This window comes from Puniceibacterium antarcticum, assembly GCF_002760615.1.
Classification (GTDB): Bacteria; Pseudomonadota; Alphaproteobacteria; order Rhodobacterales; family Rhodobacteraceae; genus Puniceibacterium; species Puniceibacterium antarcticum.
In genome coordinates this window covers 1-56,997 of record NZ_AWWI01000040.1, presented here as the reverse complement: position 1 = coordinate 56,997, position 56,997 = coordinate 1, and the positions used below count along the sequence as shown (strand labels likewise).

Below are 56,997 nucleotides of genomic sequence, written 5' to 3'. Positions count from 1 at the left end.
CTCTAATTCCGCTGCTTTTATCGCGTGTGGCGGACGGGTTGGACGGGGCCGTTGCCCGCTCTACGAGAAAGACCGATTTCGGCGGCTTCGTTGATATCGCCTGCGATTTTCTGTTCTACGGTGCGGTGCCGCTTGCCTTTGTTCTGCTGGACCCGGCTGCGAATGCCATCGCGGGCGCCTTTCTGCTCGCGTCCTTCTACTTCAACGGCACCAGCTTCCTCGGCTATGCCATACTTGCTGAAAAGCGCGGAATGGAGACCTCGGCCCAGGGGTCGAAATCGCTCTACTTTTCCAACGGCCTGCTTGAGGGATCCGAGACCATTGGTTTCTTCGTTCTTCTCTGCCTATTTCCACAGTTTTTTGCACCGCTTGCCTGGATATTTGGCGCGCTGTGTTATGCAACTGCAATTTTACGTATCCTTGCCGCGCGCCAGATCTTCAACGACTGAACCGGAGACCACATGATCCGCCTCTCGAACACGCTTCCACTGATTGCCGCTCTTATGGCCCCCTTGCCGGCGCTGTCCGCTGATCTTGATCCCTCCGATTGGGACGCCGTGCTGGAACAGGCGCAGGGTCAGACTGTCTACTGGCATGCCTGGGGCGGGTCTACCGCCACCAACGATTTTATCACCTGGATCGGGCAACAGGTGGCAGAGCAGGGCGTCACGCTGGAACATGTGAAACTGTCTGACACTGCCGATGCCGTGTCCCGGGTGCTGAACGAAAAGCAGGCAGGGCAGGATGAAGACAGCGCTGTCGACATGATCTGGATCAACGGTCCGAATTTTGCTGCAATGAAGGATGCCGGGCTGCTGTATGGCCCCTTCGCGGAACAGCTTCCAAACTGGCAATATGTGGATACGACAGGCAAGTCCGTCCAATCCGATTTCACTGTTGCGACCGAAGGCTATGAATCACCCTGGGCCATGGCGCAGGTCGTCTACATGTACGATTCGGCGGATATGGTGCCGCAGCACTCTGCCGAAGCGATTCTTGAGTGGGCCAAGGCAAACCCGGGCCGGTTCACCTATCCGCAGCCACCGGATTTCCTTGGCTCGACCTTCCTCAAGCAGACGCTGATTGAGCTGACGGATAACACCGAAGTGCTCTTGAGACCTGCAGATCAGGCGGATTACGCGGCCGTTACGGCACCGTTGTGGGACTATCTTGATGCGCTGACCCCGGTGCTCTGGCGCTCTGGTTCGGCCTATCCCGCATCCGGACCCGCGCAACTACAGCTGATGGCGGATAATGAGATCGACTTGGCGATTTCCTTCAGCCCGGGCGAGGCATCTACAGCGATAGCCAACTTCCAGCTGCCCGATACGGTGCGCACTTTTGTGCTGGAAAAGGGTACCCTGGGAAATGCCTCTTACGTGGCAATCCCCTATAATTCAGGCTCTAAGGCCGGAGCTTTGGTCGTCGCCAACGCCCTGCTGTCGCCACAGGCACAGGCGCGCGCGCAGGATCCCGCGATACTAGGTTACGGCACCGTGCTGGCGATGGACAAGCTCTCGGACGAAGATCGCGCCACGTTTGCAGCTCTCGACCTTGGCATCGCGACTTTGTCGCCGGCTGAACTCGGCACCGCGCTGCCGGAACCAAACCCCAGCTGGATGACACTCATCACTGACGACTGGACCCGTCGCTACGGCGCCGGTCAGTAAAATATGCACCCGCTGGCCCAACGCATTGTTGCCTTTGGGGCGGCGCGGGTCAGCGGGCTGTCGGCGCCTTCAGCGCTGGGGTTGATTCCGGCGCTGACACTCTTGGCAATGCTAGGACCGGTCGGGGCAGGGGTTTTGGGCACAGTGCTGCCTGCATTCGGCTATCTGCCGGCGGCAGGCCTTTCGACCCTTTCATTTGATCCCATCATAGCTCTCTTCGATTGGCCGGGCCTGACTGCGGCAGTGCGCCTGTCGGCGACAACCGGCCTGGTCGCGACCTCTCTTTCACTTGGCATTGTCACTCTGACGCTGGCAGGATGGCACGGCACCCGACCGTTCCGGATGTTGGAGCGTCTCTTGTCGCCGCTGTTGTCCGTACCCCATGCAGCGACGGCCTTTGGCCTTGCCTTTCTTGTCGCGCCGTCGGGCTGGCTGTCTCGACTCGCCTCTCCACTGACCGGCTGGGACCGGCCGCCAGATTTGCTGATCGTGCAGGACCGTTGGGGGCTGACGCTGACCGCGGGGATGGTTGCAAAAGAGGTACCGTTCCTGCTGCTCATGACGCTCTCGGCCCTTGGTCAGGCCGATGCACCGCGCCGGATGCGCGTGGCGCAGGCCTTAGGATATGGGCGCATCACCGGGTGGCTTAAGACGGTGTTCCCCGCTGTTTACGCGCAGATCCGTCTGCCGGTCTATGTGGTGCTGGCCTATTCTATGTCGGTTGTGGATGTCGCGATAATCCTTGGCCCCTCTACGCCACCCTCATTATCGGTGCAGATTGTCCAGTGGATGAGCGACCCAGACCTATCTAGACGCTTGACCGCAGCTGCTGCTGCATTGCTGCAAGGTGCGCTGGTGTTCGCAGCGCTCGCGCTTTGGCGAGCGATGGAATTTGTGGTCGCGAGATTGGGTTGTCTTTGGGTAGAGCGGGGAAATCGCGGCGTCGCCGACCCTGTCCTGCGCCCGCTTGGTCTGGTTCTTGGCCTACTCTCCGCTTTGGCTATTCTCGCCGGGCTTCTTGGTCTAGCGGTCTGGTCTTTCGCTGGATTTTGGGCCTTTCCAGACGCCATGCCACAAGAACTCTCTTTTCGGAACTGGAACCGTTACTTGCCGGGTATCCTGACAGCGAGTGGGACCACAGCCCTGATCGCAATTCTGGCAACGGGCTTGGCTTTGGTCCTGGTTCTCGGCTGTCTCGAATCGGAATACCGCAGCGGACGGGGCCTGACCCAGCGGGGCCTCTGGCTGATCTATCTGCCGCTGCTGGTCCCGCAGACGGCCTTTCTGCCAGGTCTGCAAACCCTGCTCCTTAGCCTCGGCGCGGACAAGGCGTTATGGGCCGTGGTGCTGGTCCATCTGGTTTTCGTACTGCCCTATGTCTTTCTATCACTGGGCGATCCCTGGCGCGCCTGGGACCGACGCAATGGAACCGTCGCGGCGGTGCTTGGCGCTTCGTTTTGGGGGGTGATGTGGCGGGTTCGTCTGCCGATGCTGCTGCGCCCCATCGTGACAACTGCGGCCGTCGCCTTTGCGGTTTCGGTCGGGCAATACCTTCCGACATTGCTGGTTGGCGGCGGGCGGGTTCAGACCCTGACGACCGAGGCTGTAGCGCTGGCCTCGGGAGGTGACAGGCGTGCGATTGGGGTCTATGCCGTCGCGCAGACGCTGGCGGTGCTGCTGCCTTTCATTCTCGCGCTTTCCTTGCCCGCAATCATCTGGCGCAACAGAAGAGGTCTGCATGGCTGATGCCCTGATCCTGCAAAACGTCCGCATCACCAGAAATGAAGCGTTGCTGGTGGCTATCAACCACTCCATCGCCGCGGGTGAGGTTCTGACAGTTATGGGGCCTTCGGGTGTGGGCAAGTCCACGCTATTGTCCTATGTGGCGGGTACCCTCGCGCCCGATTTCGAAGCGAGTGGCATGGTTTGCCTTGGAGCAACAGACATCACGGCCTTGCCGCCTGCACGGCGCGGCATTGGCATTTTGTTTCAGGATGATTTGCTGTTCCCGCATCTATCCGTAGGTTCGAACTTGGCCTTCGGACTAGGTTCGGGCGGGACAAGGGCTGATCGGCGTAGACGCATTGATGACGCGCTTTGTGAAATCGGCCTCAAAGGCTATGCGAACCGGGATCCGGCGACGCTCTCAGGGGGGCAAAAGGCGCGCGTTGCGCTGATGCGTATGCTGCTTTCGCAACCCCGTGCCTTGCTACTGGATGAAGCCTTTTCAGGCCTGGACGCATCTTTACGGCATCATATTCGGACGCTTGTGTTTGATTGGGCGCGCCGCATGGCCCTGCCTGTGCTTATGGTCACCCACGATCTTGAAGATGCCGAGGCTGCAGGCGGTCCGGTTGAAAGGTTGGCGACTGCCAACCTTTCCGTTTGATCAGTTGCTCGCGGCAGCAACCGTCGTATTGATGATTGTAGGTGTGATCTGGTTGATCACGCGATTCCATCGAGTGACTGGCTGTTCGGCAACAAAGATCACATCGTTGGGGCGCAGTTCAAACCGCGTTGCCAACAGAAGGTTGGTAGCGTTACCGCCGTCCAGCTGCCAAGCCGTCAACGCTGAGAATTCACGCGGATCCGGCGAACCGCGCAGCACGTAAATTTTGCGAACGTTGCCCGTTATCGTTGGAATTCCACCTTGGGCATAAATTGCGTCCGCAAGCGAGGCTTTGGCACCAAAGGGCAGGGGAAAGCGGCTTTGCTTGCCGACTTCGCCAGCCAAGTATACGTAATCGCGATCAGCTGAGCCAAGATCGAATTGGGTTTTGAAGTTTTCGCGCTCTTCGTCCAGCGCGCCGCGGCGGATCGTCACTTCTGCATTCAGCTCATTCAGGGCCGCAATGCGCGATTGTTGGCGAAACTGGGCAATCTGGATTTGTTCGGCAAAATAGGCCTGTGCAAGATCCAACTCATACGTTGTGTCTACGAAAACGCTGTCACCGTCGATGAGCGGAATCCGTTGAAGGCCGCGGTTTGAATAAAGCTCGTTCAAAGGGATCTGATACAGGTTTCCGTCGCGATAGATGCGGACCGACGCATAATCCTGATCGGTCACCGTAATCCCACCTGCAGCGGCCAACGCTTCGTCCAAGTAGAGAGGTGTCAGCGAAATCGGTGCCACAGTGGGACTTGATACGGCACCGCCGATCGACACTTTCTTGGAATTGAATTCTGCGATTTCCAAGCTGAATGTCGGATCAATCTGATTCTCAACAAGACGTTGAAAAAGCTCGGCCTCGGCAGCTTCAAGCGTCAAGTTGGCGACAACCACACGCCCAACATTGGGGATCGATATAGAGCCGTCATCCTGCACTGTGTAACCTTGGCGCGAATTGGATGCAGCAAGCAGACCACTCAGTTGTTCTACCGTTGATCCGGTCTGCGGCGTGGCAAGAAGTATCACATCGCCTATACCGATCGTATAGGGCCGCACCGGGGCGCTAGGAGGCAAGCGCGTTTCCATCGAAACAGGTTTGACACGTTGGTCCAGGACAGAATTCGGAACATTTTCTGCTCCACGCATGCCACTGCCGATTCCGGCTGTCTGAAAAAAGGCTGCCGGTAGTGTCTTTGGACTGTAGGTTGAACTGTTGGCAACGAGCACGGACCCGGGCGTGATGGGAAGTACACGGACCTTTGAATCTGTCTGTGCAAATGACGTTACAGACGGAGAATTGTAGGCAACACCACATCCACTAAGGCCCAAAAGGACCGCTGCAATCAGTTTACGCCTTACCATTCGGACGGCATCCTTCGTGTCGAATCTTTTGATGGTCATACATTAGGATGCAGTATCAAAATGTGTTTTCTATGACAGAACGAGCCCGAATAACGGGCTCGTTCCATATACTTAAACTTGCGCAGACTGAGCCACCTAGTTGGTGGTACCGCCAGTCGTGCCGCCAGTCGTTCCACCTGTGCCGAAGGGGCTGTCGCCATTCGATGAGCTGCCGTTGGATGATGCGGCAACAACGCCGCCGACCACTGCTGTGATTCCAGCGGCGAGTCCGATAGCACCAAGGCCCAGACCGCCGAGGGCACCAGCACCAGCACCAACACCAACACCAGCACCACCAGCACCAGCACCAGCACCAATTACTGGCTGTGCATTTGCTGCGGCCCCAAGAAGGAGCGAACCGCAAGCAATAATTCCAAAAAGAGTATTTTTCATTACATATCTCCTGACAAGACTTGTCTACCTACGATACCTCATCCGGCAGACTCCTACAATTCTTAACGCGCGATTACTTCTGTTTGGTTAAGCTAAATTGTTCTATGGGTCTCTATTGAGCGGTAGTCTGCTCAATTTCTGCATATCCGACGTTTGGACCGACCCACTGTACCGATTTTATCGGAAGTCCGGAGCGACCCAGCCAATAGTGATTCTCAAACGTGATCGTGGGTCCTGTGCAGTTCTCTGTCAGGCGCAATGTCCGGAAGTTGCCTGCCAGTGTCGCGACTGCTACATCATTCTGGCGCGAATAGGTGCAGACAAAAGCCAGGGCATCTATGCCGTCCTCACCATTCAAATATCGGTGGATCCGCACCGCACTGTCGGTTTCACCCCGCATTGCAGCAGTCACATTCCCCAGATCAGTCGTCATGAGGTCCCCACCCAAGCCTCTTGTCTCCGTGAGAATACCGCTTTGGAGCGTGACTGCGATGCCGTCCAGACTGGTCCAGATTTGCCGGGTCCCATCCTGTTGCGAAAGAAGTGTTCCCGCCTGTGCGCGCCGTTGGGGAAGCTCCACAAAAAGTACCGGCTGGCCAACCTGAGCCAGAAACTCAGGTGTAAGAGTGGTTCGCAGGTCTACCGAAGGTGGACGCGCGAGAGCACGTGACAATTGTTGTCCGATCAAGGCAGGGGAGGAATTGCTGCCGCAAGCACCAAGCGTCAAAGCTGTGCAAAGGGCGAAAAATGTCTTTTTCATCTCCAAACCCGTCCCCATTTCGATTGCAGCGCCGGCTGGTGGTAGGCGCGCACGCCTTCGTAAAGTCGCCCGGGAACGGACAGACCCGCGCCACCATCGCGAAGAACGGGACGCACAGTGCGACCAATTCCGAACTGCGTCAGGGTCCCGGTCAGAGCAGATAGCGGAACGCTGAAAGTTATGCCCTTGTCAAAGGATCCTTCGCCAAAGTCGTCGAAGGGGACCTCGGTAAGGGTGGCAAATGCACCAATGCGGATTCCGTTATCAAATTCGCGATCAATAGAAACAGTTGCGCCCCAGTCGCCCGCCAGGTAGCGACCAACGTCAAGCTGGTAGTTAAATCCGTTTCCAGCGTCGTAATAGGTCGAAACATGGCCCATTACGACGTCATAGTCTTGAAAGCCGAAGTCCTGATCGAAATCGCGCTGACGCGCATAGTTCGCTTCGACCCCAAGGGCGAGGCGGCTTGCGACTGGTTTCCAGAGCAGCTCGCCTGAAACGCCGCCATACATTGATTCCAGATATCCAACGGTCAGGCGACCATAGAGATCCTCTCCGGGACGGAAGTATTTGGCTGCGAAAAGAGTCGTCAGCGCAGTTTCTCCGTCTCTTGCATAAAGGTTGCTGTCCGTGCGCACGCGTTGGAGTTTCGAACTGTAAGAACGAAGTTCGCCGCGGTTTCCCAAAACGCGCCGGCGCAGGCTACCCTCGAACAGAAGGCCGGGCTGGGGTTCATAGCTGGCAGTTACCTCTACCCCGAGATCTAGCCGTACCGGCTGGCTTGGATCAAAGTAGGTGGCGCTAAGGTAAGGGCCTATACCCCAGTTGAAGTCTGGAAAAGCACGCTGCGAAGGAGCAATGCCGTCCGGCGGATAGGCGTCCGAGACATCGGCGCGAGCCAAGCTCTGCCAAGCACCATCTGGCGCGTGAACCAGTTCTTCGACGTCGCTGCGCGCCAGAGTAATTCGCGATGCGGAGAGACCATTGGCTGTCACTGGGGTCAGTACAAACGTTTCCACAGAGGCGGGCATGACGTTGGTCAGGATACGGGTCGCGCGACCGATGGCCTGAGCGGAATTGGTGTACTGCGTATTGCGAAAGCGAACCTGTACCGAGCGACCATCCACGGCCATAGCGTCAAGCCGCAGGCCATTTTTGGAAAAAGCTTCCGCAACGTTGCCGCGCAGAATTTCTGCGCTGTTTGCCCGTTGTGTCCAGCCGAGGTCAGCAGCGGCGCCGGGCGCCCGCATCGCGACCAGCGGCGGGGCTGGATCCACACCGCCGGGGCGGTTCGTTGGATTCTTCGGATTGAAGGTATAGGTCACTCTCACCGCAGCTTCGGACCCGTAAAGATAGGCGGCGCTCACATCCAAACCGTTGCGAAAACGGTAGCTGGCGCCAAAGTTGAGCGGAGATTTTTGGTCGATCAGCCCACGGGCGGTTTCGGCGTCATACGCGTCCGAGGAATATTCTGCCGTAAGGACGATCTGGTCGCCCAGCTGATACTGTAACCCGCCGAATAGTGCTGCATCACCACGAAACCATTGCCCTGTCTCCAGTTGGCCGGTATCTCCGGTTTTGGTCGGCCGTGTCTTAAGCTTGTCGCTCAGCGCTCCAAGTGGGTTATCAAACCCATTATAGCTACCGAAGCGGCCCCAACCGATGCCACCAGTTGCCCGCAGCCGACCGAATGTCTTGGTCGCGACAATGTATTCACCAGCATAGATGCCAGTACCGCCGAAATCCTGAAGGCCGATCGTTACAGCCGGAATACTCGATGTTTCCGGCGTCAGTAAGTACCGCAAGTCGAAGCTACGGTCATAGTATTTTGGTTGTGTGACGGAGAAGTCTTTGATGTAGCTGTATCGAAATACACCCGAAATGCGCGGCGTGATCTGGAAGTAGGCGGTGTTTCGAACCGTTCCGTCAAAACTTCCGACGGTAAAGGCGAGGTCTGCATCAGACATGGCATTGCCTGATGGCATGTCAATGAGACCAGGCACGCCCATGAAACTCAGAGTAGGGCGGCTCCATGGCTCTTGCGCCGACTGCTCCGCATGGGCCAGGCTGGCGGTACTTGCAATCAGGGTTGCCATGATACTTGCGCATCGGGTGCAACGTTTGAAACGATCGATCTTCATGAACACCCTTTTTCGCAGGCATTTTGTGTAGACTAGGTTCCCGTGTGGGCCTGCCGAACTTATTTGTCTCGCGATGGAACGGAACTATAACTCAATGATTGATGACGTCTTGGACGTCGGGAATAAACAGCTTATGTTGCCGCAATGAGTATTTTTTTTTGGAAACGTGCCCCCAAGCCCACATTCGACGCACTTCTTGCGCCCGATCAGCCGTTTTTCGCTGTAGGAGACATTCACGGTCGGCTCGATTTGCTTCAGGACCTGTTGCGCCGACTGGAGAAGGCCGGACATGCCGAAGTCAAACTGGTTTGTGTGGGTGATTATATCGACCGTGGTGATCAAAGCCGGGAAGTTTTGAACCTGCTGCAGTCTCTTCAGGCGGACGATCCAGGCTCATTGGTTTGTCTCTTAGGAAACCACGAGCAGATGCTTCTTGATTTCCTTGAGGACCCTGCTCGGTCTGGCCCGCGTTGGCTTCTTCATGGTGGGCTGCAGACATTCGCAAGCTATGGTATTTCGCCGCTGTCGCAAACAGCGCCACGTGAAGAGTGGGAAATCGCGCGGAACAAGTTTCGTGAAGTGCTTGGGAATACTGAAGGTTGGCTGCGTGGGCTGCCGCGTGTCTGGCAGACTGGCAACGTGGCCGTCGTGCATGCGGCAGCTGATCCTGCGCTACCGATAGATAAGCAGACCGAAAAGACATTGTTATGGGGACACAAGGATTTTGGGCGTACTTCACGACAGGACGGCATTTGGGTGGTGCACGGTCACACAATCGTAGACCATCCGAAAGCAATTAATGGACGTATTTCTGTTGATACTGGGGGGTATGCGACCGGTCTACTTACGGCAGCTCTTGTCGAGCAGGGATCACTTCGCTTTCTCTAGATCGACACGTGTGCAAATGCGGTCTAGTCGTTTCGGAACGCCTATGAGTGCGCTCCGAAACGGTGGTGTTACTTGCCTGTACGGTTAATCACCGAGCTCGCAGTCGCAAGGATGATCTTTACGTCGGTTTTAAGCGAGATGGACGATAGATATTCTACATCCATATTCACGCGTTCGTCGTACGACACATCGTTGCGGCCCGAAACCTGCCACTGTCCGGTTATTCCGGGTGCCATCATCATGTATATCCGCTTGTAAGGGCCGTACTTCTTCAACTCTTCGCGCACGATCGGGCGGGGGCCTACAAAGCTCATCTCGCCCCTGAGCACGTTCCAGATCTGGGGAAGTTCATCTAGACTACTCTTGCGAATGAAATTTCCAAGAGCAGTGATCCGCGGGTCGTTGGTCAGCTTGTGATCACGAGCCCATTCTGCTGCAGCTTCCGGGTTTTCTGCCAGATAGTCACGCAGCTTGCGTTCGGCGTCGAAGACCATGGATCTGACCTTCCAGCAAGGGAAGACCTTTCCGTTCCTGCCGACGCGGCGGTGAGCAAAAAAGCTAGGACCACCGTCACGGCGCACCAGAATGCAAAGCACCAAAATCACGGGAGCAATCACCGGCAAAAGCAAGACAGCGAGTATCAAGTCAAAAATACGCTTGCCACGCCGAGCATAAAGCCCTTCGACCTTGGTGATGCTCTCCTGGCCGTTGGCTTCGGACGAAGCGTTGAGCGCGCCGCTCCAATTGCCAACAAAGGATTGTTTCATGTTCATAAGGAGCGCTCCAGCTTCGGATAATATTGGGGGTTCGCTTTAGGTATTTGGTGGTATTGGACGTGGTTTGATGGGTACGCCATCGGAACATTTTAAAAATAACTGTTATAAAAACGACATTATTTGGCTGCAAGGCCGCCAAGTTCTTGACTTGATCCGTCTGTAGCTAACATGCGTCCGGATGTGAAGATTAATGACTCATTAATAGATCATTACCAACAGCACAAAAAGTGCACTTTTTGGCCGAAATCTCAAAGAAATCTAATCAATCGCGTAAGTCAGCCGGATGAAGGGCATGTTAACTGTTTGGCAATGAATGTTAAAAGTTTGTCGGCAGGTGAGATTTATAGTCTTGAGCGAAAAATCGCCATCTGAAACGCGGGCGCGATATTTTTCAAACATGTTCGTTTTTAAGGCTGGTTGTTGCTAGCGGGTCGCCAAAGATGAATATGTTTGCACACTAAGAAAATGTAAGCGGGGGAAACTCTCTCGCTAAAGCTGTGATTTTCGCACTACTTTAGTGTTTGCGTCAGCATTTTTTTACAACAGTAAACGCTAAAAGCGAATCACCAGCTTTCGGTAGTCAGAGTCCAACCACCATTCATTTGGCAGATGCGCTGAATAAAGCTATGCAAAGCCTTAGGCTTGATAAAGATAATGGGGCGACTGACGGGGTTCGAACCCGCGACCACTCGGACCACAACCGAGAGCTCTACCGCTGAGCTACAGTCGCCGCAGTGGCTTGCACTTAGCCTGTGCTTTCCAGCTTGTCCATAGGCTTTTGGCTAATTTTCCGCACTGTTCCGTTCAGGCATTTCCGTGCAAAGCCACGCGAGAACAAGGTCTTGTCAAAAGCTAAGTACACTGAGCGACCCTAGGACGCTCAGTTTCTGGTGTTTTAGGTGGTTGGCTGACCGGAATTGTCAGGCGCGGGATGCAGCGAATGCCTCGACCGTAATGGCCTGCTGAACGCCTGAAGTCATGTCCTTTAACTGATGCACGCCGTCGCGGATGATCCAGACGTATGGGATCCCCTTGTCATTCGCATATTTCAGCTGTTTGTCCAGCCGTGGCACGTCCGGCAAAATCTCAACATTCGCGCCGGTTGCGCGGATCTCAGCAGCCAGCGCCTCGGCCTCGGCTGCGGTCAGCGACTCGTCTCCTGCCACAAGAACCTCGGTCGGGGTGCGTCGGCCTGTCTCAAGCAAGCTTTCGCTGAGCAGTTTGGTAAATATCCGAGTCAGACCGATCGAAATGCCGACGCCTGGCAGCTTGCGCTTCATGAATTGCCCGACAAGGTTTTCATATCGTCCGCCTGCGCAGATCGACGGATAGTCGGGGAAGTCGATGAACCTCGCCTCGTAGACGACGCCGGTATAATAGTCGAAGCCGCGCGAGATCGCGAGATCGCCGTCGATGATGAACCCCTTGGGACGACTCTTCTCGACCCTCGCCAGGAGGTTGCACAGCGCATCACGCCCCGCATCGACATCAGGGTTTGAAATTCCCAGCGCGTCCAGACCAGTTGCAATCGCATCGGGGCCGCCCTTGATCTTGCAAAAGGAGATGCAGGTGTCGATTCCTGCCGCATCGAGTCCCAGTTCGGTGGTCAGGCGTTCAGACAGCTTTTCTGTGCTCAGCTTTTCGACCTTGTCCAGGATCCGCGCGAGCAAAGTACCATCGGGCAGGCCAAGGTGAGTTGCAAGCCCATCCATGATCTTGCGGTTGGACACCTGGAACTTGACAGGTCCGACATTCAGGCGGGTCAGGGCGACAACCGCCATTTCCAGCATTTCGGCATCATAGGACAGAGACACCGTATCCTGATCAATCACGTCGATGTCGCACTGGGTGAATTCGCGGTAGCGTCCCTCTTGCGGACGTTCGCCGCGCCAGCAGCGTTGCATCTGGAATCGCTTGAAAGGAAAGGTGAGATTGCCGTGCTGCTTGGCCACATACCGCGCGGTTGGCACGGTCAGGTCATAGTGCAGGGCAAGCTTTGCGCTTGTCGTCTCGCCAATGGCGGCAAGGCGGGTCAGGGCGTAGATTTCCTTGTCCACATCCTCGCCCTTGGACGCGAGGGTCTGAACCGTCTCGACCGAGGGCGTTTCGATGTTGGCGTAGCCATAGCTTTCAAACACATCCGCGAGGAGGCTCAGCCAGCGCCGCTCCACATCGCGGACTTCAGGGGTGAATTCAGGAAAGCCGCTGATCGCGAAGTTGAGCTTGGTCTTGACGCCTGCCATCGAGTCGTTCCCTTTGATCCATCACCGGCCAGAGTCCGTGACAGACCCGGCATTTTGACAGGGCGGGTTTACGGGCAATCCCTGTGAACAACAACTCTAAATGCTTTGGCGCAGGTGGGCGCGATTGGGTGATTGGCTTTGATCTCGCCAAGAGCACAGGCACGGTGTCGGATAACCGCAGAACTGATATGACAACGGCAGCGTTCGACCGTTTGTGTAAAGGCAGGGAGAATTTGAACGATGCCAGCGATTCCTTTGCCGTTCATCGTCAGCGGTTGCCTGCTATTGGTGCTCGTACGGATGCTCCGGACGCGGCAGTCGCAGCCCTTGTTTCTGATGTTTGTCGCGGGTTGCGCGGTTCAGACAGCGCTTGTCGGCCTGCGCTGGAGCGTTGACCTTGGTGCTCTGCGCATCCTTCAGCCCGTTCTGGCAGCGTGCCTGCCGCCCCTTGCCTGGGCCGCATTCAGCTCGCTGCGCGGTGAAAAAGCTGCGTGGTGGCACATGCTTTGGCCGCTTGTCCTTATCCTTGCGTGGTTTCTGCGCCCCGCTGCGATTGATCCACTCCTTATAGTAGAGTTCCTTTTGTACGGGTTCTGGATCTTGCGGCTGCGCCTGCCGGATGATGTGCTGGCGCAGGTCCGGATCGGCGATGAATGGGCTGTTTCGCAGGCGCGTCATGGGGTTGCGGGGCTGCTTGTGCTCAGTGCCTGTGTAGATGCCGCTGTTTGGAGTGTCGTGAGCGAGGGGGGAAGTGGTGGCGCGGCCCCGGTCGTTGCTGCCATGATGAGCGTCATGCTGATTGGCCTGTCCGGGGCGCTTTTGATGCGCACCGCCGACACGGTGCCACAGGAACATTATCAAGCGGCACAGATAAAGGAGCCCGTTGTCTTCCCCGACCCAAAAGAAGCGCAGGCTATTCTGGCAAGTGTCGAGGCGGCGCTGGCTAAGGGTCTGTACCGGGATCCCGACCTGACCCTTCAGCGGCTGGCGCGCCGGACGGGGCTCACGGCCCGCAAGATTTCGCAGGCCGTGAATCAGGCGCGGGGCTGCAGCGTCAGCGATCTGGTCAACGGCTATCGCGTACGCGAGGCGATGCGCCTGTTGAAGGAAAGCGATCAAACCGTCACGCAGGTGATGCTGGATGCCGGTTTCCAGACCAAGTCCAACTTCAACCGTGCCTTCAGGGCGTTTGCAGGGCAGACACCAACTGTGTACCGGCGTTCAGAAAGCGGATGATTGTGTTCGCAATCTCGGCGTGCAGCTCGACCCGGGGCGCGGTTTCCCCTCGGCAGACATAGGCATCCTCGCCCAGCAAATCTTCTGCGCCGGGCTTGCAGGCACTCATAAAGCTAAAATGCGTCGCCCCGATGATTTCCGCATAACGCGAGGTTGCTGTCGGCAGACGGGCACCCTGTTCACGGCTTTCCCAGCCAAGGGGAAGGGCAGGGTCCTCGATCCCGGCTGCCAGAGCGAGAACCGGTATCGGCAGACTGTTCAGGCTTTCGGGCGTAAAGCCGCGGATGCCTTCCATGTCCAACAGCACAGCTGCAATGATGCGAGAATCGCGGGTCGTCGCCAAAGGGGCATCCGCTTCCGCGCCATCCTTGCGATAGACGGTGCAGACCATCTTGTCAGTGCTGTCGCCGCAGGCCTCAAGCAGCCGCGCGGTCGAAAACGCACCGCCCGCAAGCATCAGCGCCGTTGATCCGCCCAGCGAGTGACCGATCACCGAAATGCGATTTCTGTCGATCTGAGGGGCAAGGCTTTTGTCCGCGAGCAGGGCATCGAGAACCCTAGACAGCTGCTTTGGACGATTTGAGGGTTCGCTTGCCCAGAGCGGATCCATATCGCCATAGGTTGTGCCCGGATGGTTGAGGGAGGCGACGATATACCCGGCGCTGGCCAGCCGCTCTGCCAGCCAGGCCTGATTGCGCCACATCCCGCTATAGCCATGCGACAGCACAGCAACGGGGTGCAGCCCGCCCGCGACGGATGCATTCTGGACCACCGGCACACCGACAAAGACGGGATTTTCGGCGACTATGGTCACGGGGGTTGTCTCTGACGTCGGATACCAGACCACGGAGTCGATCCCCGGAGTAGTGAGGGCGGCAAAACCGACCGGATTTGCCGTCGCTGTGGTGATGTGAAAGGTGAAGAAAAAGGCTAAGGTTAGGGTGCGCATTGGGAACTCCTTTGGTGTTTGATGCCCAGTTCCTGCCAGACAACGCGCGGCTCCGAGACCTCGAACGCGATAAAGGACGTTTTTGCGGCGAGAGCTCATCTCGGACCTATTCCTGAGCGCGGCTGACCGCCCTTTGCAGATCACAGTTGTCCTGATGACTGTTGGATACCGGCCGTTTTAACTGAAACAATTGGTCCGATTGTGCGTTATATTCTCTCGTTTTCATCTGGCTGCTCGTTTTTGCTTGCTATGCAACGGCGTTCGCGTATCCGAATGCAGGAAACAACTCGAAGCAGGCCATGATACATCAAACCTTTGACGGCTCGACGCGTGCACCAAGCGATTGGGTGCGCATTCTCGCTCGGTACCGCGAACCGAATGCCATGCGCAGCAGCTTTGAGCTGGGGGTCAGTCTAATTCCGTTCGTGGCACTCTGGGTGCTTGCGTGTTGGGTGGCGCAGACATCCTATGTGGGAGCGCTGCTGATTTCCGCAGTCAACGGCTGCTTCCTGTTACGGTTGTTCTGTATCCAGCATGATTGCGGGCATGGGTCGTTTTACGGAAATCGCACGCTCAGCGACTGGATCGGCCGCGCACTCGGGGTGGTCACGCTGACACCTTATGATGTCTGGCGGCGCACCCATTCGATCCACCACAGCCACGCCGGCGATCTTGATCATCGTGGCATCGGCGATGTGATGACCCTGACCACCGAAGAATATCATCAGCGCACCCCATTTGGCCGTTGGCTGTATCGTGCTTACCGGCATCCGCTGGTGATGTTCGGTGTCGGGCCGACCTATCTGTTCTTCCTCCAGAACCGCATTCCACTGGGCTTGATGAACCAAGGACGCAAGTACTGGATTTCGGCAATGGGCACCAACCTTGGCATCGCTGCCGTGGTCACTACGATCATCTATTTCGGCGGGTTGCAGGCATTGTTTCTGGTGTTTCTGCCCACCTCTCTGATCGCGGCCTCCATCGGTGTGTGGCTGTTCTATGTTCAGCACCAGTTTGAAACGACCCATTGGGAGCAGGCGGCAGACTGGCAGCTTCACGAGGCAGCTCTGCACGGCAGTTCGCACTATGATCTGCCGCCGATTCTGGCTTGGTTTACGGCGAACATTGGCATCCACCACGTGCACCATCTTTACAGCCGTATTCCGTTCTACCGCCTGTCCGAAGTGCTGCGTGATCACAAGGAACTGGTGGAATGCAGCCGCCTCACGCTTCTGCAAAGCTTCAAGTGTGCGAGCCTAGACCTTTGGGATGAGAAAAGCCGCCGTCTGGTGTCCTTCGCCACGGCGCGAAAAATGGCGTCCTGAACTTCAAACGTATTCACCCGGGCTGATCCGTTTTGGGTTCAGTCCGGATCCCTTAGCGGGCTTCTGCTTATCTTGGCAGTCAGGGTTCGGCGCGGAATACCAAGCTCCTGAGCAGCCCTTGCCGTATTTCCCTTGCACTGATCCAGCACGCGGGCGATCTCCATCGCCTCGAAGTGCAGGACCCTGTCCTTGAGGGTGCTTCCCGGCGCGCGTATGGTTTCAGCCACGCTACCCTCCAGCCCAATCACGCGCCGCAGCGCCGCCTGTCTCAGCTCATGACCATTCCCTGGCCAGTGGTGGCGCATCAGCGTCTTTCGGTCGGCAAAGGTGATCTCTGTCGCTGGCAGGCCGTGGCGCGCTGCGGCCTCTTTCACGAAATGTGCAAAGAGCACAGGGATATCCGCCGGAATTTCCCGCAGTGGCGGAAGCGAGATTTCCACATCCGATAGGCGATAGAACATGTCCTGCCGGAACATGTCCCGGGCAATCAGTTCGCGCAGGTCCGCGCTGGCAGCGGCGATGATGCGGATGTTGATCGGAGTCGTGGTGCCGCCCAGTTCGATACAGCGGGTCTGGATAAAGCGAAGCAGGCGGGGTTGCAGCGAAAGAGGCATCACATCAATCTGATCCAGAAACAGTGTGCCGCCATCCGCCGCCGCAATTCGCCCTGGACGCATGCTGCAATCTTCGTTCAGCTGACCAAACAGATCTGTCTCGAACCCAGTGGCGTTCAGGGCGGCGCAGTTGATGGTGACAAAGGGGCCTGTTTGGCGAGGCCCAGACTGGTGCAGAATGCGGGCTGCCAGCTCCTTGCCCGTGCCGGTTTCTCCTTGCAAGATTACATCGACATCCAGCGGCGCAATCTGGATCAACCGGTTGCGCAGGGCTGTGAGCGCGGTGGTATTGCCCAGCAACCGGGGCTGTAGCGCCTGCAGAGATTGGCGCAGCGCAGCGTTTTCGATCGACAGCCTGCTCGATTGCAGGGTTCGATCAATAACTGACAGCAAGTGATCGGCGTCATAGGGCTTTTCAAGGAAATCCTGTGCGCCCAGCTGCATGGCGCGCACGGCCTGACCAACGTCACCATGCCCGGTCAGCAGGATCAGCGGCACCTCGGCCCCACGGTCCCGAATCGTGCGCAGAAAGGCGAGTCCGTCCATACCGGGCATCCGCAAATCGCTGAGGATCAGGTCGGGCAGCCCCCTCTTCATCGCGTCCAGCGCGTCGGCGGCGGAGCCAAATCCGATGGGGCCATGGCCTGCCGCCGCGATGAGGTCACAAAGCCCCTCTCGGTGGTCGTCATCGTCATCCACGATCCAGATCACTGCTTTGATCATGCGGCATCGACCTTCACTTTGGGGATGGCCAGCGGAAGGGTGAGAACAGCATTTGTGCCATTGCCGGGAGCGGAGTTAAAGGTCAGCGTGCCTTTGGCATCCTCGACAATCGTCTGACATATCGAAAGGCCAAGGCCCAGCCTGTCGCCGCCCTGCTTGTGGCTGTAGAACGGCTCTTTGATCTTAGGCAGCGAGTCTGCGTCGATGCCAACACCATTGTCTTTCACCTGCACGATTACCGCGTCCCGCAGGGTTTCGCGTAACACTGTAACATGGCCGGTGGAGGTGTTCGGCGCGACCGCGTCAAGCGCGTTCAGCAGCAGGTTGACCAGCACCTGTTCCAGCCGCACCTGACTACCGGTCACGGCGGGCGCATTGCCGATCCGCTCCAAGGTCAGCGTAACCCCCATGCCGTCAGCCCGGTGCCGCACGAGGTCTAGTGCATTGTCCACCGCCAGATCCAGATCGACGCGCGACAGTGCCCCGTTTTCTTTACGGCCAAAGCTTTTCAGGTGCTTGATTGTGCGCAGCATGCGCCGGATATGCCCGCGGGCCGTTTCGATACGGGTGGTTGTTGCGGGATCCATCTTGCGAGCGCCGATCACGGCTGCGGCCAGAGTCGCCTCCATCGCGGCAAGTGGCTGACTGATCTCATGCACGATGGCGGTGGACATCCGGCCAAGTGCGGCCATCTTTTCAGCGTGGATCAGCGCCTCATGCGCCGCGCGCAAATCGGTTTCCGCAGTCATGCGGATTTCAATCTCGTCTGCCAGTTCGCGTGTGCGCCGGTCAACCTGCTTTTCCAGAAGCCGACTTTGCTGCAGGCGCATGCGCACAAGTCGTCGGCGCTGCAGAAAGGTCTGTACCAGAAGCGCCGCTGCGATGGTCGTGAGGGCAGAGATCGCAGCGACGGCAAGCGCCGTGCGCCAGGCGCCTGCTACAGATGCCGCCATGATAACCTGCCAATCGTCGGGCGCCATGGGTAAGCGGCGCATCAGGAGGGATCGGCCCGCGACTTTGATCGGCTGCGCAGATTGCAGAGCGGATTTTTCCGCACCAAGCAAAGGTGCCGCAGTGTCCAGCGCTGCGCCTTCGTAGCGGCGGGTTGTGGCGATGTGGTCTAGCGTCCCGGCTCCAAGCGCAAAAAGCGGCCGGTATAGCCAGGAGGACTGACCCGACAGAAAAACGATGCCGTCCGCATCGGCGATGGCCGTGTCGACCGCCGCGGATCGCCAGGCCTGTTGCAGCGGGGCGAGGTCGATTTTGACCACAAGAACGCCGCGTTGCCCGCCGGCAAGATCGACACGGGACGACAGAAAATATCCAGGCTGCCCGGTTGTGACTCCAATGGCATAGAATCGCCCGGTTCCCTCGGTGATCGCGTCAAGAAAATAGGGCCGAAAGCTGTAGTCGAAACCTAGAAAGCTGCTGTCAGTGTTCCAGTTGCTTGCAGCAATCGTTATACCGCCGCGGTCCAGCAGATAAAGCTGATCTGCGCCAGATACGCCTGCCACCGTCTCAAGATAGTGGTTGGCAGTGTACACAACATCGGCGTCAAAGGGTTCGGCGATGGCGCGGCGGATGCGGATATCCTGAGCGGTGACCTGTGGCAGGTAGCGAAAGCGGTCAATTTCGGTTTCGATGGACCGCCGGGTCAGGATCAGGGATTGATCCAGCGTCGTCGAGATGCGCGAAAGGGTCATCCGATAGGCCGCCATGCCCCCTGACATCGCCATCAGAGCGGTCAAGCAGAGCAACAGGGGCAAGGAGCGGGGTTTGAGGATCCGGGTCATGGCCTGGATCAGTTTGGCACCGCCCATGCCAGATTTAAAGCGGCATATTGCAGGGCGCGACGATGATCGGATCACCTTCCGCCGCACCGATCGTATGGCAGGTCCCGTCAGCGCAAAGTGTCCAGCCCACCCCTGTCGAGCCGGAGGCGGCGAGTACCATACGGGGCACCCGCAGATGCCCAGAAGAGATCCACCAGCCGTCTTTCAGTATGGCATCTGGCCCCGGCTCCATCCCCGCGCCCGATCCCTTGATCCGGGATTGGGTCAGGGTCAGGCCATCTGGAGCGGTAGTCCAGCTTTCCTCCCACTCGGTCTTTTCAACCGAGTGGCGCCAACTGAGCGTGAAAGCCGGATTGCTGAGATGTAGCGCAAGCGCGCCTATGGCGAGGCATGCGCTCATGCCTTGGCACGCCGCCGGGCCAACACCAATGCGACTGCAAAGATCGCTGCCAGGGCAAAACCGATCTCGTCCGTTATTGGCAGTGCCGCGATCAGCACGGCGGCGGTGACAACCGCAAGTATGCGCAAAGGCCAACCCAGCGGACGACCCAGCCATCCGATCACCGCCACGCCCCAAAGGCCGATGCATAGCACTGTCTTGAACACGATGTAAGCAACTGCGGGCCAGTAGCCAATGGCATCGGCCAGCGGACCACCTGCCTGCAACATAAGCGCTGGCGTGTAGACCGCCATGAACGGAATGACGAACCCTGCAGCGGCCACCTTGATGGCCTCGAACGAGATTTTCAGCCCGCTTTCCTTGGCGATGGGCGCCGCCGCGAAGCACGCCAGCGCCACTGGCGGAGTAAGGTCCGCCAGTATGCCAAAGTAAAAGACGAACATATGGCTGACAATCAGCGGCACACCCAGCGCCAGCAGGGCCGGTCCGGCAATCGACGATGTGATGATGTAGTTCGGGATCGTCGGGATCCCCATACCCAGCAGGATACAGGTGAACATCGTCAGGATCAGACTCAGAAGCAGACTTTGCTGCCCCACCGACACGATGAATTGGCCAAAGGTGTTGGCCGCGCCAGTCAGGGTCATGGTGCCGATGATTACGCCGACCAGCGCACAGGCGACACCCACTGGTAGCGCGGTTTTGGCACCTTCGGCCAGAGAATCCCGGCAGAGGATCAGCGTCTCGCGCCCACCTTTGGTCAGGGCGCACCACAGGATCAGCGCGGCAAGGGCTGCAATCAGGACGTTGATGCCGAACTCCAGAAACCCGGCGGCAACAAGGCCAAGACACACCCAGAACACGATGCGGATCACCCCAGCCGGAAGCTGCAGCACGACCGAACCGCCCAGGATCAGCAGAACCGTCAGGCCCAGACCAATCGTGCCGGCAAACAGCGGCGTATAACCGCCGAACAGCAGGTAGACGAGCACGCCAAGCGGGACCAGCAGCATCCAGTTTTCTGAGATTGCCTTGCGAGCTGAGGGGAGTTCTGCCTTGCTGAGACCGCGCAGGCCATACCGTCCTGCCTCAAGATGCACCATCCAGAACGCAGAGGCGAAATAGAGGATGGCCGGGATCAGCGCTGCCTTGACCACCTCAATATATGGCACGTCCAGCGTTTCGGCCATGATGAAGGCAACTGCCCCCATGACGGGCGGCATGATCTGACCGCCCATCGACGCTGTCGCCTCGACCCCGCCGGCAAAGGCTGGACGATAGCCAAATTTTTTCATCAGTGGGATGGTGAACTGACCAGTTGTGACCACATTGGCCACGCCCGAGCCCGAGATCGTGCCCATCAGCCCGGAAGAAACAACAGCAACCTTGGCCGCGCCCCCCTGGCGGTGCCCGAACATGCCCATGGCCACGTCGGTGAACAGCCGGATCATGCCGGCGCGTTCCAGAAAAGAGCCGAATAAGATGAACAGAAAAATATAGGTCGAAGAAACGTATGTTGGAATACCGTAGAGCCCCTCAGTCCCAAAGGCCATGTGGTCGACCACCTGGGAAAAACTGTAGCCGCGATGGTTCAACGGTGATGGCAGATACTGGCCAAGAAAGCAGTAGGCAAGGAACATGCCGGCAATCAATGGCAGCGCCGGCCCCATCATGGTCCATGCGGCGGCAAAGACGACGGTCAGCGCGATGACACCCACGACAATGTCCTGCGTCAGCGGACGGCCCGCCCGCAGAATCAGCGGCTGGTATTCCCACCATTGATAAAACGCGACAGCGACCCCTGCAAAGGCAAACGCCCAGGCAAGTGCCTTGAGCGATCCTGTTGCCTTGCGGCCATAAGCGACCAGAGGAAAGGCCAGCAGGGTCAGGAAACCGACGTGAAAGGCGCGCGTGACCTGACTGGAAAGATCGACGATATGTGCCGCCGTCAGGATCTGAAACACCGAAAAGATGACGGCGATCCAGAACAGAAGGCGACCGGTTGCATCAGCGTTGAATGCGACCTCTTGACCCTCTTGGGGATCAGGGGGCGTGGCGGGATTGGACATGGGGAACCTCGAACCGGGAACGGCGGTGAAGGGCGCACCGCAATAGGTGCGCCCGCCTTTGGAAAGGGGCAGTGCTTACTGCAGAAGGCCTTGTTCACGGTAATACCGCTCCGCGCCCGGGTGCAGGGGAATGGGCATGCCGTTCAGCGCGTTAGCGATGTCAATCTGTGCCGCCGCCTGATGCGATGCTTTCAGCGTTTCGAGGTTTTCGAACAGCAGCTTTGTCATCTGATAGGCAACTTCGTCGCTGACACCTTCGTGGGTGACCAGAAAGTTTGACACGGCGACAGTGGGCACATCTTCGCTCTGGCCGTCATAAGTGTTCGCCGGGATTGTCGCGGCGATATAGGGCGCACCCAGTGTCTCCGCCACGTTTGCCGGAATCGCCACCACGTTGATCGGCAGGGACGAGGCAAGATCGCGGATCGACGCGACGCCAAGGCCGGCCGATTGCAGAGTGCCGTCCAGCTGGCGGTTCTTGATCAGCTCGACCGATTCCGCGAAGGGAAGATATTCGACCTTACCCAGATCGTCATAGGACATGTCCATCGCGCCAAAGATTGCCCGTGCGTTCAGTTCTGTCCCCGAAGCGGGTGCACCGACCGACAGGCTCTTGCCCTTGAGGTCTGCAAATTCGGTGATGCCGCTTTCTTTTGTCGCGACAACCTGAATGTAGTTCGGATAGATCGCGGCAATCCCCCGCAGGCGGTCGAGTTTTGCCGGGAAGCCTGCATCGGCATTGCCTTCCCAGGCCATCGCCACGCTGTCACCTAGGGCAAAGCCCAGTTCACCCCGACCGTCTTGCAGCAGGTTCAGGTTTTCGACGCTGGCCTTGGTGGACTGCACCTGCGTGCGCGCGCCTTCGATCTTTTCACCATATATGTTCGCTAGACCCGCGCCCAGCGGGTAATAAACACCGGAGGTGCCGCCGGTCAGAACGTTGATGAACTCGCTTGCCTGTGCGGCAAAGGGCACTGTCGCCAGAGTGGATACAAGCGCGCAACCGCGCAGTGCGGATTTCAGATTGAACATGGTTTCCTCCCAGAAATATGACGAGCCTGCGCCATGGGGCAGACCGGTGATGGTGACGCTATGGTGGGCGGTCTTCGCGGCGCAAGTTTTCGGCCAGGTTCTGGTGGAAATCGCGTGCAAAAAATGACCTGCATGCTGGCAGAAAATGGCCAGACTTTCTCAAGATATTGTTTTAAAATGGTTGTTAAGGTGAGGGTGGTTGAGTTTGATCGGAGGCGTCGGTGACTCCCTGTTTCAGATCTCTCACCAGAAGGTGGTAAAGATCGCGTCGGCTGCGCTGCCACTTCTTACCGCCTTGTACCTCGTAAAGGTGGGGCGTTACTTATCGGCCGAAAAACTGAGGTGCTTTATCCAGAAGGTCCAAAGTCCCCCTGTTCAGACCCTCAGACGCCCCGGGTCACCCCGGGGCGCAGAGCATTAGAGATAGCGGTTCACGAGATTTTCCAGACGTTCCTGCCGACCAGAACTGGGCTGCGGATTGATTCCCTCGGACTGAACGCGTGTCGCGATGCTGTCCAGATCGCTGTCCAGCATGGCCTTTGCCGCTGTCGTCTCCCATCCAGAATAGCGGGCATCCCGCGCCGCCTCCAGCTTGCCATCCTCCAGCATTGCAGCCGCCGCCTTGAGGCCCGCCGCGCAGGCATCCATACCGCCGACATGGGCAAGGATCAGATCCTCGGCATCCAGCGACTGACGGCGCAGCTTGGCGTCAAAGTTGGTGCCGCCGGTGGTGAAGCCACCCGCGCGCAGCACCTCGTAATAGGCCAGCGTCATTTCGGGGACGTTGTTGGGGAACTGGTCGGTGTCCCATCCGGACTGATAATCGTTGCGGTTCATGTCGATGGAGCCGAAGATTCCCAGCGAGCGTGCCATTGCCAGCTCATGCTCGAACGAATGACCGGCAAGGATCGCATGGCCCTGTTCGACGTTCACCTGAACCTCTTTCTCAAGCCCGAATTCCTTGAGGAACCCGTAGACTGTAGAGACATCATAGTCGTACTGGTGCTTCATCGGTTCCTGCGGTTTGGGCTCGATCAGGATCGCACCTTTGAAGCCGATCTTGTGCTTGTAGTCGACGACCATCTGCAAGAACCGCCCGGCATGGGTGCGTTCCTTGGCCAGATCGGTGTTCAGCAGGGTCTCATACCCCTCGCGCCCGCCCCAGAGGACGTAGTTTTCACCGCCCAGCTGCAGCGTGGCATCCATGCAGGTTTTCACGGTCGCGGCGGAAAAGGCAAAGACATCGGGGTCGGGGTTGGTGGCAGCACCTGACATGAACCGACGGTTCGAGAACAGGTTCGCCGTGCCCCAGAGCAGTTTGACGCCTGTTGCGGCCTGCTTTTCTTCGAAGTAGTCAACGATCTCACGCAGGTTTTTGGTGTTCTCGGCAAAATCTGCGCCTTCGGGGCGGACGTCCGCATCGTGGAAGCAGTAGTAGGGCACATCAAGGATCTCAAACATCTCGAAGGCGACATCGGCCTTGAGTTTGGCGAGTGCCATGGTGTCGCCAAACCACGGGCGTTCGAACGTCTGCCCGCCGAAGGGGTCGCCACCCGGCCAGGCAAAGCTGTGCCAATAGGCGGCAGCAAAGCGCAAATGGTCCTTGAGCGTCTTGCCCATCACCACCTCGTCCGGGTTGTAGTGGCGGAAGGCGAAATCGTTGTCGCTGTCAGCGCCCTCGAATTTGATTTTCTGGATGCCTTGGAAAAAGTCGGTCATTTTGGGGTCCTTTAGGTCAGGCTTTTCAGGGCCGTATAGCTTTCGCGGTAGCGGGCATGTGCCTCGGCAAACGCAGGTGTCAGGGCGACATCTGGATCGATGCTGCGCGCAATCGGGGGGGCGGTGGCGATTTCGGCGCCAGCTCCGGTGGCGGCCATCATGCCCAGACGAGCGGCGCCAAAGGCTCCGCCAAAGTCGCCGGACACGGGCAGATCTATGGGCATGCCAAGCGAGGTGGCGATGGCCTTGACCCAGTAGTCGGATTTTGTGCCACCGCCGACGCCGATCAGGCGGGTGATTTGGGTGCCGGTGCCGCAAAGTGCGTCAAAGCTGTCGCGGAAGGCATGGGTGACGCCCTCAAGCACGGCGCGGGTCAGAGCGGCGGTGTCGTTGCTGTGGTCGAGGTGGAGAAAGGCGCCCCTGATAGCGGCATTGTTGTGCGGCGTCCGCTCTCCGCCCAGATAGGGCAGGAAGAGCGTGCGCCCGGGAGCTTGCAGATCGCCAAGCGCTCCGGTCAGGGCGTCGGACTTTTGCCCCACGGTTCCGGCGAACCAGTTCATGGCATCCGCAGCGGCAAGGATGACGCCCATCTGGTGCCATGTCTCGGGCAGCGCGTGGCAGAAGGTGTGCACAGCACTCGCCGCCTCCGGCTGATATGCGGCGGAAGAAGCGAAGAGTACGCCAGAGGTCCCGAGCGACACAAACGCCTCCCCCGGTTTCACCACGCCGACGCCGACCGCGCTGGCGGCATTGTCGCCACCGCCGCCAGCGATCACAATGCCCTTGGGCAGGCCCCATTTGGCGGCCAGCTCATCGCGCAGAGTGCCGGAAACTTCGGACCCTTCGACCAGACGCGGCATGTGGTCCCGGCTGAGTTGCGTGGCGGCCAGCAGATCGTCCGACCAGTCCCGCGCCCCGGTGTCGAGCCAGCTTGTTCCCGCAGCGTCCGACATTTCGGCCACATGATCGCCCGCCAGCCAGAGGCGCAGGTAATCCTTGGGCAGCAGCACCTTGGCGACTTTGGCAAAGGTCTCGGGCTCATTTTCCTGCACCCAGACCAGTTTCGGTGCGGTGAAGCCGGGAAAGACGATGTTGCCGGTCAGCGCGCGAAATTGGGGGTCAGCGTCCAACGCCGCCGCCTGTTTTGCTGATCGCGTGTCGTTCCACAGGATGCAGGGCCGCAGCACCGCATCATCCGCGCCCAGTAGTGTCGCGCCATGCATATGACCCGACAGGCCGATCCCTGCCACGCCGTCGAGCGATACCTGAGAGGCCAGCGCCGTCATGACCGCATCTGCTGCTGTCAGCCAGCTGGCCGGGTCCTGCTCGGACCAGCTGTCGTGCAGGCGCTGCACTGTGAGGGCAGAGGACGCTTCGGCGATGATCGCCTGCGACTCGTCCATGACGATGCCTTTGAGCGAAGATGTGCCCAGATCCAGACCGATATAAAGGCTCATGCTGCCGCCTTTGGGTTTTTGCCCAGGATGATCATCGACAGGATGTCATCCTCTGTTACGTCCTCGACCCGTTCGGTGCCGACAACCTGACCGTTTTTCATCACGGAAACACGGTCGCACAGATCCATCATTTCACGGGTGTCGTGGCTGATCAGGAAGATGCCGAGGCCTTGTTTCTTAAGCTCGGTGATCAGATCCGCGACCATCTTGGTCTCATGTACGCCCAAGGCTGCCGTCGGTTCGTCCATGATCAGGATGCGCGCCTTGAAATAGACGGCGCGGGCAATAGCGACCGACTGACGTTGACCGCCTGACAGCGCCGAAACCGGTTCTTTCAGCTTTTTGAAGTTGGGGTTGAGCCGCGCCATGATCTTGCGCGTTTCGGCCTCTTGCCGGGAATCATCGACAAAGCCAAAGGGCGTGGTCAGCTCGCGCCCCAGGAACAGGTTAGATGCGGCGTCGAGGTTATCGGCCAGAGCCAGCGTCTGGTAGATCGTTTCAATGCTGTTGGCGCGGGCGTCGCGGGGCGACTGGATGTCGACCTTTTTGCCATTGATCCAGATCTCGCCTGAATCCGCTTTGTAGGCACCGGACAGGATCTTGATCAGCGTGGATTTACCGGCACCGTTGTGGCCCAGCAGGCCAACAACCTCACCCGGATACAAATCAAGGCTGACGTTATCGACGGCATGCACACCACCAAAGGCAATCGAGATATTCTTCATTTGAACAAGGGGTGTGGTCATTTACTTGGCTCCCGTCCGCTTGCGGTATTCGATGTCGACCCAGACGGCAAAGACCAGGACCGCACCGACGACGATATTCTGATAGGGCGCATCAACCCCGACCATCGCCATGCCCGATTGCAGCGATTGCATGATCAGAGCGCCAAAGATTGCGCCGTAGATTGTGCCGATCCCGCCGGACAGGGCGGTGCCGCCGATGACGGCTGCCGCGATGACACGCAGTTCGTCCAGCGTGCCGATGTCGTTGGTGTGGTATCCCAGTCGGGCCGAAGCGACGACGCCCCCAAGCGCGCAGAGCACGCCGACGATGGCAAAGATCTTGACCGTCAGGAACCGTGTGTTGATGCCCGAAAGACTTGCCGCATCGGGATTGCCGCCGGTGGCAAAGATGTAGCGGCCCAGACGTGTACGTGTTGCGATCACCGTCATGACAACGGCGACAAAGATCAGCAGCAGCACAGAATAGGGGATGCCGTAGGCAACTGTGCAGCCCTCGGCCTGGACGCAGCCATATGCTGCAAAGTCCCGTGCCACGACGCGTTCGGGCAGTTCATAGGCGTTCAGCACTGCGACAAAGCCCAGGATCGCGCCGATGGTGATGGCGATCACGACCATTTCAGCCCAGGCGGGTTTGACCGGAAAGCCATGGCGGACCTTTGTGCGGCGCCCCGACCAGAGACCCACGGCGGCGGCCACGGCAGCGGCAATGCCGATGACCCAGCTCCAGAACCAGCCGAGCGTGCCGGTGATGCCGCCGAACAGGATATAGGTGTCGTCGAGGGGACCAATCGTCTGTCCGCTGGTCAGATACCAGCCGACGTTGCGCCAGACCAGAAGGCCACCCAGCGTCACGATAAAGGCCGGAATGCCGCGATAGCCCACGAGCCAGCCCTGCATGCCGCCGATGACTGCACCGGTAAGCAGGCCGAGGCCGATGGTGATCCAAGGGATCAGCGGCGATCCAATCTCGATCCCCATCATGTTGGGCAGCCATCGGGTCTGCAGCATGCCCATCACGGCGGTACAGGTCGCAAGCAGGGCACCGACGGACAGGTCTATGTGGCGGGTGACAATCACAAAGACCATGCCGGTCGCCATGATGGCCACGCTGACCGTCTGGATCGTCAGGTTGAAAATGTTGCGCGGAGTGAGGAAGCGTCCGTCGGTCCAGAAATTGAACACGAGACAGATAACAAAGAACGCACCGATCATGCCCAGAAGGCGTGTATCAAGTTCGAGCTGTTTGAAGAGGCTGCGCTTTTGCGCGGGCACGGGGGTCGATTCTGTCTGATCAGACATTCTGGCTCCAAGATGCAGGGGGGTGGTCTGCAGGGCATCGCGGCGGCGCAATGGGCGGCTGCGGGAAAAGAAAACCCCGGCCAGCGTGTACGCAGGCCGGGGCATGTCAGCTTAGTTACAGGGCGCGGGACCGTCGGTCACACCTTGGCAAAGCGCGTCCTTGGTGATCCAGCCGGCATCGACCACGACGGACAGGTTGTCCTTGGTGATCGGCACGGGCGTCAGGAACTTAGCTTCCATCTCGGTGCCCGAGGGAGAGGTCCAGCTCTGCGCGCCGTCGATTGTGGCCATGTCACCGTCGCCACTGGCCATCGCAACAGCGATTTCAGCTGCAGAGCGGCCCAGATCGCGCGCGTCCTTCCAAACCGAAACGGTCTGCGTGCCCAGAGCCACGCGGTTCAGCGCCGCGTGATCGCCGTCCTGACCGGAAACTGGAATGCCCTCCATCCCCTGTGCCGTCAGCGCAGCGACTGCGCCGCCGGCCGTGCCGTCGTTGGAGGCGACAACCGCGTCGACCTTGTTGTCATTCGCCGTCAGGATCTGCTCCATGTTGCGCTGTGCGTTCGCGGGCAGCCAGCCGTCTGTGTAGGCCTCGTCCACGATGACGATCGCGCCAGAGTCGATGGCCGATTGCAGGACTTCCTGCTGGCCGCCGCGCAGGAAATCCGCATTCGGATCGGTAGGCGAGCCCTTGATCATCACGTAGTTACCTTCGGGCTGCGCGGCCAGAACGGCCCGAGCCTGCATGCGCCCCACTTCGACATTGTCAAAGGTCAGGTAAAACGCGCGGGGGTCTTCGATCAGGCGGTCATAGGCGACAACTGGAATGCCTTCGTTTGCTGCGGCATCAACAGCCGGGCCGATCGCATCGGTGTCCTGCGCCAGAATGATCAGAGCGTCGACGCCCTGCGCGATCAGGCTTTCTACATCCGACAGCTGCTTGGAAGAAGAAGACTGTGCGTCGGCAGACACATAGGTCGCGCCTGCGGCATCCAGAGCCTCTTTGATCGCGGCTTCGTCGGTTTTCCAGCGCTCTTCCTGAAAGTTCGACCAGCTCACGCCAACGGTCATGCCGTGGCTTTCGGCCAAAGCGGCCGAGTTGAAGCCGACGACCGCAATGGCCGCCGCTATAATGGATTTGTGCATACTGTCCTCCCGAGACGTATCCCCGCTTTGATACGGGGCGTGGGTCTTGTGACCCGACAGGCGCAAAATGCCATATTTAATTCATCTGTCAAAATAAAACTAACATGCAATCGCTCAATACTTCAATTTGTTACTATTCAATTGCAGCCGATTGCGCCAGAATCCAGCGAGGAACGCCTTTTTGCCTTTGCAGGTGCAGAAATTTGTTTGAGTTGAAAACAATGTGTGATGTCCCGGGCGGCAGTGCAGGGTCCGAGCCGCAGAGCAGCGGCTGCGGTCCGATTCTGTCGGCCTCGGCCGCACCGGCGCGTCCGCTGCGTCAGCAGATTTTCGAATCAGTTCGCGCGGCAGGGCGCAGTGCGCGTGCGGATGTGACACGTTCTCTAGGTATCAGCGCGGGCTCAGCTACCACACTCAGTGCCGAGTTGATTGCCGCAGGCTTCCTGCGCGAAGTTGAAGGTCTCCCACGCGAGGTTGGGCGGGGTCGCCCGCCCGTGGCGTTGGAGGTGGTGCCGGACGCGCGGCTGGTCATCGGAATCAAGCTGTCGGATGCCTTGCACACGGCAGTGCTGACCGATTTTGCGGGCACGGTGCTGGCCGACGTCTCTCAGCCTACGCCGCCCCACCGCAAATCGGTTGAGGAGACCCTGTCCGAGGTGAGCGATCTGATCGCCGCTGTTCTTTCCAATGCCGATCGCCGCCTGTCCGAGGTCAGCGCCATCGGCGTCGGGCTGCCCGGGCTGGTCGAACATGACACAGGGATGGTTCTGTGGTCACCCCTGCTGGATCAGCGCGACCTGCCGCTGGGTCCAGCAATGGCGCAGCGCTTCGACCTGCCTGTGTTTCTCGACAATGACGCGAATGTGCTGACCTTGGCCGAGCTGTGGTTTGGCGCAGGGCGCGCCCGATCTGACTTTGCCGTTGTCACGATCGAAGAAGGCGTCGGTATGGGCGTTGTGTTGGGCAACCGGCTGTTTCGGGGCAGCCGGGGCATCGGGCTTGAGCTCGGGCATACCAAGGTGCAGCTGGATGGAGCCCTGTGTCGCTGTGGCCAGCGCGGCTGTCTTGAGGCTTATGTGGCGGATTACGCTCTCGCACGCGAGGCGGCGACAGCGCTGGGCCGCAATGCCCGCAACCTGCAAAGCGCCAGTGTCATGCTGGACACGCTTTTTGCCCAGGCCAAAGGGGGCAATGTAGCGGCGCGCACGATATTTCGCCGCGCAGGGCGCTATCTGTCGCTGGGGCTGGCCAATGTGGTGCAACTATTCGATCCCGAACTGATCATCTTGTCGGGGGAGCGAATGCAATATGACTATCTTTACGCGGACGAGGTGATGGCCGAAATGCGTGCGCTTATTCTGGCCGATGGTCGCGAACCCTGCCCGGTCGAAATTCATGCTTGGGGTGATCTGGTCTGGGCGAGGGGGGCCTCCGCGCTCGCGCTCAGCGCTGTGACAGATATGGCGCTGGGTGAAGGTTGGGCGGGATGATCCGCATTCTGTTGTATTGCCTTCTTGCAACAACTGCAGGGGCCGCCCCGCTGTTTGAGGATCATTCCGATTCCTTGCCCAAGCATATCTATTCCGGTGGCTGGGAGCATTTTGTCCGCGGCGGTGTTGCGGTTTTCGATTGTGATGGGGACCAGCGGCCGGATATCTTTGCCGCAGGCGGAGATGCCCCAGCTATCCTGCTGCGCAATACCCGGGCTTTTACGTTTGCCGAGGTGCCGCTGATGCCGCTTACAGGGATGACCGGTGCCTATCCGCTGGATTTGGATAGCGACGGATGGATGGATTTGTATGTGCTGCGTGTCGGTCCGGATGTGATGTTGCGCGGCGCGCCTGACTGTGCCTTTTCCGACGCGACCGACAACTGGGGCCTGCGGAAAAGCGATCAATGGAGCACGGCCTTTACCGCCTGGTGGACGGATGAGGGGCGACCGCAGATGGCCGTGGGCCACTATGTCGACCGTGCCAATCCCGATGGCCCGTTTTATGCCTGTGACACAAACACCCTGCTGATCCCTGACGCCAGTGGCTTTCGCGACGAAACGCTCGCGCCGGGATTTTGCAGCTTGTCGATGCTGGCCGCGCGGGATGCCCGGGGGCTCCTCAGCCTGCGCATCTCGAATGACCGGCATTATTACGTGAAGGGGGGGTATGAGCAGATGTGGGACATCAAGCTGGGCAGGTTCCTAGATGCGGAGGACGGCTGGGCAAAGGTCTCGCTCTGGGGGATGGGTATTGCCAGCCGCGACCTGACGGGGGACGGCCGGGACGAAGTTATGATGACCTCGATGGGGGATCAGTTGTTGCAGATCGCACAGGCGGATGGAACCTATGCCGGGGCGCCCTATGCCATCGGCACCTATGCGACGCGGCCCCATGTGGGTGATGACGGGCGCCCCTCGACCGGGTGGCATGCGCAGTTCGGAGATGTGGACAACGACGGGCGCGCCGATCTTTTCATTGCCAAGGGAAATGTGGATCAGATGCCGGGCATGGCGATACACGATCCCAACAATTTGCTGATGCAGCAAGCGGACGGTACCTTTGTTGAGGCGGCTGCCGAGGCAGGGGTTGCCACAACCGACCGGTCCCGTGGCGCGGCCCTTGCGGATTTCGACGGCGACGGGCGGCTGGATCTGCTGGTGTCGAACCGCCGCGCACCGCTGGAACTGTATCGCAATGTGACCGCAGACACCGGTCACTGGCTGCAGGTGGCGCTGACCCAACCGGGCGGTAACCGCAACGCCGTTGGGGCGCTGGTCACAGTGAACGGTCAGGTGCAGGAAGTCACTGTGGGCGGTGGCCATGCGGGTGGGCAGGCGCTGCCATTACATTTCGGTCTGGGGGAGGTGTCCGAGGCCGAAGTGTCGGTAATCTGGCCGGATGGAATAAAAACCACCGGTTACAGTCGGGCCGACAAAGTCCTGTTTCTGACCCGCCCCTGATGTCAGCGTGCCACCGGCAGCCCACTTGGAACTGTGGCCGGAATCCCTAGGCGACCTTTCAGGGCAGCGGGGTCGGTGAGCGTGTCGAGAAACGCCACGAGGGCGGTGATTTCAGCGTCGGATAAAGCGACGGACCATTTGGCGGCCGCAGCAATCGCGGCGACTTCTTCCGTATCCTGCATGATGATTGCATCGTCAAACGGCAGTTTTGGCAGGATGGCCTGAGTAAGGTCATAGTTGTGCAGCCCTGCAAACGGATCGGCATGGGCGGCAATAAACCCCGCCAGATCGGCATGTGCACCGGCATGACCATAGGGCGCAGTCAGGGCGACGTTGCGCAGAGACGGGGTTCGAAAGGCAAAAAAATCCTCATTTCTGCCTGTCACGCGAAAACGGCCCTCATCTCGGGAATGAAATTCGAATTTCGCAGCCTTGCCGGGGCCGATCTGTGGCGCACCCATTGCGTGAAAGCCGTGATCGGTCTGGAACATGCCGGAATGGCAGGTGCTGCAACCTGCGCGCCCATAGAACAGGTTCAGGCCGGTCATGGCCGGTGCGGGCAGGGCAGACGTGCCCCGCAGATAGGCATCGAACGGCGATGTGTCCGACCGCCATTCCAGCGCCATGAAGGCCGCGATGGCGTTCGAGATGTCTGTGAAGGCGATGTCCTCTGGTCCGCTTATATGAGGATAGACCTGTGGAAACCGCGCAGCATAGCCTGGCACTGTAGCAACCCGGCGCGCGATCAGATCCCAGGCGCCGCCCTTACCTGTCAGAATGCCTTGGCGCACCGCGCGGGCAATCTCGTTTTCCTGCACATGGCCAGCCATCTCATCCGCGCTGAGCACGGGGAACATGGTCTGCGCAGATAGAAGCGAGGCAAAACCCGCCACCATGTCGTCGTCCAGCGGGGTGCGAAACCCGCTGGGCCGGGCAAGATCGACTTCGATCCGTCCATCGTCAAACAGGTGGGTGAACTCAAGCGCGCCAAGGTTGAACAGGGCGGGGGCGTTGCGGGGCACACGTGCCTCTGGCATGTTTTTGGGGTCCGCAACGCGGTCAGGACCAAGTCCGATGCCGCCATCGCCCAGCGACAGGGACAGCCCGTCGCTGGTGCCAAAGCGGGGATGGTGGCAGGTGGCGCAGGATACCTCGCGATTGCCCGAGAGGATCGGATCGTAGAACAGCACCTGCCCCAGCGCAGCCTCGGCCGGGTCAACCGGCGCATAGGCCGCGTCGGTCGCCAGTGCTGGAAGGTCAGCGGCTACAGCCGACATTGCGGCGGCGAGATAGACCAAAACCGCCAAGATCTCCTTTTGCATGACTTCCTCCTAGTGCCTCGTCCAATACTGTCGGGACAATGTGGGACGCGCAAGGGATCACTGGGCGATCAACTGTAGCGATCCGCGGTCAGTCCCTCCATCGAAATTTCGGGCATCTTGCCCAGCACCACATCGGCCACTGCCCGGGCAGAGCCTGCGGCCATCGTCCAGCCCAACGTGCCGTGACCGGTGTTCAGGAACAGGTTTTCATATCTGGACCCACCCAGAACCGGTGTGCCGTCGGGCGTCATCGGGCGCAGGCCGGTCCAGCCTTCAGCCTTGGAAATATCGCCGCCCTTGGGGAACAGGTCGTTGATCACGTGTTTGACCGTATCGGTCGCATGCGGGCCAAGGCGGTTGGAATAGCCTGCAATCTCTGCTGTGCCCGCGACACGGATGCGGTCACCCAACCGGGTAATCGCAACCTTGTGGGTTTCATCCATAAGCGTGGATTGCGGCGCATAGGCGTCGTCGGTGACAGGCAGGGTGACCGAATAGCCTTTGATCGGGTAGACGGGAAGCCTGACCCCGATGGGGTTCAGAACGCGCGGGCCGTAGCTGCCCAAGGCGCAGACATAGGCATCCCCGGTGATGCGCCCGGCGACTTCGGTATCAACGCCGGCCACCTTTCCGTTCTCGATCGCAATGGCGCGGATGGACTGGCCATACTGGAATTCGACACCCATTTCGGCACATTTCTTTGCCAGTGCGATGGTGAACATCCTGCAATCCCCGGTGCGGTCGGCGGTCAGCTGCAAGCCACCGACGAATTTGTCGCGCACCTCGGCCAGCGCCGGTTCGGCGGCGATGCAGGCGTCGCGGCCCAACACCTCGTAAGGGCTGCCGTATTCCGCCAGAATCTCCTGATCGGCCTTGGACCCCTTCATCTGCTTGGCGGTGCGGAACAGCTGCAACGTGCCCTGCGCGCGACCGTCGTATTCGATGCCCGTTTCGGCGATCAGATCCGGCATCACATCGCGCGAATAGTTCGAAATACGCACCATTCTGCCCTTGTTGATGCGATAGCTTTCGTCGTTGCAGTTGCCGATCATCTGCAGGCTCCACTTCCACATGGTGGGGCTGATGAGGGGCCAGATGAACAGCGGGCGGCGTTTCATGAACAGCCATTTCAGCGCCTTCACCGGAATGCCGGGCGCCGCCCAAGGCGATGTCATGCCATAGCTGAGTTCGCCCGCATTGGCATAGCTTGTCTCAAGTCCCGGGCCGGCCTGACGGTCCAGCACCGTGACCTGTGCCCCACCTTTGGCAAGGTAATACGCTGTGGTCACGCCGATGACCCCGGCACCCATTACGACGACTTTCATGTTAGACATTCCCTTTTGCGGTTCCGGGTTCAGCATGCGTCGGCATCGGTTGGGCTACAAGGTGCGCGCGCCCGTAAGGCACACCGTTGGGCGATCTGATGTCCAAGGATGCCCGCAGACAACGTGCAGTGGTCAGGTTTCGTGCAATGAGCGGCTTTGTGGCGGCAGGTGCTGCTGTGTCTTCGGCTCTTGCTTCAGTCGCGGTAAAGCCGGACCGCAGAAACAGCGACATCCGCAGCAAATTCCCGACCGATCCCCAGCACACCGATCCGACGCAGATGCGCCGGATTAAAGCGCTGTTCGGTTCGGTGCGGTTGCATGTCGGCAAAGGCAACGCGGCGGGTTATCCAGTTGGACGGTGCGGTGAAATCTGTTCGGAATGACTGCCAAGGGCGGTTCAGTTGATCTGTGCGCAGGCGCAGGTCATAAGTTTCGCTATTGCCCAGCACATCGAGTTCAATGCCGCTCCAAGTGCTTGCGTCAAAGGCGCATCCGTCAGGGCGTAGATCAAAGGCCATCTGCACAAAGCCACCATTGTTGTCGAGCGACACCTGGCCGGTCAGGCGCATCGCATTGCGCCCGTTCAGATTCTGGGGCTTCAGCTGTCCCTTCGATATGCCGCCCATGACACCGTCTGCGATATATTCCCAGACTGGAGACAGTTTCATCAATTGCTTGTCGGGCGTGTTCAGCTCCATGGGCCCTGCGATCTGTTGCCGCCACGGCGCACGTTGGGAATATGTGAGGTTCCGGTAAGTGTCTCGCTCTGCGGAGCACGGGCGGCGGGTGCTGATCCGGCCATCTGCCGCAGCGCGGCGACGCGGTTCTCGGTCGCCGGGTGGGTGGCAAACAGGTTGTCACGCTTGCCACCGTGCAGCGGGTTGATGATGAACATATGCGCCGTTGCGGGGTTACGCTGAGCGGAGACATTGTCGATACGTAAGGCGCCCGCCTGAATCCGCTCCAGAGCCGAGGCGAGCCAGAGCGGATGACCGCAGATTTCCGCACCCGCCTTGTCGGCGGCATATTCGCGGGTGCGGCTGATTGCCATCTGCACAAGGGCTGCTGCCATCGGGGCAAAGAACATCATCGCCAGCGTGCCGATAAATCCCATCCGTTCGCGGCTGCCGCCAAAGAACAGCGCAAAGTTCGCCAGCATCGAAATGGCACCGGCAAAGGTTGCGGTCACGGTCATGATCGCCGTGTCATGGTTGCGGATATGGGCGAGCTCGTGGGCGACAACACCGGCCAGCTCCTCTCGGCTCAAACTCTGCATCAGCCCCGTGGTCACCGCGACGGCGGCATTGGCGGGGTTGCGTCCGGTGGCAAAGGCGTTTGGCTGGGGCGTGTCGATGACATAGACGGCGGGCATCGGCAGGCGCGCATTGTCGGCCAGCTCGCGTACCAGCTGGGACAGCCCGCTAGGATCCCGCGCGCCGACGGGGCGGGCATTGTGCATTTTCAGCACCATCTTGTCCGACGACCACCAAGTGAAGACGTTCATGCCCGCCGCAAAAATCAGCGCAATAATCGCGCCGCCCGCGCCGCCCAGCAGATAACCCAGTCCCATGAAGAGCGCGGTCATCGCCGCCATCAAAATTGCTGTCTTGAAGTATCCCATTTCCGAACCTCTGTTCGCCTACCTCTGATCATATAGGAAGCAGGTCACGAGGTGAAAAGAACCGCCTGAAAAAGGCCACGGGCTGCTGAGTGCAAATTGGGGAGCACATCATGGGCGTGCGGAGGCACAGGGTCGCCAGAAGAGATCCTGCTATGCAACACGTGCAGATTGTAAAGCCCTGCGTATATTGTCATACAAAGGGTATGAACATGGCACCCCGCAACGAAAGCTGCCAGAATTGCCCCATCCGTCACTCTGCAGTCTGTGCAGATTGTGAACCTCATGAGCTTGCAATTCTTGAACAGCTAAAGAGCTATCGGACCTATGCGCCGGGGGCCACGATTGCGTCGGCCGGTGAATCCCTCGCGCATCTTTCATCGCTTGTCAGCGGCTGTGCCACGATGTCACGTACGCTCGAAGATGGGCGCAGGCAGGCCGTCGGGCTGCTGCTGCCGGCGGATTTCATCGGACGTCCAGGCCGAGCGACATCCTTGTTCGACATCGAAGCGGTAAGCGAAGTTACGCTTTGCAGGTTCGAACGCATGCAGTTCGAACGGATGGTCCGGGACACCCCGCATATCGCGACGCGTCTGTTGTCCATGACACTGGACGAACTTGACGTGGCCCGCGAGATGGCTGTGACGCTGGGCCGGATGACCGCGCGTGAAAAGATCGCGTCGTTTCTTGTTTCGCTGGCGCGGCGGCAGGCGACAGTCACGCGGCATTCCGGGCCGAAATCCCCGGTCGCGCTGCATCTGCCACTGTCTCGCCAGGCGATTGCCGACCACCTTGGGTTGACGATTGAAACCGTCAGTCGGCAGCTCACACAGCTGCGCAAGGCGGGACTGATCGCGCTGACGGACAGCCGCGATATCTCCATTCCCGACTTTGAGCGTTTGCAGGTCGAAGCCGGTGAAGATGATTTCACCCCTGTTATCTGAGCCTTAGCGGGCAAGAAACAACGACACCCCAGAGTTCTGGACCATCTCGCGGGTCACGCCGCCCAGAAGCTGTTCGCGCAGCTTTGAATGACCATAGGCGCCCATGATCAGCAGATCGGCCTGAGTTTCGCGGATGTGCTGTTTCATGACATCCGCAATCCGAGCCTTCATGCGAGGCAGCAGCTCGATTTTGCACTCTATGTCATGCCGCGACAGGAAGGTTGCAAGGCATTCCCCAGGGGCAAAGCGGCCTTCTGTCGACTGCGGCGGATCCACCATGAGGATCGTCACGACCTTGGCCTGCCGCAGCAAGGGCAGTGCTGCGCGGGTTGCGGCCAATGCCTGATCGGAACTGTCCCAAGCTATGGTGATGCTGTCAAAATTCGGCAGATCCGAACCGTCGCACAGCAGGATTGGAAGGTCGCTGCCGAACAGCACCGCATCAAAAAGGACTTCGGATTCGAAATTGTCGCTGGTCGGGCGGGCCAGGACGGCCAGATCGGCAAAGCGGCAGGCCTCTTTCACGGTCTGCGTCAGTCCGTCTGCTCCGGCCATCAGCGCCTGACTTGTCCAGGTTATGTCTTCGCGGGATAAACGTGTGCGGGCTGTACTGTCGCTGTCGCGCAGCCGGACGCGGGTTTCCTCGATTGTGTCGGCGATGATGGCGCCACTGACGCCAAATCCGGCGCCAAAGTCGCTGGTCACAATCGCAGGCGCTGCTGTGCTGACAACATCAAGATGCGATTCGAACCGGCGCGCACAGGCGATTGCCATTTCAAGGGTTTGCGCTGCGCCACTTTCGGGCAGCAGGGTGCAGAGGGTCGGAAAGTCCATTGCAGCAATCCTTCATGGAGGTGCGGTTTATGCAGGCAGACTGATCCTATTTTTCTTCCCTCACCTTGATTCAGATCAACGCGACCCGACGCGCGCTCAAGATACTCAGCCCAAGACGCGGCCCTCTGAATTTTGTCAGGCGGCCGAGATAACCATTTGGGGACAGTTGACATGGATTACCTAAAGCTTGCCATGTTCGCGGTAATCGCGCTGTTGGCGGCGATCGCGGCCAATTTCGGGCATGATCTGGCCTATTCGGTCCATGCGATCATCATCATGCTGATCGCCGGGGGCATGTTCCTCTGGCAGCTGCGGCAGATCGACGAAGAAAAACCAGTTGTGGACACCAGCGGCTATATGGACGGACCCGTGCGGTTCGGCGTGGTGGCGACCGCCTTCTGGGGCGTGACCGGGTTTCTGGTGGGCGTGTTCATCGCGCTTCAGTTGGCCTTTCCGGTTCTGAACTTTGACTGGTCCGAAGGTTATATGAACTTTGGCCGTCTGCGTCCGTTGCACACCTCTGCGGTGATCTTTGCCTTTGGCGGCAACGCGCTGATTGCCACGTCGTTCTATGTGGTGCAGCGCACCTCAGCCGCGCGGCTCTGGGGTGGGAACCTCGCATGGTTCGTGTTCTGGGGCTATCAGCTGTTCATCGTGCTGGCCGCAACGGGCTATCTGCTTGGTTCGACCCAGTCCAAGGAATATGCCGAACCCGAATGGTATATCGACATCTGGCTGACCATTGTCTGGCTATGCTACCTTGCCGTGTTTGTCGGCACGATCCTGAAACGCCGCGAGCCGCACATCTATGTGGCCAACTGGTTCTACCTGGCTTTCATCATCACCGTGGCAATGCTGCACGTGGTCAACAACCTTTCGGTCCCCGTGTCGATCTTCGGCTCCAAATCCGTGCAGGTCTTTTCCGGCGTGCAGGATGCCATGGTGCAGTGGTGGTACGGGCACAATGCCGTCGGCTTTTTCCTGACCGCTGGTTTCCTCGGGATGATGTACTATTTTGTGCCGAAACAGGCAGGACGCCCGATCTATTCCTACAAGCTGTCGATCATCCACTTCTGGGCGCTGATCTTCCTTTATATCTGGGCCGGTCCGCACCACCTGCATTACACCGCGCTGCCTGACTGGGCCGGTACGCTGGGCATGGTGTTCTCGATCGTGCTGTGGATGCCAAGCTGGGGCGGGATGATCAACGGCCTCATGACGCTGGAAGGTGCCTGGGACAAGATCCGCACCGACCCGATCATCCGTATGTTCGTGGCCTCGCTTGCCTTCTACGGCATGTCCACCTTCGAAGGTCCGATGATGTCAATCCGCGCGGTCAACTCTCTGAGCCACTATACCGACTGGACCATTGGTCACGTGCATTCCGGCGCGCTTGGCTGGAATGGGCTGATCACCTTTGGCTGCCTTTACTTCCTGACGCCCAAGCTTTGGGGTCGCGAACGGATGTATTCGATCTCGGCAATCAACTGGCACTTCTGGCTCGCGACAATCGGCATCGTTCTCTATGCCTCGTCCATGTGGGTGACCGGCATCATGGAAGGCCTGATGTGGCGTGAAGTCGATGCCAACGGGTTCCTCGTGAATTCCTTTGCCGACACAGTTGCCGCCAAGTTCCCGATGTATGTGGTTCGTGCCGCGGGTGGGGGTCTCTATCTCATCGGTGGGCTGATCATGGTGTGGAACATGTGGATGACCGTCCGCAAAGCGCCTGCCCATCTGGGTGCCCCCAACAACGCCATTCCCGCGGAGTAATGACGATGAGCGAGACACAAAAACCAACATGGCTGGACCGGCACAGCAAGATCGAGCGCAATGCGACCCTGCTGATGGTGTTTTCCTTCCTAGTGGTGACCATTGGCGGGATTGTCGAAATCGCACCACTGTTCTGGCTGGAGAACACGATTGAAGAGGTGGAGGGCGTGCGCCCTTACTCTCCGCTCGAACTGGCCGGGCGCGACATCTATGTGCGCGAAGGCTGCTATGTCTGCCACAGCCAGATGATACGGCCCATGCGGGATGAAAACGAACGCTATGGCCATTACTCGCTGGCGGCAGAGTCGATGTATGACCATCCGTTCCAGTGGGGCAGCAAACGCACAGGGCCGGATCTGGCCCGGGTTGGCGGGCGCTATTCAGATGACTGGCACGTGGCGCATTTGTCGAACCCGCAATCGCTGGTCCCCGAAAGTGTGATGCCGAAATACGATTATCTCACCCGGACACGCTTTGAACCTGAAACCTTGACCGCGCTGATGAAAACGCACCGCTTTGTCGGTGTGCCCTACACGGATGAGATGATCGAAAACGCGGTGGCGGATGCCAATGTGCAGGTAAACCCGGACGGGGATTACGACGGCCTGCTGGAACGCTATCCCGGCGCCCAGGTGCGCAGTTTCGACGGGCAGCCTGGCATTTCCGAAATGGACGCGCTGGTCGCCTATTTGCAGATGCTCGGTACGCTGGTCGATTTCTCGACCTTCCAGCCTGATGCAAGCCGCTGAGGCACAAAGGAGATTTCTGATGGAAACCTATTCTATCTTTCGCCAGATCGCCGACAGCTGGGTGCTGCTTGCCATGTTCGTGTTTTTCGTCAGCTGTATCTTCTGGGTCTATCGCCCCGGGGCACGGACGCAATACGCCGAGGCCGCAGGGTCAATCTTCAACGAGGACAAGGTAACCTGCACAAAGAACTGTGCCACCTGTGCCTGTAAAACCAGTTTGGATGTGCCCCATGACAACGCATAAGGATGACAAGGACATCGGCACCACCGGCCACAGCTGGGATGGTATCGAAGAGCTGAACAACCCGCTGCCGCGCTGGTGGCTCTGGACGCTTTACGGCTGCATCGTCTGGGCCGTGGTCTACACGATCCTATATCCGGCCTGGCCCATGGTCAGTGGGGCGACGTCTGGCGTGCTGGGCTGGTCCACCCGAGGGGCTGTGGCCGAAGAGATCGCTGCGGTGGATGAGGCTCAATCGGGTTTGCGCGCTGAGCTTGAGGCGACCGACCTCAACACGCTGGCCGCGAATGAACCGTTGCACCGCTTTGCGGTTCAGGCCGGGGGATCTCTGTTCGCCAACAACTGCGCGCAGTGTCATGGCGCAGGGGCCGCGGGGGCCAAGGGCTATCCCAACCTGCTGGATGATGACTGGCTTTGGGGTGGGCAGATCGAACAGGTTGCCTACACGATCCGCCACGGCATTCGCAACGAAGACGATCCCGATGCCCGATACAGCCAGATGCCCGCTTTTGGCGAGATCCTGACCCGACCGGAGATCGACACGCTGGTGGCGCATGTACAGTCCTTGTCCAGCGGGGCCGATCCGCTGGCCGGCGCAGGAGGAGAGATGTTTTCCGCCAATTGTGTCGCTTGCCATGGCGAAGATGCCAAGGGCAACCGTGACATGGGTGCGCCCAACCTGACGGATGCGATCTGGCTTTATGGCAGCGATACGGCCACGCTGACCACGACGATCAGCAAGGCCCGTTTCGGTGTCATGCCCGCCTGGGGCCTGCGGCTGGACGAGGCAGAAGTACGCGCGCTGGCGGCTTATGTGCACCAGCTGGGCGGTGGCGAGGCGACCACGGAGGAGTAAGCCCCCACCGAGAGCGCGACAGAGGAAAGAGGCTGGCCGGTGGGCGGTTTGCCGCTTTCCCGAAACTCTAAGGCGGCGTAAGACGCACGCTGTCCAGTCCCGAACCACCACTGAAATTCCGGCCGCTTTGACCAAGGTCAATGGCGGTCGGCGCTGCATGGGGCACAAGGCAGCAGAACTCTATGGGAATCGCACCATGACCAACCCGACTCAATCGTTGTATGCCGCCCGTCTGCCGATCTTTCCGCGGCGGGTGTCCGGCTATTTCCGCCGCCTGAAATGGGCGCTGATGCTGGTGACGCTGGGCATCTATTACCTGACGCCCTGGCTGCGCTGGGAACGGGGACCGGACATGCCGGATCAGGCGGTTCTGATCGATCTGGCCAACCGCCGCTTTTATTTCTTCATGATCGAAATCTGGCCACACGAATTCTATTTCGTCGCCGGGATGCTGGTCATGGCCGGCCTTGCGCTGTTCCTGTTCACTGCTGCCCTGGGCCGGGTCTGGTGCGGCTATGCCTGCCCGCAGACGGTCTGGACCGATCTTTTCATCCTGGTCGAACGCTGGATCGAGGGGGACCGCAACGCCCGTGTCCGTCTGCATGAGGCGCCGTGGAGCCTGCATAAATGGCGGCTGCGGATCAGCAAATGGGTGGTCTGGCTGATCATTGGCCTGCTGACTGGCGGGGCTTGGGTGTTCTATTTCACCGACGCGCCGACCCTGCTGCGGGATCTTGCGAGTTTCAGCGCGCCCCCAGTCGCCTATATGACCATTGCCATCCTGACCGCGACGACCTTTGTCTTTGGCGGGTTCATGCGCGAACAGGTCTGCATCTATATGTGCCCCTGGCCGCGTATTCAGGCCGCGATGATGGACGAGGACACGCTAACCGTCGCCTATCGCGACTGGCGCGGAGAGCCGCGTGGCAAGGGCCTGCGCCGCCGGGCTGCTGCTGAGGCGGCAGAGGCGTCGATCCGGGCGGCCGGGCCGCAGATCGGACCGCGTTCACCGGTGATTCCGATGCCGGGTCGGCCTGCAATGCCGAGCGCGCCGGTACTGACCGAGCACAAGGGCGACTGCATTGATTGCAACGCCTGCGTCAACGTCTGCCCGATGGGCATCGACATCCGCGACGGGCAGCAGATGGCCTGCATCACCTGTGCCCTGTGCATCGACGCCTGTGACGAGGTGATGGAAAAGACCGGCCAGCCACGCGGGTTGATCGACTATATCGCCCTGTCGGACGCCCCTAAAGAAGCTGCCGGAGATCAACCGAAATCGGTTTGGCGGCATGTTCTGCGGGCCCGTAATCTGATCTATGCGGGCCTCTGGTCGGGCATAGGCATCGCGCTGATCTTTGCGCTTTTCCTGCGCCCTGATGTCGAGATGACCGTCGCGCCGATCCGCAACCCCACCCATGTGGTGCTGGCCGATGGCACGATCCGCAACGCCTATGATGTGCGCGTGCGCAACAAGCAGGGCACAGAGCAGATCTTTCATGTGTCGCTGGACCACGCCGATCTGATCATCACGGTCGAAGGCAGCACCAGCGACAAGATAGCCATTCCGGCCGACAGTCAGGGACAGGCGCGTGTCTATGTGGACGCACCGGCAGGATCGCACCTTGCAACACATGCGCGCAGTGATCTGCGGCTTTGGGTCACGGACCAGGAAACGGGCGAACGCGCGGCGGTGGACACCAACTTTACCGGAAAGGATGACGAATGACCGGACTGACTGAAGGCCGCCCGCTGACAGGGTGGCATGTGCTGGCGATGTTCGTTGGCGGCTTTGGCATCATCATCGCGGTCAACCTGACCCTTGCCTATAATGCGGTGCGCACCTTCCCGGGCCTCGAAGTGCCCAACAGCTATGTGGCGAGCCAGTCCTTCGATGCCCGTCGCAACGCGCAAGAGGCGCTGGGGTGGCGCGCTTCAGCCGAGTATCGCGACGGGCATCTGCACGTGACGATCACCGATCGTGCGGGCCAGCTGCAACGTCCAGAGGATCTGACCGTGACCGTCGGTCGCCCGACGGAATCGGCCGAGGATATTTCGCCGCATTTCGACACTGCGCAAAGTGCTGCGCTGGATCTGGCGCCGGGCCTGTGGCGGGTCGATGTGCTGGGCCACGCGACTGACGGCACCCTGTTTGAGCAGCATCTGATCGTGAGTGTCGCCAAATGACCATGGCCTGCCCGGGATGTCTGGCGGCGCCCGATGCGCGGGACAGCGTGCCGGTGGCGAGCGATATCACCCTGCACCTGCCCGATATCCACTGTGCGGTCTGCATCGCCTCGGTTGAGGATGGCCTGGGCGCGTTGCACGGGGTCAAGGATGTGCGGGTGAACCTGACCCAGAAACGCGCCTATGTCTCGGCCCTGCCAGATGTGGACGCGGATACGCTGATCGACGCGCTGGCGCGGCTGGGACATCGTGCGCAGATGCTGGACACCGGCCCGCTGGCGGGGCAGAGCGCGGTGGGGCAGGATCTGCTTATTCGGATCGGCGTTGCGGGCTTTGCCATGATGAATGTCATGCTGCTGTCGGTGGCGGTGTGGTCGGGGGCGGCGGATGCGACGCGGGAGGTGTTTCACTTGATTTCGGCGGCGATTGCCTTGCCAGCGGTGGTGTTTGCGGCGCGACCATTTTTCGCCTCGGCGTTTCGGGCGCTGTCCGTCGGGCGGCTGAACATGGATGTGCCGATTGCGCTGGCCATCGGGCTGTCGGCGGCGGTGTCGCTGGCCGGGGCCTTGGGCCTGTCAGAACGTGCCAGCTGGTTCGATGCGGCGCTGGCGCTGACCTTTTTCCTGCTGGTGGGTCGCTATTTGGACCACCTGGGGCGACATGCGGCGAAATCGGCGGCGGCGGATCTGGCGGCGCTTGCCTCGCCGCAGGCGGTGCTGGTGCGGGGCGATCTGGACCATGTGGTGCGGGCGGATGCGCTGGTGCCCGGCGATGTGATCCGCGTCACCCCGGGCAGCCGCGTCCCGGCGGACGGGATCATCCTTGAGGGGCGGACCGAGCTGGATTGCGCCGCCCTGACCGGTGAGACCGCCCCCGATCTGCGCAACGTCGGAGAGCTGGTGGCGGCAGGCGAGATGAACCTGACCGCGCCGCTGCTGGTGCGCTGCACCCGGGCGGGGACGGATACGACGCTGGGCCGGCTGGCTGATCTGATTGCGCAGGCCGAGATGCAGAAGTCGCGTTATGCGGGCCTTGCGGATCGTGCGGCGCGGATCTATGCGCCTGCGGTTCACGTGCTGGGGCTTGCCGCCTTTATCGGCTGGTGGTGGGCTACGGGCGAGGTGGGCCGCGCGCTTGAGGTGGCCATTTCTGTTCTTGTGATCACATGCCCCTGCGCGCTGGGCCTGGCCGTGCCGGCGGTGTCCACGGTGACGACCGCACGGCTGTTCCGTATGGGGCTGCTGGTGAAGTCGCGCACCGCGCTGGAACGCCTGTCCGAGATTGACGAGGTGGTGTTCGACAAGACCGGCACGCTGACCACCGGTGTGCCGGTGTTGGAAAATAGACCGTCGGATCAGGCGCTTGCGCTGGCGGCAGGTCTGGCCAAGGGATCGTCGCATCCGCTGTCACGGGCGATCTGTGCGGCAGCTGTGGCGCATGGGCTGACCCCTGTTGTGGTGCAGGATGCGGTGGAAACGGCGGGCAGCGGCGTTTCTGCGCGCTGCAATGGCGAGGTGTTGCGGCTGGGTCGGCCCGAGTGGGTTGCCCCGCAAGAGGCATCACCGGAGGCGTCCGAAGTGTGGTTGCAGCAGGGGGGCAAGGCGCCAGTGGTCTTTACCTTTGCCGAAAATCTGCGCCCGGATGCGGCGGCCTGCATTGCCGCCTTGCGGGCCGATGGCATCAGCGTTGCGCTGCTTTCGGGTGATGCGCCTGCCGCTGTGGCGCGGATCGCCAAGGCGCTGAATCTGAGCGAGGCGCAGGCGCGTGTGACACCTGAGGGCAAGGCGGCCTGGCTGCAGGCGCGGGCCGATCAGGGGCATAAGGTGCTGATGGTCGGCGACGGATTGAACGACACTGGGGCGCTGGCGGTGGCGCATGCCTCGCTTGCCCCGGCGTCCGCATTGGATGCGGCGCGCACGCTGGCGGATGTGGTTTTACTGGCGGACAGCCTGATGCCGATCCGCGCCGCACTGGCGCAATCGCGCAAGGCACGCAGCCGGATGGGACAGAACATGGGCCTTGCGCTGGCCTATAACGTGGTGTCGGTGCCGCTGGCGATGGCGGGGTTTGCATCGCCCCTGATTGCGGCAATTGCCATGTCGGTTTCGTCGCTGACCGTCTCTGCCAATGCGATGAGGTCCACATCATGAACGTGCTGGTTTTTCTGATTCCGGTGTCGGTGACGCTGGGCCTTTTGGGGCTGGGATGCTTTGTCTGGACCCTGCGTCACCGTCAGTATGACGACCCCGAAGGTGACAAGGCGCGGATTCTGGATGACCGCTGGGACGATGTTCCCCGGCCCTGAGGGGGGCGGGGAAACGGGGCGGATTGCCCGAAAAGGGGCATATGGAACCCGTATGGAGTGCGTATGGAAAGCGTATGGCTGGGATACGGCCTAGCGGATCAGCGCCTTGATCGCCGCCGCATGGTCCGTGGTCGCGCCCATCGTGTCGGCGGCGAGGGTCGCAGCCTCGGTCAGGAGCGTTTCCGGTGGGGTGATGCGGTCGATCAGGCCCCATATCAGCGCCTCTTCGGCCGGGATCTTTTGACCTGCCATCAGGATCAGCTTGGCCCGGGACGGCCCGACCAGTGTGGTCAGGCGCGCGGGGTCTGAGGGCTGTGGCAAAAAGCCGAGTTTCATCACCGGATAGAAGATTTTTGCCGAGGGCACGGCGATGCGCAGATCGCAGGCGAGCACCATGCCAAGCGCGCCACCAGCGGCGGTGCCGTTCAGCGCGGCGATGGTCAGCCCGTTCAGCCGCAGCAGCGCCCCGGAAAGACGTTCCCAGAGGGGTGAGACGGCAAGGCCAGCCCGCGCCGCATCCAGATCAGCGCCGGCGCTGAACACCTTGCCCGCACCGGTCAGGATCAGGGCACGCGCCTCGCGCGCGGATTCGACGATGCGGCACAGCTCCTCCAACATCTCTGGTGTCAGCGAATTGGCCTTGTCCGGACGGTTGATCGTGACCGTCCAGAGCCCGCCGTCCTGTGCGAGGTTGATCATATGAGGCCGACCGTGCGGCGGATATCCTCGTCACGCAGGGAAATCTCATCCCCCAGCCAGTCGTTGGCGGCGTCGGAACACATCCAGAGCAAAGCGCGCGCTGGCCAGTCGGCGGGGATGTGCACATCCCAGTCAAGTTGACTGACCGGGTTGATGCCAGATGCCTTGATTTCGCGCTGCATCTGGGTGGCGACGGTGCCGGGGGAGAGGCCGATGGCGCGGATACCATTTTCACGCTCTTCCTTGTCCAGACAGCGGGTCAGCATGTTCACCGCCGCCTTTGAGGCGCAATAGGCCGACCAGGCCTCGATCGGGCTATGGGCGGCACCGGAGCTGATGGTCAGAACTGTGCCACCGCCACCGGCCTTCATCAGCGGGACTGCGGCGCGCATGCCGTGAAAGACGCCCTTGAGGTTGATGTCGATGGCCTGATCCCAGGCGTCGGGTTCGGCGGCGGTCAGGTGCGCGATGGGGTCGATCACCCCGGCATTGTTGATCAGTACGTCGAGCCGGCCAAAGGCCGTCTGGCAATTTTCGACCGCTTTCGCCAATTCCCAGTAGCGCGAGATGTCGCAGGGAATGGCGACGGCCTTTGGCCCGATTTCGCCCGCGATCTCGGCGATGGCGTCGGCACTGCGCGCCACCAGCGCGATATTGGCCCCGGCGGCGGCGAAAATCCGCGCAGTTTCGGCGCCGATTCCGCGGCTTGCGCCGGTGATCATCACGGTTTTACCTGTCATATCCATGGGCTGCTCCTCTTGCCGTCTCGCAACTTTGGTAAAGGCAGCTTATGTCAGGGTCCAGCCCCTTGACCGGGGATGACCCGTGGCCGACGTTGCGGGGATTGATTTGCGAACGGAGAGGGTCCTTTGATGAACCGCACCACACAGCTTTTGGGCAGCAGTGCCTTTGCCGCACTTCTTATGGCCGCGCCTGCCTGCGCCGATGTGACGCCCCAGCAGGTCTGGGACGATCTTGCGGCCTATCTGGGCAGCACCGGTTTTGACGTTTCGGCAGATGAGACCACTCAGGACGAGACGCTGACCGTCAGTGATGTCCTGCTGAGCATGGATCTGCCCGAAGGAGAGGGCAACATACGTTTTGCCGCGGATCAGATCGTGCTGAGCGATCTTGGCGACGGATCGGTCTCTGTGACCTTTCCTGCGAAAATGCCGATCACGATGGCCCTGACCCCGGCAGAGTCCGAGCCGGTCGATATGGTGGTGGACACCACGCAAACCGGACTGGAGATGATCGTGTCGGGCACGCCCGAGGACATGGTTTATGAGTATTCCGCTGATGTGATGGGCTTTGTGCTGTCGGAACTGGTGGTGGACGGCGCTCCGGTCGGGCGTGATGAGGCCCGGTTCGACATCGCGATGAACACGGTAGAGGGCAAGTCGAGCGTCGCCCTTGGCGAGATGCGCGAGATTGCACAAGAGCTGAGCGTGGCCGAGGTCACCTATGATTTGGCCTTCAACACACCGGATGCCGCCAGCAGCGGCGTGTTTTCGGGGCGCATGGACGATCTGACGTCTGAGGGGACGACGTCGCTGCCGCTGGATCTGAACAGCGAAGATCCGGCGGCGATGTTTGCCGAGGGGCTGGAAGGTGAAGGCACGATCGCGATTGCCGGTGGATCGATGCAGTTCTCTGCGACCGAGGCGGGCAAGACCACCACCGGTGAGTCGAGCAATGGCGAATCGCAGCTGCGCGTTTCCCTGTCGGGTGATGCGGTCAGCTATGAGGGCAGCACGGAGGATCTGGCGCTCGGCATGACCACGCCGGACCTGCCCTTTCCGCTGGCGGTGAACATGGCCGAGAGCAGCTTTAACATGACCATCCCGGTGGCAGCTGCAGACGAACCGCAGGATATGGCCTTTGGTTTGACCTTCGGCGACTTCACCATGTCGGACATGCTGTGGAATCTGTTTGATCCGGCCAAGACGCTGCCGCGCGATCCGGCGACGGTGTCTGTCGATCTGACCGGCACGGTGACGCCATTCGTGGATCTGTTCGACCCCGACGCCATTGCCCTGCGCGAGCAGACCGACGGTGTGCCGGGAGAGCTGAACACGCTGACGCTGAACGATCTGACGGTGGATGCAGTTGGCGCTCAGCTGAAGGGCAGCGGCGATTTCAGCTTTGACAACAGCGACCTTGTGACCTTTGACGGCATGCCTGCGCCCGAGGGAACGCTGGATCTGACCCTGCAGGGCGCCAATGCGCTGATCGACCGGTTGATCGCGATGGGCGTTGTGGCGCAGCAGGACGCCATGGGCGCGCGTATGATGATGAGCATGTTCTCGGTTCCCGGCAGTGGTGAGGACAGCCTGAAGTCGAAGATCGAGGTCAAGAGCAACGGCCAGATCCTGGCGAACGGTCAGCGCATCAAGTGATGCGGCTCTAAAGCGTGCCGCCTTAATCTTTCATCACCTGTTCGTGGCATGTCGGCTGCGCCTGTAACGCGAAAAGCGATGAGGTGCTTCAGGTGAAAGGCGGGACGCCCTAATGGATCCTGCGGCGCGCGCCTGCCGCGCGCACAGACCTCTCGACAGCGGGCCGTGCGGCCCGCTGCCTCGGTGAGCTTTGCAGATGTGACAAGCTGCTGTGACGGATCAAGAGGCTGCAGGGGGGCAGAAGCCCCTGTTTCATCTGCCCCAAAATATCCCGGGGGAGTCGCCCGTATGGGCGACGGGGGCAGCGCCCCCTTTGATCGGCGCATCCAAGAAGAACCGCCCGGTGATTGGAAAGCCGGGGATCGCAACTGCGGGACCCCGCAGCCTAGCGGCGCATGAGGTCGGGCAGGTCGCCCGACAGTCCTGCTGCCTCGCGCATGAAGCCGCGGCGCAGGTCGGGGGCGGCATTGACCATCTTCATCCCCAGATCGCGCAATCCGCGCAGAATGGGATTGTCATTGGAAAACAGTCTGTTGAACACATCCGTCGCCAGCGCCAGCGTGGCCGTGTCGAACCGGCGCCATTCGGCGTAGCGGTCCAGCACCTGCGGGCTGGCGAAATCCTCGCCGCGCTGGATGGCATGTGTGATCACATGCGCCAGCGCCGCGATGTCACGCAGCCCGGCGTTCAGGCCCTGACCCGCGATGGGGTGCATGCCGTGGGCGGCGTCGCCGACCAGCACCAGACGCGGCGCGGTCAGCGCATTGGCCAGCGTCAGGCCCAGCGGATAGGTGTAGCGCGCGCCCGCAAGGCTGATCTGTCCCAGAAAGTCGCCGAAGCGGGGGCGCAGGACCTTGAGGTAATCCTCGTCCGACAGGGCGGTGATGCGCCGGGCCATGTCGGCGGTTTCGGTCCAGACGATCGAGCTGCGGTTTTCGGTGAGCGGCAGGATCGCCAGCGGACCGGGGGGCAGAAACAGCTGGTGGGCAATGCCATGGTGCGGCTTTTCATGGGCGATGGCGCAGACGAGGGCGTTCTGGCGATAAGTCCAGCCGGTGCGGCGTATGCCGGCGCGGGTTGCCGTGCCGCTTTGGCGGCCATCGGCGCCGATCAGCAGGCGGGCGCGCAGGATCTCTCCATCGCTGAGGGTGACGGAGGCGCCGGTGGCATCGGCGTTCTGGGCCACCACGGTTGCGCCGGTGCGGTGGGTGATGCCGTCGGTTTCGGTCAGTGCGCTCAGCAGGGACGCGCGCAGGTGGCGGTCTTCGACCATGTAGCCCATGGGGCCGTCGCCCATTTCGGCGGCGTCGAACGACAGCCCGAGGAATGCGGCACTGTCGCCGACGCGGCTGTCGCTGACCTTGATCTGCAACATCGGCTGGGCGTGGTGTTCGAGCGCGGTCCAGAGCCCGAGGGCGGCCAGCATCCGCTGCGAGGTGAGGGCAAGGGCGTAGGAGCGCCCATCAAAGGCCGGATCGGACTGAACGCCGCCTGCCAGTGTGTCGATCACGGTGACGCTGAGGCCGGTCTGTGCGGCAGCGAGCGCCATGCAGGCGCCGTTGAGGCCGCCCCCGATGACAAGGATGTCGCTGTGATATGTCATGTCTGTGCTCATGCCCTGCAATATGGCCGTGCGGGCGGGATTGTCCATGCGCCGCACTGCCGCTACCGTCAGGTGAAACACGGAAATCAGGAGTGACGGCATGATGGGTTGGACGTCTTGGAGCGCATCGGATCTGGGGCGCGGCATCGGGCGGGGCGAGATTGACCCCGAGGCGCTGGCGCAGGTGTTTCTGGACGCGATTGCGGCGCATCCCGACAGGGACCGGATTTATGCGCGGGTGACGCCCGAGCGGGCCTTGGCCGAGGCGCGGGCCGCTGGTCTGCGCGCCAAGGTGGGGCGGCGGTTGTCGCTGCTGGACGGGGTGCCGGTCAGCTGGAAGGATCTGTTCGACACGGCAGGTGTTGCGACCGAGGCGGGGTCGGCGTTGTTGAAAGGCCGGGTGCCGGAGCGGGATGCCGACGTGTTGCGCACGGCGTCGGCCATGGGGCTGGTGTGTCTGGGCAAGACGCATATGTCAGAGCTGGCGTTTTCGGGGCTGGGGCTGAACCCGGTCACGGCATCCGCGCCTTGTGTGAATGATCCTGAGGCGGTGTCGGGGGGATCGTCCTCGGGCGCTGCGGCGTCTGTGGCGTTTGGTCTGGCGGCGGCGGCTGTGGGATCGGACACCGGCGGGTCGGTGCGGATTCCAGCGGGGTGGAACGACCTTGTGGGGCTGAAGACCACATCGGGGCTGTTGTCGCTGAGCGGTGTCGTGCCGCTGGCGGCCAAGTTCGACACGGTGGGGCCGCTGACCCGGACGGTTGAGGATTCGGCGCAGATGCTTGCGGCGCTGCTGGGCATTGGTGCGATGGATACGGGTGGTGTGCCCGATCTGCGCGGACGGCGGTTCGGGGCGCTGCAGACCATCGTGATGGAGGATCTGCGCGAGGGGCCTGCGGCGGCCTATGAAGGCGCTTTGGAGCGGTTGCGCGCGGCGGGGGCGGTGATCGAGCCGGTGGAGGCGCCCGAGATTGTGGGGCCGATGGGCGATGCGCCGGTGCTTTATACTGCGGAGGCCTGGGGCACCTGGCGCGATGTGATCGAGGCGCATCCCGAGCGGATGTTTGCGCCGATCCGCGAGCGGTTTGAGGGGGGGCGCGCCTTTTCTGGCGCGGATTACGTGGCGGCCTGGCAACGGCTGGATGCGGCGCGCGCGGTCTGGGCTGGGCATATGGCGGGATATGACGCGGTTCTGTGCCCGACCGCGCCCAACCTGCCGCCCAAGGTCGACCGGCTGATGGAGCAGGGCGAGTATTACGTGACCGAGAACCTGCTGACCCTGCGCAACACCCGGGTGGGCAACCTGATGGGCGGCGCGGCGATGACCCTGCCCACGGGCGTGCCGAGCTGCGGTCTGCAGCTGTTGGGGCAGGTCGGGGGCGAGGCGCAATTGTTGCGGCTGGCGCTGTCGGTCGAAGCGGCGCTGCGCTGATTGTGAGCGGGGGAGGGGGCGCTGCCCCCGTCGCCCTTACGGGCGACTCCCCCGGGATATTTTTGGGCAGATGACGCCGGGGGTCAGCCGCGGGGGGCGGGCATGACGGCGCGGGGTTCCGGTTCTGCCAGATGCGGGTGGCTGCGGTAGACCAGGTAGGCGATGCAGGCGGTGAGCCCCATCAGCGGGATCAGCAAGGCCATGGCCTGCACCGTGTCGCCCATCAATGCGCCGAGCGAGCCAATCAGCAGGCCTGAGCCCATCTGCAAAAAGCCCAGCATCGAGGCGGCGGCGCCGGCCTCGCGCCCGAATGGCGCCAGGGCGGCGGTGGACATGGCGGGCATGATGAAGGCGATGCCCACGGCGTAGATCGCAACGGGGATCATCACATGCAGGAAGCTGAGCGCGCCGAGGGTGAGGGACAGGGTGCCGAGGCTGCCGAGCAGGATGAAGCCGAGGCCAGGGGCCACGAGGTTGTAGGCCGAGGTGCGGGCCATCAGATAGCGCACCGCAAGCGAGCTTGCGAAGAAGAAGCCCGATTGCATGAGCATGCCGAGGCCGAACTGCGCCGGGCTCAGGCCGACCCGGTCCATCAGGATGAAGGGCAGGAAGGTCGCCTGTGCGTAGAGCGCGCCGAGGGCGCCGGACATGACCAGCGCCGTTGCCATGAAATGCCGGTGCCCGAGCAGCATGACATAGGTTCCGGCAAGCTTGCGGATGTTGAGGCGGCTGCGGTCGGGGGTGACGGTTTCGCGCAGGGCGAAGATCGCAACCGAAATGATCCCGAGACCCATGGCAAGCATCACAACGAAGGTCGAACGCCAGCCGAACAGGCCCAGAAGCGCGCCGCCGATGCTGGGCGCCAGTGCCGGGCCGAGCGCGAGGATGATGCCGATCAGGTTCATGATACGGCTGGATTCCTCGCCCTTGAAGAGGTCACGGACCAGGGCGCGGGAGATGGCGACGCCGGCAGAGGCGCCGACGCCCTGCAGGAAGCGGGCGGTCATCAGGGTTTCGATGTCGGGCGCCACGAGGGCCAGCAGGCTGGCGGCGCAGTAGATGCCCATGAAGGCGATGATGATCGGGCGGCGTCCGAGTGCGTCGGACAGCGGGCCTGCGACCAGCTGAGCCAGGGCGAAGCCGCCGAAATAGAGCGTCAGGGTCATCTTGACCGAGGACGGGCTGACCCCGAAGGCCTGCACCAGTTCGGTCATGGCGGGGGTGTAGATCGCCATGGAGACCGGGCCGATGGCGACCAGCAGCGCGCCGATCAGGCTGACGCGGCGTTCGGACATCAGCGGTGTGGTGGAGGAGGCGGGGGCGGTCATGTGCTGTGCTTTCTGTCGGTCCCGGCGCGGGCGCGGCGGTCTGCATCCAGGGTGTCGCGGATCTGGCGGGCGGTCTTGCGAAACTGATCCAGCGTCGCGGCGTCCAGCCCACGGGTGGCGCGGCTGCGCGCACGCACGCCAGCCTGTGCGATTTCGGCGAGGACGGGGGTGGCGGCGTCGGTCAGGCTGACCAGTTTGGCGCGGCGGTCCTCGGGGTCTGGGGCGCGTTCGACAAGGCCGAGGGCTTCGAGTTTGTCGATAAAGGTGCTCAGGCTCATCGGGGACAGGCCAAGGAGGCAGGCGAGCCGGGTCTGCTGCAGCGCGTCACAGCGCGACATATGGGCGAGTACGCGCGCCTCTGACGGGGTGATGTGGATGGCGGCGGCTTCGATCTCTTCCTCGAAGGTGGCGCGCATCAGGCGGGCCAGATCGTTGATCACAAAGCCGAGGGTGTCGGGGTCGATGGCGCGGGGCATGGGGATTTTTCACTAAGGGTACAATATTATAAGGCTGACTTATTATATTGTGGCAAGATTGCAAGGCATATCTTGCACGCGGTTCAAGGCCTTTGATTTCATTTATCTTTGACGTGAATTGCACGAGATCCTGCCGGGGGGTCGCGGCGCGCAAGGGGGCGATTTTGCGAATCCTGCACGGCAGGGGAGGGGAGAGGGGGTGCTGCACACGCGTGCGGCGGGCGTCAAGTTGTCCCGCTATGCCAGAGGGATGCGATTTTCCTGCCACAGGCCGGGATAACCCCCGGCTTTTTCTGGACGAAGGCCGCTGCATTCCGTATCCTGTCGCAAAGCGGGGCACCCATGATCCCGCGTTCAGAGGCAGTTGAATATGTTTCCCGAGCGGTTCTCGAACCTTCCGGCCTATGCGTTTCCGCGCCTGCGGAGCCTTTTGGACGCCCATGCCCCGGGCGGCCCCGTTGCGCATATGACCATTGGCGAGCCTAAGCACGCCTTTCCCGACTGGGTGAGCGGCATCATCGCCGAACACGCCCATGAGTTTGGCAAGTATCCCCCGAACGAGGGCACGCCCGAGTTGCGCGCCGCCATTGCGGCCTGGATCGAGCAGCGTTACGGCGTCACGGTGAACCCGGACACGGATGTGATGCCGGTGAATGGCACGCGCGAGGGGCTGTACAATGCCGCGATGGCGTTGTGCCCTGAGACCAAGCATGGCAAGCAGCCCGTGGTTCTGACCCCGAATCCGTTTTATCAGGTCTACATGGTGGCGGCGATTTCGGTGGGGGCCGAGCCGGTGTTCGTTCCTGCCACGGCTGAAACCGGGCACCTGCCGGATTATGCGGGCCTGCCCGCCGATGTGCTGGAGCGCACCGCGCTGGCCTATATCTGCTCGCCTGCGAATCCGCAGGGGGCGGTGGCTGACCGCGCCTATTGGGAAGCGCTGATCGCGCTGGGCGAAAAGTACGATTTCCAGATCCTGGCCGATGAGTGTTACTGCGAGATCTACCGTGACACGCCGCCTGTGGGCGCGTTGCAGGTGGCGCGCGACATGGGGGCGGACCCTGAACGTGTGGTGATCTTTCATTCGCTGTCAAAGCGGTCGAACCTGCCGGGATTGCGGTCTGGTTTTGTGGCGGGCGGCGCGGAAAGCATTGCGCGCCTGCGTCAGCTGCGGGCCTATTCCGGGGCGCCGCTGCCGCTGCCGCTGCAGCGCGTGGCCGAAAAGGTCTGGGCGGACGAGGCGCATGTGATCGAGAACCGGCGTCTGTATCAGGAAAAGTTCGCCGTGGCGGACCGGATGTTCGGCAATGTGCCGGGCTATCTGCCGCCACAGGGCGGATTTTTCCTGTGGCTGCCGGTCGAGGATGGCGAGGCGGCAGCGCTGAAGCTGTGGCAGGAAACCGGCGTGCGGGTTCTGCCCGGCGCCTATCTGTCGCGCGATACACAGGACGGCAACCCCGGCGCGGGATTCATCCGCGTTGCGATGGTGGCGCCGCTGGAAGATTTGAAGGACGGGCTCGGGCGGCTTCGGGATTGTCTGTATGGCGACTAGTGCCGCAACAAGAGTAAAAAAACCAAAAAAAGAGGCAAAGCAGAACATGGCGTATCATGCACGCGGGCGCGACCCCCTTTTCGACAGCGATATGCAGGCCGCGATTGAAAAGCGCGGTAAGGAACTTGTGGGCCTTCTGCTCGTGGTGCTGGGGATCATGGCGGCGGCGATGATCACGTCCTACACGCCCGATGACCCCAGTTTCATGTCCGCAACGGATGCACCCGTGCAGAACGCGATGGGGCGGATCGGGGCATCAATCGCCGCGCCGCTGTTCATGATCGTGGGCTGGGGCAGCTGGGCGCTGGCGCTGACTCTGCTGGCCTGGGGGGTGCGCATGGTCAGCCACCGGGGCGAAGAGCGCGCTGTGTCCTGTCTGATCTTTGCGCCGATCTGGGTTGCGATCTGTTCGGTCTATGCCGCCGGTCAGCCGGTGGGCGCCGAGTGGAGCCATAATTTTGGTCTGGGCGGCATGTTCGGCGACATGATGATGGGCACGATGCTGAACGTCCTGCCGGTGGGGGCGAGCCTCGGGCTCAAGCTGCTGATGCTGGTACTGGGTGGGGTGATTGTGGCGATGGGCGCCTTTGTCATGGGCTTTACCATGCCCGAGCTGCGCGGCATCACTCGTTTCCTTGCGATGAGCCTGGTGATGGCCTATGCCAATCTGCTGACGCTGCTGGGCCGGAGTGCCAGCGGGGCGGTGCAGGGGGCGCAGGCCATGCAGATGGCGCATGTGGAACGCCGGATCCGCCGCCGCGAGGAAGAGGCCGACACCGTCGCCTGGGCCGCCGCACAGGATGATGTGCCGCAGTATGTGCCCACACCCTCGGTACGCCGCCGAGGCCCGGACATGTACATGCACGACGATTACACGCAGGACGAGGATGTGATGGAGCCGGTTGTGGAAAAGCCGAGCTTTCTGTCGCGCATGCCGCAGCTGATCAAGCGCAATGATCCGGTGCCCGAACCCGAGCTGGCCGAGGTCGAGTCGCCTGAGCTGCAGGAAGAGCCGGGCGACGATCGTATCCGTGCAAAGATCGCCGATGTGATCAAGTCGCGCCTGCGCGCCTCACCCGAGGTGCGCATTGCCGAGGAAATGCCGCTGACCAAGGGGCGCGGGCGCCGTCCCGAGCCGCTGATCGTGTCGCACACGCCGCGCGGCGTGGCGCTGAAGCCGGAACCGCCGATCACCGCCCCCCCGCGCGTGGCACCTGTGGCCGTGGCGGCGG

At 60.7% G+C, this 56,997-nt stretch carries 50 protein-coding genes and 1 tRNA gene (1 of these 51 only partly in view); 22 read left to right on the top strand and 29 right to left on the bottom strand.

Annotated features, from left to right (window positions below; genetic code table 11):
* The 4 genes from P775_RS04400 to P775_RS04385 all read left to right on the top strand — a co-directional run.
* On the top strand, positions 1-449 hold the 3' portion of the coding sequence (locus P775_RS04400; RefSeq protein WP_099909817.1) for a CDP-alcohol phosphatidyltransferase family protein. The gene continues 160 nt to the left of window position 1, outside the view; only the last 449 of its 609 coding nucleotides appear in the window; its start codon lies beyond the left edge, outside the window; its stop codon occupies positions 447-449.
* A gap of 12 nt (positions 450-461) precedes the next feature.
* Positions 462-1,670, top strand: a complete 1,209-nt coding sequence (locus P775_RS04395; protein ID WP_099909816.1) for an ABC transporter substrate-binding protein — start codon at positions 462-464, stop codon at positions 1,668-1,670.
* A gap of 108 nt (positions 1,671-1,778) precedes the next feature.
* Entirely contained in the window at positions 1,779-3,416 is a 1,638-nt protein-coding gene (locus tag P775_RS04390; RefSeq protein ID WP_245875564.1) for an ABC transporter permease, read from the top strand.
* Positions 3,409-4,059: an ATP-binding cassette domain-containing protein gene (locus P775_RS04385; RefSeq protein WP_099909814.1), complete on the top strand. Its 651-nt coding sequence runs from the start codon at positions 3,409-3,411 to the stop codon at positions 4,057-4,059. Before P775_RS04390 ends, P775_RS04385 begins: the two co-directional genes overlap by 8 nt.
* Here P775_RS04385 and P775_RS04380 read toward each other — a convergent pair whose 3' ends face one another.
* The 4 genes from P775_RS04380 to P775_RS04370 form a co-directional block, all read right to left on the bottom strand.
* On the bottom strand, positions 4,060-5,421 hold the full coding sequence (locus tag P775_RS04380) for a polysaccharide biosynthesis/export family protein (RefSeq protein WP_099909813.1): 1,362 nt from the start codon (positions 5,419-5,421) through the stop codon (positions 4,060-4,062).
* A 135-nt stretch (positions 5,422-5,556) separates the two neighbouring features.
* Positions 5,557-5,853: a hypothetical protein gene (locus P775_RS27920; RefSeq protein WP_180287321.1), complete on the bottom strand. Its 297-nt coding sequence runs from the start codon at positions 5,851-5,853 to the stop codon at positions 5,557-5,559.
* A gap of 112 nt (positions 5,854-5,965) precedes the next feature.
* Positions 5,966-6,613: a YjbF family lipoprotein gene (locus tag P775_RS04375; RefSeq protein ID WP_180287320.1), complete on the bottom strand. Its 648-nt coding sequence runs from the start codon at positions 6,611-6,613 to the stop codon at positions 5,966-5,968.
* A complete protein-coding gene (locus P775_RS04370) occupies positions 6,610-8,754 on the bottom strand; it encodes a YjbH domain-containing protein (protein WP_099909811.1) in 2,145 nt (714 codons plus the stop codon). The genes P775_RS04375 and P775_RS04370 overlap by 4 nt, the downstream gene beginning before the upstream one ends.
* Positions 8,755-8,898: 144 nt before the next feature.
* Between P775_RS04370 and P775_RS04365 the strand changes: the two genes are divergently transcribed.
* Positions 8,899-9,642: a metallophosphoesterase gene (locus P775_RS04365; RefSeq protein WP_099909810.1), complete on the top strand. Its 744-nt coding sequence runs from the start codon at positions 8,899-8,901 to the stop codon at positions 9,640-9,642.
* 68 nt (positions 9,643-9,710) lie between these two features.
* On the opposite strand, the gene P775_RS04360 is transcribed toward P775_RS04365, so the two are convergent.
* The 4 genes from P775_RS04360 to P775_RS27915 all read right to left on the bottom strand — a co-directional run bounded on the left by P775_RS04360 (position 9,711) and on the right by P775_RS27915 (position 13,339).
* On the bottom strand, positions 9,711-10,415 hold the full coding sequence (locus P775_RS04360; protein ID WP_245875562.1) for a sugar transferase: 705 nt from the start codon (positions 10,413-10,415) through the stop codon (positions 9,711-9,713).
* A 658-nt stretch (positions 10,416-11,073) separates the two neighbouring features.
* A tRNA-His gene (locus P775_RS04355) sits at positions 11,074-11,148 on the bottom strand.
* 190 nt (positions 11,149-11,338) lie between these two features.
* The gene (hisS, locus tag P775_RS04350; RefSeq protein WP_099909809.1) at positions 11,339-12,661 is read right to left on the bottom strand and encodes a histidine--tRNA ligase; all 1,323 of its coding nucleotides are present in this window, start codon (positions 12,659-12,661) and stop codon (positions 11,339-11,341) included.
* A 282-nt stretch (positions 12,662-12,943) separates the two neighbouring features.
* The gene (locus P775_RS27915) at positions 12,944-13,339 is read right to left on the bottom strand and encodes a hypothetical protein (protein ID WP_180287319.1); all 396 of its coding nucleotides are present in this window, start codon (positions 13,337-13,339) and stop codon (positions 12,944-12,946) included.
* A gap of 114 nt (positions 13,340-13,453) precedes the next feature.
* Here P775_RS27915 and P775_RS27910 point away from each other — a divergent pair, with 114 nt between their 5' ends.
* Entirely contained in the window at positions 13,454-13,897 is a 444-nt protein-coding gene (locus P775_RS27910) for a helix-turn-helix domain-containing protein (RefSeq protein ID WP_180287318.1), read from the top strand.
* Here P775_RS27910 and P775_RS04340 read toward each other — a convergent pair.
* Positions 13,842-14,846 (bottom strand): alpha/beta hydrolase family protein, encoded by a 1,005-nt coding sequence (locus tag P775_RS04340; RefSeq protein ID WP_180287317.1) that lies wholly within the window; start codon positions 14,844-14,846, stop codon positions 13,842-13,844. The genes P775_RS27910 and P775_RS04340 overlap by 56 nt on opposite strands.
* 299 nt (positions 14,847-15,145) lie before the next feature.
* Here P775_RS04340 and P775_RS04335 point away from each other — a divergent pair, with 299 nt between their 5' ends.
* Entirely contained in the window at positions 15,146-16,171 is a 1,026-nt protein-coding gene (locus P775_RS04335) for a fatty acid desaturase (RefSeq protein WP_099909806.1), read from the top strand.
* A gap of 38 nt (positions 16,172-16,209) precedes the next feature.
* On the opposite strand, the gene P775_RS04330 is transcribed toward P775_RS04335, so the two are convergent.
* The 10 genes from P775_RS04330 to xylF all read right to left on the bottom strand — a co-directional run bounded on the left by P775_RS04330 (position 16,210) and on the right by xylF (position 29,169).
* Positions 16,210-17,508 carry a sigma-54-dependent transcriptional regulator gene (locus P775_RS04330; RefSeq protein ID WP_099909805.1) on the bottom strand — a complete coding sequence of 433 codons (1,299 nt, stop codon included), beginning with the start codon at positions 17,506-17,508 and terminating at the stop codon, positions 16,210-16,212.
* Positions 17,505-19,301: a sensor histidine kinase gene (locus P775_RS04325; RefSeq protein ID WP_099909830.1), complete on the bottom strand. Its 1,797-nt coding sequence runs from the start codon at positions 19,299-19,301 to the stop codon at positions 17,505-17,507. The genes P775_RS04330 and P775_RS04325 overlap by 4 nt, the downstream gene beginning before the upstream one ends.
* 34 nt (positions 19,302-19,335) lie before the next feature.
* Positions 19,336-19,701 (bottom strand): DUF1850 domain-containing protein, encoded by a 366-nt coding sequence (locus tag P775_RS04320; RefSeq protein ID WP_099909804.1) that lies wholly within the window; start codon positions 19,699-19,701, stop codon positions 19,336-19,338.
* Positions 19,698-21,770 carry a TRAP transporter permease gene (locus P775_RS04315; protein ID WP_099909803.1) on the bottom strand — a complete coding sequence of 691 codons (2,073 nt, stop codon included), beginning with the start codon at positions 21,768-21,770 and terminating at the stop codon, positions 19,698-19,700. Before P775_RS04315 ends, P775_RS04320 begins: the two co-directional genes overlap by 4 nt.
* Positions 21,771-21,845: 75 nt before the next feature.
* Positions 21,846-22,802 carry a TAXI family TRAP transporter solute-binding subunit gene (locus tag P775_RS04310; protein WP_099909802.1) on the bottom strand — a complete coding sequence of 319 codons (957 nt, stop codon included), beginning with the start codon at positions 22,800-22,802 and terminating at the stop codon, positions 21,846-21,848.
* A 417-nt stretch (positions 22,803-23,219) separates the two neighbouring features.
* The gene (gene xylA / locus P775_RS04300) at positions 23,220-24,521 is read right to left on the bottom strand and encodes a xylose isomerase (protein WP_099909800.1); all 1,302 of its coding nucleotides are present in this window, start codon (positions 24,519-24,521) and stop codon (positions 23,220-23,222) included.
* Between the two features lie 11 nt (positions 24,522-24,532).
* Complete coding sequence (xylB, locus tag P775_RS04295; protein WP_099909799.1) at positions 24,533-25,978, bottom strand: xylulokinase; 1,446 nt, start codon at positions 25,976-25,978, stop codon at positions 24,533-24,535.
* A complete protein-coding gene (locus P775_RS04290) occupies positions 25,975-26,724 on the bottom strand; it encodes an ATP-binding cassette domain-containing protein (protein ID WP_099909798.1) in 750 nt (249 codons plus the stop codon). Before P775_RS04290 ends, xylB begins: the two co-directional genes overlap by 4 nt.
* Positions 26,725-28,023 carry a sugar ABC transporter permease gene (locus tag P775_RS04285; RefSeq protein ID WP_099909829.1) on the bottom strand — a complete coding sequence of 433 codons (1,299 nt, stop codon included), beginning with the start codon at positions 28,021-28,023 and terminating at the stop codon, positions 26,725-26,727.
* Positions 28,024-28,134: 111 nt separating this feature from the next.
* Positions 28,135-29,169 carry a D-xylose ABC transporter substrate-binding protein gene (gene xylF, locus P775_RS04280; RefSeq protein ID WP_099909797.1) on the bottom strand — a complete coding sequence of 345 codons (1,035 nt, stop codon included), beginning with the start codon at positions 29,167-29,169 and terminating at the stop codon, positions 28,135-28,137.
* A gap of 221 nt (positions 29,170-29,390) precedes the next feature.
* On the opposite strand from xylF, the gene P775_RS04275 reads away from it, so the two are divergent.
* Positions 29,391-30,659 (top strand): ROK family protein, encoded by a 1,269-nt coding sequence (locus P775_RS04275; RefSeq protein WP_099909796.1) that lies wholly within the window; start codon positions 29,391-29,393, stop codon positions 30,657-30,659.
* Entirely contained in the window at positions 30,656-32,122 is a 1,467-nt protein-coding gene (locus P775_RS04270; protein WP_099909795.1) for a CRTAC1 family protein, read from the top strand. The genes P775_RS04275 and P775_RS04270 overlap by 4 nt, the downstream gene beginning before the upstream one ends.
* Positions 32,123-32,124: 2 nt before the next feature.
* On the opposite strand, the gene P775_RS04265 is transcribed toward P775_RS04270, so the two are convergent.
* From P775_RS04265 to htpX, 4 genes are all read right to left on the bottom strand, one after another.
* Complete coding sequence (locus tag P775_RS04265) at positions 32,125-33,444, bottom strand: cytochrome-c peroxidase (protein ID WP_099909794.1); 1,320 nt, start codon at positions 33,442-33,444, stop codon at positions 32,125-32,127.
* 68 nt (positions 33,445-33,512) lie between these two features.
* Positions 33,513-34,769, bottom strand: a complete 1,257-nt coding sequence (locus P775_RS04260; RefSeq protein WP_099909793.1) for a D-amino acid dehydrogenase — start codon at positions 34,767-34,769, stop codon at positions 33,513-33,515.
* A 194-nt stretch (positions 34,770-34,963) separates the two neighbouring features.
* On the bottom strand, positions 34,964-35,437 hold the full coding sequence (locus P775_RS04255; RefSeq protein ID WP_099909828.1) for a CIA30 family protein: 474 nt from the start codon (positions 35,435-35,437) through the stop codon (positions 34,964-34,966).
* A gap of 20 nt (positions 35,438-35,457) precedes the next feature.
* Positions 35,458-36,390: a zinc metalloprotease HtpX gene (gene htpX, locus P775_RS04250; RefSeq protein ID WP_099909792.1), complete on the bottom strand. Its 933-nt coding sequence runs from the start codon at positions 36,388-36,390 to the stop codon at positions 35,458-35,460.
* A 209-nt stretch (positions 36,391-36,599) separates the two neighbouring features.
* On the opposite strand from htpX, the gene fnrL reads away from it, so the two are divergent.
* A complete protein-coding gene (fnrL, locus tag P775_RS04245; protein ID WP_342749635.1) occupies positions 36,600-37,331 on the top strand; it encodes a transcriptional regulator FnrL in 732 nt (243 codons plus the stop codon).
* 3 nt (positions 37,332-37,334) lie between these two features.
* Here the strand turns inward: fnrL and P775_RS04240 are convergent, their stop codons facing one another.
* The gene (locus P775_RS04240; protein WP_099909790.1) at positions 37,335-38,165 is read right to left on the bottom strand and encodes a universal stress protein; all 831 of its coding nucleotides are present in this window, start codon (positions 38,163-38,165) and stop codon (positions 37,335-37,337) included.
* 171 nt (positions 38,166-38,336) lie between these two features.
* On the opposite strand from P775_RS04240, the gene ccoN reads away from it, so the two are divergent.
* The 8 genes from ccoN to ccoS all read left to right on the top strand — a co-directional run bounded on the left by ccoN (position 38,337) and on the right by ccoS (position 46,276).
* Positions 38,337-39,938, top strand: coding sequence for a cytochrome-c oxidase, cbb3-type subunit I (gene ccoN / locus P775_RS04235; RefSeq protein ID WP_099909789.1), 1,602 nt, complete (start codon positions 38,337-38,339; stop codon positions 39,936-39,938).
* Positions 39,938-40,687, top strand: a complete 750-nt coding sequence (gene ccoO / locus P775_RS04230; RefSeq protein ID WP_425439882.1) for a cytochrome-c oxidase, cbb3-type subunit II — start codon at positions 39,938-39,940, stop codon at positions 40,685-40,687. The genes ccoN and ccoO overlap by 1 nt, the downstream gene beginning before the upstream one ends.
* Positions 40,688-40,706: 19 nt before the next feature.
* Complete coding sequence (locus P775_RS04225; RefSeq protein WP_099909788.1) at positions 40,707-40,931, top strand: cbb3-type cytochrome c oxidase subunit 3; 225 nt, start codon at positions 40,707-40,709, stop codon at positions 40,929-40,931.
* On the top strand, positions 40,918-41,784 hold the full coding sequence (gene ccoP, locus P775_RS04220; RefSeq protein WP_099909826.1) for a cytochrome-c oxidase, cbb3-type subunit III: 867 nt from the start codon (positions 40,918-40,920) through the stop codon (positions 41,782-41,784). The genes P775_RS04225 and ccoP overlap by 14 nt, the downstream gene beginning before the upstream one ends.
* 196 nt (positions 41,785-41,980) lie before the next feature.
* On the top strand, positions 41,981-43,513 hold the full coding sequence (gene ccoG / locus P775_RS04215; protein WP_099909825.1) for a cytochrome c oxidase accessory protein CcoG: 1,533 nt from the start codon (positions 41,981-41,983) through the stop codon (positions 43,511-43,513).
* Positions 43,510-43,971 (top strand): FixH family protein, encoded by a 462-nt coding sequence (locus P775_RS04210; RefSeq protein WP_099909787.1) that lies wholly within the window; start codon positions 43,510-43,512, stop codon positions 43,969-43,971. The genes ccoG and P775_RS04210 overlap by 4 nt, the downstream gene beginning before the upstream one ends.
* Positions 43,968-46,121, top strand: a complete 2,154-nt coding sequence (locus tag P775_RS04205) for a heavy metal translocating P-type ATPase (protein ID WP_099909786.1) — start codon at positions 43,968-43,970, stop codon at positions 46,119-46,121. The genes P775_RS04210 and P775_RS04205 overlap by 4 nt, the downstream gene beginning before the upstream one ends.
* On the top strand, positions 46,118-46,276 hold the full coding sequence (ccoS, locus tag P775_RS04200) for a cbb3-type cytochrome oxidase assembly protein CcoS (protein WP_099909785.1): 159 nt from the start codon (positions 46,118-46,120) through the stop codon (positions 46,274-46,276). The genes P775_RS04205 and ccoS overlap by 4 nt, the downstream gene beginning before the upstream one ends.
* A gap of 90 nt (positions 46,277-46,366) precedes the next feature.
* Here ccoS and P775_RS04195 read toward each other — a convergent pair whose 3' ends face one another.
* Both P775_RS04195 and P775_RS04190 read right to left on the bottom strand, forming a co-directional pair.
* Positions 46,367-46,975 carry an enoyl-CoA hydratase/isomerase family protein gene (locus P775_RS04195; protein ID WP_099909784.1) on the bottom strand — a complete coding sequence of 203 codons (609 nt, stop codon included), beginning with the start codon at positions 46,973-46,975 and terminating at the stop codon, positions 46,367-46,369.
* Positions 46,972-47,721, bottom strand: coding sequence for an SDR family oxidoreductase (locus tag P775_RS04190; RefSeq protein WP_099909783.1), 750 nt, complete (start codon positions 47,719-47,721; stop codon positions 46,972-46,974). Before P775_RS04190 ends, P775_RS04195 begins: the two co-directional genes overlap by 4 nt.
* A 126-nt stretch (positions 47,722-47,847) precedes the next feature.
* Here P775_RS04190 and P775_RS04185 point away from each other — a divergent pair, with 126 nt between their 5' ends.
* On the top strand, positions 47,848-49,374 hold the full coding sequence (locus P775_RS04185) for a DUF2125 domain-containing protein (RefSeq protein WP_099909782.1): 1,527 nt from the start codon (positions 47,848-47,850) through the stop codon (positions 49,372-49,374).
* A gap of 385 nt (positions 49,375-49,759) precedes the next feature.
* On the opposite strand, the gene P775_RS04180 is transcribed toward P775_RS04185, so the two are convergent.
* Positions 49,760-51,025, bottom strand: a complete 1,266-nt coding sequence (locus P775_RS04180; RefSeq protein ID WP_099909824.1) for a UbiH/UbiF/VisC/COQ6 family ubiquinone biosynthesis hydroxylase — start codon at positions 51,023-51,025, stop codon at positions 49,760-49,762.
* Between the two features lie 52 nt (positions 51,026-51,077).
* Between P775_RS04180 and P775_RS04175 the strand changes: the two genes are divergently transcribed.
* A complete protein-coding gene (locus tag P775_RS04175) occupies positions 51,078-52,409 on the top strand; it encodes an amidase (RefSeq protein WP_099909781.1) in 1,332 nt (443 codons plus the stop codon).
* An 83-nt stretch (positions 52,410-52,492) separates the two neighbouring features.
* On the opposite strand, the gene P775_RS04170 is transcribed toward P775_RS04175, so the two are convergent.
* Positions 52,493-53,737 carry a multidrug effflux MFS transporter gene (locus tag P775_RS04170; RefSeq protein WP_245875561.1) on the bottom strand — a complete coding sequence of 415 codons (1,245 nt, stop codon included), beginning with the start codon at positions 53,735-53,737 and terminating at the stop codon, positions 52,493-52,495.
* Positions 53,734-54,213, bottom strand: coding sequence for a MarR family winged helix-turn-helix transcriptional regulator (locus tag P775_RS04165; RefSeq protein ID WP_099909780.1), 480 nt, complete (start codon positions 54,211-54,213; stop codon positions 53,734-53,736). The genes P775_RS04170 and P775_RS04165 overlap by 4 nt, the downstream gene beginning before the upstream one ends.
* Positions 54,214-54,583: 370 nt before the next feature.
* Here P775_RS04165 and P775_RS04160 point away from each other — a divergent pair, with 370 nt between their 5' ends.
* The gene (locus P775_RS04160) at positions 54,584-55,765 is read left to right on the top strand and encodes an aminotransferase class I/II-fold pyridoxal phosphate-dependent enzyme (RefSeq protein ID WP_099909779.1); all 1,182 of its coding nucleotides are present in this window, start codon (positions 54,584-54,586) and stop codon (positions 55,763-55,765) included.
* 46 nt (positions 55,766-55,811) lie between these two features.
* A partial coding sequence (locus P775_RS04155; protein ID WP_180287316.1) for a DNA translocase FtsK 4TM domain-containing protein occupies positions 55,812-56,997 on the top strand: 1,186 nt, incomplete at its 3' end.

Bases quoted from the DNA above. Each gene is read 5' to 3' on its own strand.
- P775_RS04395 (WP_099909816.1), top strand. From the start codon at position 462: ATGATCCGCCTCTCGAACACGCTTCCACTGATTGCCGCTCTTATGGCC.
- P775_RS04390 (WP_245875564.1), top strand. From the start codon at position 1,779: ATGCTAGGACCGGTCGGGGCAGGGGTTTTGGGCACAGTGCTGCCTGCA.
- P775_RS04385 (WP_099909814.1), top strand. From the start codon at position 3,409: ATGGCTGATGCCCTGATCCTGCAAAACGTCCGCATCACCAGAAATGAA.
- P775_RS04380 (WP_099909813.1), bottom strand. From the start codon at position 5,421: ATGGTAAGGCGTAAACTGATTGCAGCGGTCCTTTTGGGCCTTAGTGGA.
- P775_RS27920 (WP_180287321.1), bottom strand. From the start codon at position 5,853: ATGAAAAATACTCTTTTTGGAATTATTGCTTGCGGTTCGCTCCTTCTT.
- P775_RS04375 (WP_180287320.1), bottom strand. From the start codon at position 6,613: ATGAAAAAGACATTTTTCGCCCTTTGCACAGCTTTGACGCTTGGTGCT.
- P775_RS04370 (WP_099909811.1), bottom strand. From the start codon at position 8,754: ATGAAGATCGATCGTTTCAAACGTTGCACCCGATGCGCAAGTATCATG.
- P775_RS04365 (WP_099909810.1), top strand. From the start codon at position 8,899: ATGAGTATTTTTTTTTGGAAACGTGCCCCCAAGCCCACATTCGACGCA.
- P775_RS04360 (WP_245875562.1), bottom strand. From the start codon at position 10,415: ATGAACATGAAACAATCCTTTGTTGGCAATTGGAGCGGCGCGCTCAAC.
- hisS (WP_099909809.1), bottom strand. From the start codon at position 12,661: ATGGCAGGCGTCAAGACCAAGCTCAACTTCGCGATCAGCGGCTTTCCT.
- P775_RS27915 (WP_180287319.1), bottom strand. From the start codon at position 13,339: ATGACGCGCCTGCGAAACAGCCCATTCATCGCCGATCCGGACCTGCGC.
- P775_RS27910 (WP_180287318.1), top strand. From the start codon at position 13,454: ATGCTGATTGGCCTGTCCGGGGCGCTTTTGATGCGCACCGCCGACACG.
- P775_RS04340 (WP_180287317.1), bottom strand. From the start codon at position 14,846: ATGCGCACCCTAACCTTAGCCTTTTTCTTCACCTTTCACATCACCACA.
- P775_RS04335 (WP_099909806.1), top strand. From the start codon at position 15,146: ATGATACATCAAACCTTTGACGGCTCGACGCGTGCACCAAGCGATTGG.
- P775_RS04330 (WP_099909805.1), bottom strand. From the start codon at position 17,508: ATGATCAAAGCAGTGATCTGGATCGTGGATGACGATGACGACCACCGA.
- P775_RS04325 (WP_099909830.1), bottom strand. From the start codon at position 19,301: ATGACCCGGATCCTCAAACCCCGCTCCTTGCCCCTGTTGCTCTGCTTG.
- P775_RS04320 (WP_099909804.1), bottom strand. From the start codon at position 19,701: ATGAGCGCATGCCTCGCCATAGGCGCGCTTGCGCTACATCTCAGCAAT.
- P775_RS04315 (WP_099909803.1), bottom strand. From the start codon at position 21,770: ATGTCCAATCCCGCCACGCCCCCTGATCCCCAAGAGGGTCAAGAGGTC.
- P775_RS04310 (WP_099909802.1), bottom strand. From the start codon at position 22,802: ATGTTCAATCTGAAATCCGCACTGCGCGGTTGCGCGCTTGTATCCACT.
- xylA (WP_099909800.1), bottom strand. From the start codon at position 24,521: ATGACCGACTTTTTCCAAGGCATCCAGAAAATCAAATTCGAGGGCGCT.
- xylB (WP_099909799.1), bottom strand. From the start codon at position 25,978: ATGAGCCTTTATATCGGTCTGGATCTGGGCACATCTTCGCTCAAAGGC.
- P775_RS04290 (WP_099909798.1), bottom strand. From the start codon at position 26,724: ATGACCACACCCCTTGTTCAAATGAAGAATATCTCGATTGCCTTTGGT.
- P775_RS04285 (WP_099909829.1), bottom strand. From the start codon at position 28,023: ATGTCTGATCAGACAGAATCGACCCCCGTGCCCGCGCAAAAGCGCAGC.
- xylF (WP_099909797.1), bottom strand. From the start codon at position 29,169: ATGCACAAATCCATTATAGCGGCGGCCATTGCGGTCGTCGGCTTCAAC.
- P775_RS04275 (WP_099909796.1), top strand. From the start codon at position 29,391: ATGTGTGATGTCCCGGGCGGCAGTGCAGGGTCCGAGCCGCAGAGCAGC.
- P775_RS04270 (WP_099909795.1), top strand. From the start codon at position 30,656: ATGATCCGCATTCTGTTGTATTGCCTTCTTGCAACAACTGCAGGGGCC.
- P775_RS04265 (WP_099909794.1), bottom strand. From the start codon at position 33,444: ATGCAAAAGGAGATCTTGGCGGTTTTGGTCTATCTCGCCGCCGCAATG.
- P775_RS04260 (WP_099909793.1), bottom strand. From the start codon at position 34,769: ATGAAAGTCGTCGTAATGGGTGCCGGGGTCATCGGCGTGACCACAGCG.
- P775_RS04255 (WP_099909828.1), bottom strand. From the start codon at position 35,437: ATGAAACTGTCTCCAGTCTGGGAATATATCGCAGACGGTGTCATGGGC.
- htpX (WP_099909792.1), bottom strand. From the start codon at position 36,390: ATGGGATACTTCAAGACAGCAATTTTGATGGCGGCGATGACCGCGCTC.
- fnrL (WP_342749635.1), top strand. From the start codon at position 36,600: ATGGCACCCCGCAACGAAAGCTGCCAGAATTGCCCCATCCGTCACTCT.
- P775_RS04240 (WP_099909790.1), bottom strand. From the start codon at position 38,165: ATGGACTTTCCGACCCTCTGCACCCTGCTGCCCGAAAGTGGCGCAGCG.
- ccoN (WP_099909789.1), top strand. From the start codon at position 38,337: ATGGATTACCTAAAGCTTGCCATGTTCGCGGTAATCGCGCTGTTGGCG.
- ccoO (WP_425439882.1), top strand. From the start codon at position 39,938: ATGACGATGAGCGAGACACAAAAACCAACATGGCTGGACCGGCACAGC.
- P775_RS04225 (WP_099909788.1), top strand. From the start codon at position 40,707: ATGGAAACCTATTCTATCTTTCGCCAGATCGCCGACAGCTGGGTGCTG.
- ccoP (WP_099909826.1), top strand. From the start codon at position 40,918: ATGACAACGCATAAGGATGACAAGGACATCGGCACCACCGGCCACAGC.
- ccoG (WP_099909825.1), top strand. From the start codon at position 41,981: ATGACCAACCCGACTCAATCGTTGTATGCCGCCCGTCTGCCGATCTTT.
- P775_RS04210 (WP_099909787.1), top strand. From the start codon at position 43,510: ATGACCGGACTGACTGAAGGCCGCCCGCTGACAGGGTGGCATGTGCTG.
- P775_RS04205 (WP_099909786.1), top strand. From the start codon at position 43,968: ATGACCATGGCCTGCCCGGGATGTCTGGCGGCGCCCGATGCGCGGGAC.
- ccoS (WP_099909785.1), top strand. From the start codon at position 46,118: ATGAACGTGCTGGTTTTTCTGATTCCGGTGTCGGTGACGCTGGGCCTT.
- P775_RS04195 (WP_099909784.1), bottom strand. From the start codon at position 46,975: ATGATCAACCTCGCACAGGACGGCGGGCTCTGGACGGTCACGATCAAC.
- P775_RS04190 (WP_099909783.1), bottom strand. From the start codon at position 47,721: ATGGATATGACAGGTAAAACCGTGATGATCACCGGCGCAAGCCGCGGA.
- P775_RS04185 (WP_099909782.1), top strand. From the start codon at position 47,848: ATGAACCGCACCACACAGCTTTTGGGCAGCAGTGCCTTTGCCGCACTT.
- P775_RS04180 (WP_099909824.1), bottom strand. From the start codon at position 51,025: ATGGACAATCCCGCCCGCACGGCCATATTGCAGGGCATGAGCACAGAC.
- P775_RS04175 (WP_099909781.1), top strand. From the start codon at position 51,078: ATGATGGGTTGGACGTCTTGGAGCGCATCGGATCTGGGGCGCGGCATC.
- P775_RS04170 (WP_245875561.1), bottom strand. From the start codon at position 53,737: ATGACCGCCCCCGCCTCCTCCACCACACCGCTGATGTCCGAACGCCGC.
- P775_RS04165 (WP_099909780.1), bottom strand. From the start codon at position 54,213: ATGCCCCGCGCCATCGACCCCGACACCCTCGGCTTTGTGATCAACGAT.
- P775_RS04160 (WP_099909779.1), top strand. From the start codon at position 54,584: ATGTTTCCCGAGCGGTTCTCGAACCTTCCGGCCTATGCGTTTCCGCGC.